We start from the raw sequence: 48,668 nt of genomic DNA on the forward strand, positions 1-48,668 counted from the left end.
GGCATGGCCCGGCGCTACCAGATGGGGCGACGGTGGTAGCGCCGGGCCATGCCCGGCGAGCGCAGCGGCTCGGGGCTTACGGGCTGCCCGACATCCCCAGCTGCAGGTCCACCACCTTCCAGCGCAGGCCCTGCGGTTCCAGCACCACCTTCAACGGTGGCTGGCCGGGCCCGCGGTCCATATCCACCACGAACCGGTCCAACGCCTCGAAATGGTGTTTGGCGTGCTTCAGCGGCTGCGCCGGTTCGGTCGGGCCGAAGGCATCGCCGCCCTGCAGTTCGTTGCGGCCACGCTTCCACAACACGTGGCCCTGCAGCACTGCACCAATGCCGGTGGGGGTGATCATCGTGTCCACCGCCGCGCCGCCCAACTGGTCGCCCAGGCCATACAGAAGCGCACCGAAGGGACTGCTGGCCACCTCGGGCCCGGCCTGGCGCACCAGGTAATCATTGAGCTGCGCGCGCAGGCTGCTGCGCACGCGGGGAAAGTCCACGTAGCGCTCCAGCCGCGCGGTGTCGCGCTGCTCGATGGCCTTGGACAGGCCGTGGACGGTCAGGTAGGGGCCGCCGAACCACCACGCACACACGGCCGCAACCGCCAGGATCAGGACGCCGATGAGCTTCTTCATGCCGCCCAGACTGCCGCAAACGCCGGCCGCGCAGGTGAAGACTCAGTGACTGGGTGAGCCGCGGCCATCACCGAATGCGGCCACCAGCCGCTGCCGTTCGGCAGCGCTTAGTGCGTCCACGCGGGTAGCCAGCACCTCATCCAGGCTGCGCAGGCGGGTGGTGCCGAGGATGCCGCTGGCCACGCCGGGGTGTTGCAGCACGTAGGCGAAGGCGGTCTGCGCCGGGCGCTGGCCATCGATGCCGGCCACCGCGCGGCGCATCGCACCGGCACTGCGCATCAACTGGCGGCTGCTCGGTTTCAGCCATGCGCGGGCCAGGTACCAGGCATCGGCCAGCCGGGGCAGGCGCGGGCGTGCCGGCAGCAGATGCCCCTGTGCCAGCACCGTGCCGGCCAGCACGCCGATACCGGCCGCGTGCAGCCGATCGATCAGCGGCGCGCGGTCCTGCTGCAATGCGTTGAAATCCAGCAGCACCACGTCGAAGGCCTGCGGGTGGTCGATCATCCATTGCAGCGTGGCGGCCGAATGGGTGTTGATGCCGGTGTGCCGGATCAGCCCGCGTTCGCGCAGGCGGGCCAGCGCGTGCAGCAGATCGTCGTTGATGTTGTGCTGGCTGGCACCGTGCAGCTGGTACACGTCCAGGTAGTCCAGGCCCAGGTTGCGCAGCGACGCCTCGCAGCTGGCGGTGATCGCCGCCGGCGAGAAATCACGCTGCTCGGCACCGCTGATCCCGGCCTGCCCGGTCAGTGTGCCGCCCTTGCTGGAAATCACCAGCGACTCGCGCGGGAAGCGTGCCAGCAGCGGGCGCAGGATGCGGCCCAGGCGCGGTTCGGCGTGGAAGCCGGAGTAGTTGTGGCCGGTGTCGAGCAGGTTCATGCCCTGTGCCAGCGCATGCTCGACCACTGCTGCGGCGGTCTCCTCGGAGAAGCGCGGATGGCCCCAGAAGCCCGAACAGCCCAGCCCGACCGGTGAGACGGCCAGCCCGGTACGGCCCAGCATGCGGCGCTGCTGGGCCAGGGGCAGGGTGTCGCCCATCAGAACTCCAGGTCCAGTGCCGCGCACAGGTAGTCCACGAACGGAGCCAGAGTGGCCAGGTCCTTGCCCAGGGTGGACAGCAGGCGCGGGCCGGTCATGGTGTCATCGTCCAGCGAACGCCACATGACCCAGTTGCGATGCTTCAGATCGTCGATGAATTCGAAGTCGGCCGGGAAGCCGCGCGGCGGCCGCACCAGCTTCTCGCTCTGCTCGAAGTCGAAGCGCTTGCGCAGGGGCGCGCCGTGCGCCGCCGCCTTCCAGCTGCCCGGGTTGTCCAGGATGAAGTGGCGCACGCGGCGCTGGGTCTCCGGTTCCGGGTGCCACAGGCCGGCGCCGACGAAGCTCTCGCCTGGCTGCAGGTGGATGTAGAACGAGGGCGCGGCCACTTCACGGCGGCGCTCGTGGAACAGGCGCGCACCCTGCCAGGTCTTGTACGGCGACTTGTCGTTGGAGAAGCGCGCGTCACGGTGGATGCGGAACAGCGAGCCGCCGACGCCGCGGGTGTCGGCGCGGAAGTGCTCGCTCACTTCACCCAGCGCGGGCTGCAGGTCGCCCAGCAGGCGCAGGAAGGGCTGCCGCACGTGGTCTTCGTACTGCTGGCGATGGTCGTTGAACCAGGCCTTTTCGTTGTGCCGCGCCAGGCTGCGCAGGAACTTGAAACTGGCCTCGGAAAAATACGTACTCACAGCTGCTCCTGCAGGTGGTGGCCCCAGTCGCGCAGCGACTGCAGCAGCTCGGCGCGGCGCACGTCGTCGGGCGCTTCGGCGGCCAGCGCGTCGATCTGCTGCTGGTACTGGGGCAGGTTCAGTTCACCCAGGCCCTGTTCGCCCAGCAGACGTTGGCGGCGGTACGCCTGCCAGCGTTCCTGTTCGGCCGGCGACAGGGTGCCGGGATGGTTGCGGGCGCGGTAGCGGAACAGCAGTTCGGGCAATCGCGGGTCGCGGAAGCGCTCTTCCAGCGCGGCCAGTTGCTGCGGCGCGGTGGTGCGGGCCAGGGCCAGCAACGGCTTGTCGCCGGCGCCGAGGAAACCGTCGTACAACGAGGCGTCCACATCGGTCAGCATCGGTGGGCGCGGCTGGTTGAACACCTGGCGGGCCTTCTCGGCCAGCTGTGGCGCCACCTCGCGCAGGCGCGCGGCCTTGGCTTCGATCGCGGCCACGTCCAGCCCCAGCCGTGCATGGTCATCGGCACGCAGGTGGTTCCAGGCCACCAGCGCCGGCACCTTGTTCAGATGCACTTCCTTCAGCGGCACGCGGGCCACGCCCTCGGGTAGTTCGCTGGCGCGCAGGTACAGGCGCTGGGCGATCACCTCGGCCGGCAGTGCCAGCAGGTCGTCCACTTCGCCGTCCAGATCGAACACGATGGCGCGGTTGCCGATGGTCGGGTGCATGGCCAGCGGCAGCACCGGCGCGGCGCACAGGCGGCTGGCCGGGTAGCGCATGGAAATGTGCAGCACCGGCTGCATCGCCGCCACGTCCAGAAGACTGCCGACAAAGCGCTTGTCGCGCAGCTTGAGGGCGTAGTCCCACAGGCGCGGCTGCGACTGCTTGAACAAGCGGGCCATGCCCAACGTGGCGCGCACATCGGAAAGCGCTTCATGCGCATCGCCGTCGCGCACGCCATTGGCCTCGGCCAGGTGTTCCAGCTTGAACGAGGTCGCGCCGTCCTCGCGCTGCGGCCACTGGATGCCGTCCGGGCGCAGCGCGCGCATCAGCCGCAGCATGTCCAGCAGGTCCCAGCGCGAGTTGCCGTTGCGCCACTCGCGCTCGTAAGGATCGTGGAAGTTGCGGAACAGGCCGTAGCGGATGAATTCGTCGTCAAAGCGCAGGGTGTTGTAGCCCAGCGCACAGGTGCCGGGCCGTGACATCTGTTCGTTGATGCGGTCGAACGCCTCGGCCTCGCTCACGCCCTCGGCCATGGCCTGCTGCGGGGTGATGCCGGTCACCAGGGTGGCCATGGGCGAGGGCAGCAGATCATCGGCCGGGCGCACGAAGAAGCTGACCGGCGTGTCGATCACGTTCAGATCGGCGTCGGTGCGCATGGCCGCGAACTGCGCGATGCGGGTGCGGCGCGGATCCTGGCCGAAGGTTTCCAGGTCGTAGAACAGGAAGCTGTCAGCCATCAGTGCGCGCCCTCCAGCACCGGCAGCTGCGCGTGGATCTGCGCTTCCAGTGCGGCCCAGTCGATGTTGTCCAGCGTGGTGTGGCCGGCCGTGGCCGCCACCAGCATGTCGCGCTGCAGTTCGGTGCGGCGCAGTGCTTCGGCATACGGCGTGTGCAGGAAGGTGACCATGGTGTAGTGCGGCACGAAGCGGGTCGGCCAGCGCCGCTGCAGTTCCTGTTCCAGCTCGCGCTGCAGCAGGAAGGCCGGGTCGGCCACGCGGTCACGCATTTCCAGGTAGTTTTCCAGCGCCATCTGCTGGATCGCCTGCGCATTGGGTTTGCGCTCGGCTTCGAAGGCGGCAAAGGCGCCCTGCAGATCGTCGGCGTCCATCAGGTGCCGGGCCAGCGCCACGCAATCTTCGAACGCGCAGTTCATGCCCTGGCCGTGGAACGGCACCATCGCATGCGCGGCATCGCCGATCAGCACGGCGCGGCCGTCCTGGTGCCAGCGCTCCAGGGTCAGCGTGCCCAGCAGGCCTGGCGGATGCTGTTCCCAGTCCGCGCGCAGGTCCGGGATCAGCGGCAGCGCATCGGCGAATACGGCGGCGAACAGCGCCTCGGCCTGCGCACCGGTGTTGACCGTGGCGAAGCTGGGGTTGCCCTGGTTGGGCAGGAACAGGGTGACGGTGAAGGTGCCTTCGTGGTTGGGCAGGGCGATGCACATGTAGTGGCCGCGCGGCCAGATGTGCAGCGCATTGCGCTCGATGCGGAAGCTGCCATCGGCGGCCGGCGGGATTTCCAGTTCCTTGTAGGAATGGTCGAGGAAGGCGATGTCCTCGCCCAGCGGCGCGCGCCGGTTCATTGCCGCACGCAGCGCCGAACCTGCACCGTCGGCGCCGATCAGGCTGTCGAAGCGGATGTCATGCGGGCTGTCATCGCGGTCATCGATGAAGCGCGCGTAGCCGGCGTCGAAATCCACGGTATGCAGGCGGCGGTGGAAATGCACGGTGGCACCGGCTTCTTCGGCCAGTTGCAGCAGCGTGGTGTTCAGTTCACTGCGATGGATCGACCAGATCACTTCGCTGTCGTCGCGGCCATAGCGCTGCAGCTGCGGATCGCCTTCGCGCGGGTGAACCATGCGCCCGCGCATCATCACCGCGCGGGCCATCACTTCGTCTTCCACGCCGGCCTGGCGCAGTGCATTGCGGCCGCGCTCGGCCAGGGCCAGGTTGATCGAACGGCCGCTTTCATAATCGGCCACGCGCGGGTCGCCGCGGCGTTCGTACAGGGTGATGCGCCAGCCCTGCCGCGACAGCAGGATGGCCAGCAGGGAACCGGCCAGGCCGGCGCCGATGATGCTCAGGGAGCGGGAGGCGTGTGCGATCAACGAACTGTCCAGCAATAGGGGAGGGCGCGGCTTACAGGCCGGCCCAGGCTTCCACTTCCTCGACGAAATGGTGCACGTCCAGGTAGCGGTTGTAGAGCGGGGTGGGCGAAATGCGGATGACGTCCGGCTCGCGCCAGTCGCCGAGCACGCCGACGCCACGCAGGTATTCGAACAGCGCGCGGCCACGTTCGCGGCCGCCGATCACCCGCAGCGACAGCTGGCAGCCGCGGCGTTCCGGTTCGGATGGGGTGACCACGTCCAGCACCTGCGGCAGGCGCGCGCGCACCAGTGCATCGAGCAGGCCGGTCAGCGCCAGCGATTTGCTGCGCAGCGCCTCCATGCCGGCGCGCTCGAACAGGTCCAGCGATGCGCGCAGCGGGGCCAGGCCCAGGATCGGCGGATTGCTCAACTGCCAGCCTTCGGCACCCACGGCCGGGGTGAACTGCGGCGACATCTGGAAGCGCGTGGCCTCTTCATGGCCCCACCAGCCGGCAAAACGCGGCAGGGTGGTGTCGCGGTGGTGGCGCTCGTGCACGAAGGCACCGGCCACGGCACCCGGGCCGCTGTTGAGGTACTTGTAGTGGCACCACACGGCGAAGTCGGGCGCCACATCGTGCAGGTGCAGCGGTACGTTGCCGACCGAATGGGCCAGGTCGAAGCCGATGCGGGCGCCCTGCAGGCGCGCGGCGCGGGTGATCGCGTCCAGATCGAACACCTGGCCGCTGCGGTACTGCACGCCCGGCCACAGCACCAGCGCCAGGCGCGGGCCGTGTTCGGCGATGGCGTGTTCGATGGCCGCCGTCGAAATCGTGCCGTTGGCTTCATCCGGCTGCACTTCCACCAGGCAGTCGGCCGGGTCGAAGCCGTGGAAGCGGATCTGCGCTTCCACCGCGTGGCGGTCGGTCGGGAAGGCGCCTGCTTCCATCAGGATGACCGGGCGCTGCGCGGTGGGCCGGTAGAAGCTGACCATCATCAGGTGCAGGTTCACGCTCAGCGTGTTCATCGCCACCACTTCGCTGGGCAGGGCGCCGACCACGCGGGCCAGCTGCGCGCTCACCAGACGGTGGTAGGACAGCCACTGGGTGGGGCCGGTGAAATGGCCTTCCACGGCCAGCTCGCCCCACTGCTTCATCACTTCCTGCACGGCGGCCTGCGCGCCGCGCGGCTGCAGGCCCAGCGAATTGCCGACGAAGTAGGTCTGCTCACCGCCGCCATGGCGCGGAATCAGGAATTCGTTGCGCAGCGGGCGCAGCGGATCGGCAGCGTCCAGGGCAATGGAGTGGGTGCGGCTGAGCAGATCGGACATGGGCGGGCAACAGGCTGCAACGGGATTGCCAGTGTAGCGCCTGGCGCCTGCGTGATGCCGCGCGGTGCGCTCGCCGGGCATGGCCCGGCGCTACCCGGAGTTCACGCGTCCCGGTAGCGCCGGGCCATGCCCGGCGGAGCGTCAGCCCGCTGCGGGCGCCGGCAACGGATCCACGTGGCCGCATTCACTGCAGGTGCGCAGTTCCAGGCTGGCCTGATAGCGCGCGAAGACCTTGGGCAGGTCGGTCTCGATGTTCTGCAGGGTGAAGTACTCTTCGTACAACTTGTGGTTGCACTGCTCGCAATGCCAGATCACGCCATCGCGCTCATGCGCCAGGCGCTTGCGCTCCACCACCAGACCGACGCCGCCGGGCGGGCGCCGCGGCGAATGCGGCACCTTGCCCGGCAGCAGGAAGATCTCGCCGGCACGGATCGGGATATCGCGCACGGCGCCGTCTTCCTGGACCTTCAGCACCATCTCGCCTTCCAGTTGGTAGAACCACTCCGGGCCTTCGTCGTAGTGGTAGTCGGTGCGCGAGTTCGGCCCGCCCACCACCATCACGATGAAGTCGCCGTTCTCGATCATCTTGTTGCCCACCGGCGGCTTCAGCAGGTGCCGGTGTTCTTCGATCCAGGCCAGCAGGTTGATCGGCGAGGCGAGCATGGCAGTCTCCGGTCGGTCAGTCGCGCTTGCCGTGGCGGGGTACGAAGGCCAGGGCCTTTTCGTACGCCGGCTTCAGCTCGTCCTGGGCGCCGACGTCGATGCCCATCTCGCTCACCCGGCCGTCCTTCAGGCTGTACACCCAACCGTGCACCATCAGCTTCTGGCCACGCGCCCAGGCGTCTTCCACAATGGTGGAGCGGCACAGGTTGGCCACCTGTTCGATCACGTTCAGTTCGCACAGGCGGGCGTGCTTGAGCTCGTCATCGTCGATCGCATCGAGGATGGCCGCGTGTTTCTGTGCCACATCGCCCACGTGGCGCAGCCAGTTGTCGGCCAGGCCCACGCGGGTGTTGTGCAGGCAGGCGTGCACGCCACCGCAGCCGTAATGGCCCACGATCAGGATGTGTTTCACCTTCAGCTGGTCCACCGCGTATTGCACCACGCTCAGGCAGTTCAGGTCGCTGTGGGCCACTACGTTGGCCACGTTGCGGTGCACGAACACCTCGCCCGGGGCCATGCCGATGATCTGGTTGGCCGGCACGCGCGAATCGGAACAGCCGATCCACAGGTACTCCGGATGCTGCTGCTTGGCCAGCTGGTGGAAGAACTCAGGGTCTTCCTTTTCGATGCGGTCGGCCCATTCGCGGTTGTTCTGCAGCAGCTTGTGGATGTCTTTCATGTTCGGGTGTCCCTGACGTCAGGTGGGCGCACGAGGCGGCCCTTCCGGCCGCGTCGTGGTGGGGAAACGGGCGCTCAGCCGCCGGCGGCGGCCTCGTCGCGGTGCCAGCGCATCCACTGCGCCAGCTCGGTGGATGCGGGGGTGTGCAGCTCATCCAGCGCAGCGATCACCGCCAGCTGGTTGGCTTCGGGGTGGTTCTGGCTCAGCTTCAGCTTCACCTGCACGTGTTCAACCTGGAAACGGAAGCCGACGATGGCGCGCAGTTCCGGCCCGTGTTCGGGGCGGTCGGCCTCGAACTGCCACGACTGCCCGACGCTGGCTTCGTAATGGTCGCTGATGGCGCCGACCAGGTCGGCCAGTGCGGCCGGGTCGTCGAACCGCTGCAGCTGCCCGCGCAGTTCGGCGGCGGCGTAGTTCCAAGTGGGAACGCGTGCGGCGGCGTCCTTGTCGGGGTACCAGCTGGCCGACACGTACCCGTGCGGGCCATCCACCAGCACCTTGGCCGGGCCGTCGCGGCGCGACTGCGGGTTGGCCCGGGCCCAGTGCCCACGCAGTTCGATCTGGGTGCCCTGGCGCTGGTACAGCACTGGCATCCGGGTCAGTTCCGGCAGGCCGTCCTCACCGGTGGTCAGCACGGTGACAAACGCATCGCGGGCCAGCAGGCGGTCCAGCCAGCGCAGGTCGGTTTCGGCGAAGGCGCGCGGGGTGAACATCGGCCTGGGCTCAGGCGCGCCCGCCCAGCGACTGCACCATGCGGCCGCGCAGGCCTTCATCGCTGCCGGCCTGCGGCGGCTGCACTTCATGCAGGCTGAAGCCGCGGACCAGCGCGTCTTCTTCGTCCAGACCGTCGTACTCGACGAATTCGGCATCGAACAGCTGCGAACGGGCAGTATCTTCGCTGTCGTAGCTCAGCGTGTTGCCATCGCTGTCCAGCACTTCGGCGGTGCCGGCCGGGCGCACGCGCAGGCGGGCCCAGATCAGGGTGTTGCCAAGGCTGGCCAGCCACCAGCTGTCGCGGGCGTCGTTGTTGTCGTTCATGTGCGTATTACCAGAGCGAGGCCAGCCAGAGCAGGGCAGCCATGCCCAGTCCGGCCAGCAGGGTCAGCAGCGATACCCAGGCCGGCGTCGCCAGCCCGGACAGCGAGCGGTCCGGCTGCTGGCGATAATCGCGGCGCAGCAGCCAGGCCAGGGCGTCGGGCTTGAGAAAGGCGCCACTGCCAAAGCGCGCGGCGAGCGCCGGATGGCGGTCGCGCACGTGTACCAGGGTCAGCGGCCAGAAGATCACGAAGGCACTGAACCCGGCCACTGCAACGCCGACGAAACAGAGGGCGAAGAACAGGGTCATGGGGGCAGTACCTCCGTGCTCGTGTGGGGCTTAGAAGTCCGCGCTGCCCGGGGCGCGCGGGTAGGGAATGGCATCGCGGATGTTGGACAGGCCGCAGACGTAGACCACCAGGCGCTCGAAGCCCAGGCCGAAGCCGGCGTGCGGCACCGAGCCGTAGCGGCGGAAATCGCGGTACCAGCTGTAGTGCTCGCGATCCAGGCCGAACTGCGCCATGCGCGCGTCCAGCACGTCCAGGCGCTCTTCGCGCTGGCTGCCGCCGATGATCTCGCCGATGCCCGGGGCCAGCACGTCCATCGCGGCCACGGTCTTGCCGTCGTCGTTCAGGCGCATGTAGAAGGCCTTGATGTGCTCGGGGTAGTTGGTCACCACCACCGGGCGGCCGACGTGTTCTTCGGTCAGCCAGCGCTCGTGCTCGGTCTGCAGGTCCAGGCCCCATTCGACCGGGAAGTCGAACTTCTTGCCGGACTTCTGCAGCAGGCTGACCGCATCGGTGTAGTCGATGCGCTCGAACGGCGCGTTGATGAAGTCTTCCAGCTTGGTGATCGCGTTCTTGTCCACGCGCTCGGCGATGAAGGCCAGGTCGTCGCCACGCTCGTTCAGTACCGCACGGAACAGGTACTTCAGGAACTCTTCGGCCAGACGCGCGTCTTCGGCCAGGTCGGCGAAGGCGATTTCCGGCTCGATCATCCAGAACTCGGCCAGATGGCGGGTGGTGTGGCTGTTTTCAGCGCGGAAGGTCGGGCCGAAGGTGTAGACCTTGCTCAGCGCCAGGCAGTAGGCCTCGACGTTCAGCTGGCCGGACACGGTCAGGAAGGTTTCCTTGCCGAAGAAGTCGCGGCTGAAGTCGATCGCGCCCTTCCCGTCGCGCGGCAGGTTCACCATGTCCAGGGTGGACACGCGGAACATCTGGCCGGCGCCTTCGGCGTCGGAGGTGGTGATGATCGGGGTGCTGATCCAGTTGAAGCCGTTCTCGTGGAAGAAACGGTGCACGGCCTGGGCCAGGCAGTTGCGGATGCGGGTGACCGCGCCGAACAGGTTGGTGCGCGGGCGCAGGTGCGCCACTTCACGCAGGAACTCCGGCGACATCGGCTTGGGCTGGATCGGGTAGGTGAGCGGGTCTTCGACCCAGCCGACCACTTCCAGCGCACTGGCCTGGATCTCGAACGACTGGCCCTTGCCCTGCGACTTCACCAGGGTGCCGGTGGCGATGACCGAGCAGCCGCTGGTCAGGCGCTTGATCTCGTCGAAGTTGCCCAGGGTGTCGTTGGCCACGACCTGGATCGGGGCGAAGCAGGAGCCGTCGCTCACATTCACGAAAGCCAGATTCGCTGAACCGCGCACCGTGCGCACCCAACCGCGTACCGTGACTTCGCCGCCTTCCGGGATCTTCCCGGCAAGCGCATGTTCAACGCTGACCACCGTCATGACTTGAATCCTCTGCTGATCGACTCGATCTGTGAACACGGGAGTTTACCGGTTGCAGCGTTCTGCTTGCGAGGCATTTTTCGCGCCGCTGGGCTCCTTATAATGTCCCTGTACCCCTGGAGTGAGCCTCATGGCCGTCAGCCTGACCCCCATCGCCTTCGAGCGCGTGCAGCGCTTCGTAGCCCAGACCCCCGGCGCCCTGGGCCTGCGCTTCGGCGTGACCAAGACCGGTTGCTCCGGCTGGGGCCATGTGACCGACCTGGCCCGTGACGAGCGCGAGGGTGACACCGTGTTCGACCAGGACGGGGTGAAGATCTACGTCGATGCCAAGAGCCTGGCCCTGGTGGACGGGACCGTAATCGACTTCGGCAAGCACGGCCTGAGCGAAACGTTCACGTTCAGCAACCCGAACGCCACCGCAGAGTGCGGTTGCGGTGAAAGCTTCACCACCGACGCCGACAAGGCCTGACGCGCGGTCCCGGCGCCCGCCGGGCATGGCCCGGCGCTACCCCGCCCGCTATGGCCCGGCGCAACCCCGCCGGGGAATGGCCGGCGCAACCCGCCTGGCAGGTGCCGACCGCAACCCGCCTGGTGGGTGCCGACCTTGGTCGGCACGAAAGGACCCACGGATGGAACGCCCGGTTTTCACCTATCACCCCAACGCCTACGCGACCGCCTTCGAAACGGTCGATGGGGTCTGTGACGGCTGCGGCCAGTCGCGCGCGCTGCGCTATCGCGGGCCGTTCTACGCCGCCCTGAAGCCCGACTACCTGTGCCCGTGGTGCATTGCCGATGGCAGTGCGTCGGCACGTTTCGAGGGCGAATTTACCGGCTGGACCGATATCGAGGGGGTGTCGCCGGACCCGGCCGACCCGCCGCCGACCATCCCGCGTGAGATGCTGCTGGAGATCTGCGAGCGCACCCCGGGCTACCCGTCCTGGCAACAGTCGGTGTGGCTGAGCCATTGTGAACGGCCCTGCGCGTTCCTCGGATTCGCCAGCGGCGAAGACCTGCTGCCGATCCTGGACCAGGTCCGGCCGGACGTGGCGGCGGTCAATCCGCGCGACGCCGACGGGGTATTGGAGTGCCTGACCCGTGATGGCGAGATGGTCGGTTGCCTGTTCCAGTGCCTGCAGTGCGGCCAGCACCGCCTTCACGTCGATCTGGGCTGAATACCTTCGCCGGGCATGGCCCGGCGCTACCTGCCGAGGGGTAGGTGCCGACCTTGGTCGGCACGACGGCACGGCGGGCCGGGTTGCCCGCCACCCCCATCTGCGCCATAATGCGCGGCTTCCTGCCCTCTGGGCGGGAACCCTTGCCCCACCGCGGTATCCACGGCGGGGGGCTGTCCGGCCGCAAGGCCACATCCGAAAGGTAGAAAAAACATGAGTCGTCATTACGAAATCGTGTTCATGGTCCACCCGGACCAGAGCGAGCAGGTCCCGGCCATGATCGAGCGCTACAAGTCGCTGGTCGAGAACGGCAACGGCACCATCCACCGTCTGGAAGACTGGGGCCGCCGCCAGCTGGCGTACCCGATCCAGAACCTGGTGAAGGCGCACTACGTGCTGCTGAACATCGAAGCCGACCAGGCCGTGCTGAACGAGCTGACCGAAAGCTTCCGCTTCAACGACGCCGTGCTGCGCAACCTGGTCATCAAGCGTGACGAGGCTGACACCGAGCAGTCGCTGATCATGAAGAGCAAGGACGAGAAGGGTGACAAGCCGGAGCGCGGTGAGCGCCGTCGTCGTGACGACGAAGAAGGCGAGTCCACCACCACCGCTGACAACGAAGCCGGCGACGACGCCGCTTCCGCCGCCTAAGGAGCCTTCCCATGTCCAAGTTCTTCCGTCGCCGCAAGTTCTGCAAGTTCACGGCTGAAGGTGTGAAGGAGATCGACTACAAGGATCTCAACACCCTGCGCCAGTACCTGACCGAGAACGGCAAGATCGTGCCGAGCCGCGTCACCGGTACCAAGTCGAAGTACCAGCGTCAGCTGGCGACCGCCGTCAAGCGCGCTCGCTTCCTGGCCCTGATCCCGTACACCGACAACCACGACGTCTGATGCCCGGCGGGGCGGCCCCGTGCCGCCCCGCTGTGCCAGCTATTCGGACAGCCACAGTTGCGGGGCGCTGCCTCGCTAACGAATAACTTATCTGGAGCACTACCATGCAGCTGATCCTCCTGCAGAAGGTCACCAACCTCGGCAACCTGGGTGACCTGGTCACCGTCAAGCCGGGCTACGGCCGTAACTTCCTCGTGCCGCAGGGCAAGGCCGTGCCGGCCACCGAGACCAACAAGGCCGAGTTCGAAGCCAAGCGCGCCGAATACGAAGCCAAGGCACAGTCCATCCACGCCGACGCTGAAGCCCGCAAGGCCAAGCTGGAAGGCGCGAGCGTGACCATCGCCGCCAACGCTTCGACCGAAGGCAAGCTGTACGGCTCGGTCGGCGCCCGCGAAATCGCCGATGCCTTCACCGCTGCCGGCCTGGAGCTGAGCAAGAGCGAGGTCATCCTGGGCGAAGGCGCCTTCCGCAACATCGGTGAATACGACGTCCTGGTGCACCTGCACGCCGACGTGGAAACCACCGTCAAGGTTGTGGTCGAAGCCGAAAAGGCCTGATTCCGGGCCAAAAGGCCGGGTATCACCGCAGAACGGGCGCCCGCAGGGGTGCCCGTTTTGTTTTGGGCGGCCGCCGCCCGCGCTGCGATGTTCCACGCCCCGCGTAGAACATGCCTCGTAGAACCGGGCCACATCGGTATACTCAGGGCGTCACGCCCATGTCATTGTCGGCGATCCCAGCAGGATCAATGACTTGCAGGGCAAGCAGGCCGCCCGCCGGCCCCAGCCCGGAACCCCTATGCGTCTTTCCACGATCAAGCTGTCCGGCTTCAAGTCGTTCGTCGATCCGACCACCCTGCACCTGCCGACCAACATGACCGGCGTGGTGGGCCCCAATGGTTGCGGCAAGTCGAACATCATCGACGCCGTGCGCTGGGTCATGGGTGAGAGTTCGGCCAGCCGTCTGCGCGGCGACTCGCTGACCGACGTGATCTTCTCCGGTTCCAATGCGCGCAAGCCGGTCTCGCAGGCCACCGTCGAGCTGATCTTCGACAACTCCGATCATACGATTTCCGGCGAATACGCCTCGTTCAACGAAATCTCGGTCAAGCGCACGGTCAGCCGCGATGGCACCAGCAACTATTATCTGAACGGCACCAAGTGCCGCCGTCGCGACATTACCGATCTGTTCCTGGGCACCGGCCTGGGCCCGCGCAGCTACTCGATCATCGAGCAGGGCATGATCAGCCAGATCATCGAGGCGCGCCCGGAAGACCTGCGCGTGTACCTGGAAGAGGCCGCCGGCATTTCCAAGTACAAGGAACGCCGCAAGGAAACCGAAACCCGCATCCGCCACACCCGCGAGAACCTGGACCGGCTGGGCGACCTGCGCGATGAGATCGGCAAGCAGCTGGAACACCTGAAGCGCCAGGCCAAGCAGGCCGAGCAGTACCAGGCGCTGCAGGAAGAGCGCCGGGTGAAGGATGGGCAGTGGAAGGCGCTGGAATTCCGCGGCCTGGATGGCCGTCTTTCCAAGCTGCGCGAGGGCCTGCTGCAGGAAGAAACGCGTCTGCAGCAGCTGATTGCCGAGCAGCGTGAAGCCGAAGCCCATATCGAAACCTCGCGCGTGCGCCGCGAAGAGGCGGCCGATGCCTTGAATACCGCACAGGCGGCGGTCTACCAGGTGGGCAGCACGCTGGCCAGGGTGGAGCAGCAGATCCAGCACCAGCGCGAGCTGTCGCAGCGCCTGCACAAGGCGCGCGACGAAACCCAGCAGGCGCTGGCCGAGCTGGGCCAGCACATCAGCGGCGACGAGGCGCGCCTGGGCGTGCTGCGCGAGGCTGTCGAAGACGCGACCCCGCAGCTGGAAGCGCTGCAGGAAGAGAACGAGATCAAGCAGGAAAGCCTGCGCGAGGCCGAAGACCGCCTGGCCAGCTGGCAGCAGCGCTGGGAACAACACACTTCGCAGAGTTCGGAAGCTTCGCGCGCCGGCGATGTCGAGCGCACCCGCGTGGACTACCTGGACAAGCAGATCCTGGATGCCGACCGCCGCCGCGAGGCGCTGGCGGCCGAGCGTGCCGGCCTGGATGTGGACGCGCTGGAAGAGGCGTTCGAGCAGCTGCACCTGCAGCACGACACGCAGAAAGCCGCGCTGGACGAGCTGACCGAAGCGGTCGAGCACCGCAAGGAAGGCGTGGTCGCCGTGCAGGAACAGCAACGCGCGGGCCAGAACGAACTGGCCGAGCTGCACAAGCAGGTCAATGGCCTGCGTGGGCGCCTGGCCTCGCTGGAAACCCTGCAGCAGGCCGCCCTGGGCCAGGAGCAGGGCGCTGCGGTGGCCTGGTTGCAGTCGCATGGTCTGGATTCGGCGGCACGCGTCGGCGAGCGACTGGACGTCGACGCCGGCTGGGAGAATGCCGTTGAAAGTGCGCTGGGCGAACTGATCGAAGGCGTGCTGGTCGACGACCCGTCCCGCCTGGTCGACGCGCTCGGCGAGCTGGGCGAGGGCCGCATTGCCCTGGTCGCCAGCGATGACGCCGCGTTGCATGTGGCGCCGACCTCGCTGGCCGCACGCGTGCGTGGCCCGGCGGCGATCCGTCGCTTGCTGGCGCACCTGCACGGTGCCCGCGACCTGGCCGAGGCCAAGACGCTGCAGGCCAGCCTGCCTGAAGGTGATTCCATCATCACCCAGCACGGCGAGCGCCTGGGCCAGGGCTGGCTGCGCGTGTCGCGCTCCGGCGCCGCGCAGCAGGGCGCCTTGCTGCGCGAACGCGAGATCAATGAACTGCGCGAGCAGATCGAACAGCTGCAGGACCGCGAGGCCGAGCTGGAAGAGCGCTTGGCCGGCCTGCGCGAGCAGTTGCTGGCCGCCGAGCAGCAGCGCGAGGACGCGCAGCGCACGTTGTACCAGGCCCATCGCGGCGTATCTGAACTGGCCGGCCAGCTGCAGGGCCAGCAGGGCAAGGTGGAGGCCGCGCGTGCCCGCATCGACCGCATCGAAGGTGAGCTGAAGCAGTTGCTGGAGACGCTGGACGCCAACAACGAACAGGCGCGCGAAGCGCGTTCGCGGCTGGAAAACGCGGTCAGCAGCATGGGCGATCTGGAATCGACGCGGCAGGGCCTGGAAGGCGAGCGCCGCCAGCTGACCGAAGCGCGCGACCTGGCCCGTGATGCTGCACGTGCGGTGCGCGAGCGTTCGCATGCGCTGGCACTGACCCTGGAATCGCAGCGCGCGCAGTTGGCGTCGCTGGGGCAGGCGCTGGAGCGCATGAGCACCCAGCGTGTCCAGCTGGATTCGCGCCTGGGCGAACTTCATTCGCAGCTGGACGATGGCGATTCACCGGTGGAATCGCTGCAGGCCGAGCACCAGCGTGCGCTGGAAGAACGCGTACGCGCCGATCGCGTGCTGACCGAGGCGCGCACCCTGCTGGACGGCATCGATGCCGACCTGCGCACCTATGAACAGACCCGCCACCAGCGTGACGAGCAGGCGTTGGCGCAGCGTGAGCGTATTTCCCAGCGCCGGCTGGACCAGCAGGCCCTGGTGCTGAGCGCCGAGACCCTGCAGGCCGCCGTGGAAAAGGCCGGTTTCGTGATGGCCGAGGTGCTCGAGGCGCTGCCGGACGATGCGCGCCTGGGCGAGTGGGAGCAGGCCGTGCACCAGATCGACGCGCGCATGCGCCGGCTGGAGCCAGTGAACCTGGCCGCCATCCATGAGTACGGCGAGGCCTCGCAGCGCTCGGACTACCTGGATGCGCAGCACACCGACCTGACCACCGCGCTGGAAACCCTGGAAGATGCGATCCGCAAGATCGACCGCGAAACGCGCGGGCGCTTCAAGGACACCTTCGACCGGGTCAACGCCGGCGTGCAGGCGCTGTATCCGCGCCTGTTCGGTGGCGGCCATGCCTACCTGGAACTGACCGGCGAAGACCTGCTCGACACCGGCGTGACCATCATGGCGCGCCCGCCGGGCAAGCGCGTGTCCAGCATCTCGCTGCTGTCCGGTGGCGAGAAGGCGATGACCGCGGTGGCCCTGGTGTTTGCCATCTTCCAGCTGAACCCCGCGCCGTTCTGTCTGCTGGACGAAGTGGACGCGCCGCTGGACGAGGCCAACGTCGGTCGCCTGGCCAACATGGTCAAGGAAATGAGCGAGAAGGTGCAGTTCCTGTTCGTCAGCCATAACAAGGCGACGATGGAAGCGGCGCACCAGCTTTCCGGCGTGACCATGCGCGAACCGGGCGTCAGCCGCCTGGTCAGCGTGGACCTGGAAGAAGCCGCGCGATTGGCGGGCGCGGCCTGACGTGCCATTCTAGTTACCTGAATGAACTAGCCGGAGAACCCATCGAATGTCCGACACGGGACTGTTGCGCATCGGCATCCTGGCCGCCGGCCTGCTGCTGGTGGCTGCGATCTTCCTGTTTGGTCGCCCCAAGAAGAAGCCGCAGGGGCGTCGCGTGGACGGCCCCGAGCCGGCTGCGGGCGAGCGCCGCGAGCCGGTACTGGGCGAAGACGGCGTACCGCTGGCCGAGACCCGCAGCGAACCCGGCCTGGGCGAAGAGGGCCAGCAGGCCGAGCTGGGCCTGGCCGATGCAGACGCCGCGGCCAACGATCTTGGCAAGCGCGCCACCCAGGATTTCGACAAGATCGTTTCGCTGTTCGTGGCCGCCCGCGCAGGCGAACAGCTGCGTGGCGAAGACATCGTGGTGGCGGCGGAAAAGACCGGTCTGGTATTCGGCCACATGAACGTGTTCCACCGGCTGGTGGAAGGCCACCCCGAGCGCGGCCCGATTTTCTCGATGGCCAGCATCATGAAGCCGGGCAGCTTCGACATGGCCAACATCCGCGCCATGGAAACCCCGGCCATCGCCTTCTTCCTGACCCTGCCGGCGCCGCTGACCGCGCTCGATGCCTGGGAAAAGATGCTGCCCACCGTGCAGCGCATGGCCGAACTGCTTGATGGCGTGGTGCTGGATGACAGCCGCAACGCCCTGGGCCGCCAGCGCATCGCCCATATCCGTGACGAACTGCGCGCCTACGACCGCCAGCACCAGGCCCCGCCGCTGACCAAGACCCCGCGCTGGTAACAGCGCCAGTCGAGCATGGTTCGACTCTACATATCGGCGCAACCTTGTAGAGTCGAGCCATGCTCGACTCAAAATATTACGGCGACCGATCAAACCAACGGCACCACGCAGCCGGATGATCGCCAAGCTGCGCCGAAAGGCCCGCGTGTACGGGGTTGGCGGCGATGTACAGCGCCTGGCTTTTCAAGGATTCGTCGCACCGTACTGCGTGGTCATAGTAGCCACGCTGCCAGAGAGGGCCGTCGGTCCCAACCAGACGGCTGCAGCGCGACTTCATCATCTGCACCGACGCAGCAAGGGTTCCTGAGCGCAGTTGCATCAGCCAGTGCACGTGGTCGGGCATGACCGCCCAGGCAAGATTGAGGCATCGGCCCTCCTGCTGGATCCATTGCAGTCCCGCAACGATGACGGCGGCGCGTTCTGGATCGTCAAAGTAGCGACGGCGTTGATGGATGACCGTCGTGATCGCATGGACATTCCGCACCTGCGACCAACGGCCTTTCAGGAGAAGTGGACTGGGCATGCCTCAGCATTGGCTGGGCAAGGCTGCTTGGGTATCGCTTGAACGCGGTCAGGTTTGTAGGAAAGGCCCCAGTCGAGCATGGCTCGACTCTACAGATGGGTCGCCCTCGGCGTCATGCCGGTACGCCGGTGACCTCGGCAAATGCTCGGCGGAACGCCGCCATCTCCGCTTCGGTGCCCACGGTGACCCGCACGCGCTGCGGCCAGATCGGCCAGCTGCGGCCGATCACCACGCCGTTGTTCGCCATGGCCTTGGCAAAGGCACTCCCGTCGCGCTGCACATCCACCACGAAGCAGTTCGCTTCCGACGGCACGCAGCGGAAACCGCGCCTGCCCAGCCAGGCGATGGTGGCCTGGCGTACCTGCGCGTTCTGCTGGCGCCGCTGCGACACCAGCTGCGCGTCGCCCAGGCTGGCCAGCGCTGCGGCCAGGGCGGGTACCGGCAGGGGGTTCTCGCCCGGGCTGGACAGTTCGCGCAGGCGCTCGGGATGGGCGGCGGCCACGCCCAGGCGCAGGCCGGCCATGCCATACAGCTTGGAAAACGTGCGCAGCACGATCAGGTCATCGCGCTGGGCAACCTGGCCGATCAGGCTGGGCTGGTCGCTGTACTGCAGGTAGGCCTCGTCCACCAGTACGCGGGTGGCCGCCGGCTTGTTGGCCAGCAGCCAGGCCAGTTCGGCCGGCGCACTGATCGATCCGGTCGGGTTGTTCGGGTTGCACACGTAGATCAGGCCCGTGGGCCGCGCGTGGGCTGCTGCCACCATCGCCCGCAGGGCGTGAGCACCGTCCTCGCGCAGTGGCACCTTTGTTACCTGCGCGCCGCGCGCAGCAGCCAGGTCACCCAGCGCCTCGAAGGTGGGGTCGGCCACCACCAGCGCAGACTGCGGCCCGGTCCACAGCGTGGCGGCGCGGTTCAGAGGCTCGCTGGAACCCGGGTACAGGCGCACATGGTCGGCCGGCACGGCGTTCTGGGTGGCGAAGACATCGCGCACCTGCCCGGCCAGCGCAAACTGATAGCGGCCACTGCCGGCGATGCTGTCGCGAGCGGCCTGTTGGGCGGCGGGCGCAGGGCCGTAGGGGCACTCATTGAAGTTCAACAGCACTGGGCCAGCTGCCACGGGCGCCGGTTGCGCTGCAGCAGCGCGGGGCAGACCCGTGCCGGCAACAGCCAGGCCGACGCCGGCCAGGTGCAGGAAATGGCGGCGCGATGTGGGCAGGGTCACGGGCGGGATTCCAAGGGGCGGTTGCCGCACGCTAGCGCTGGTGGGGCAGGGCGGCAAGCCCACCGGTCGGTAGAGTCGAGCATGGCTCGACACTACAAATACGGCGATACGGGGCCTGACGGTCGGGCGCGGTAGAATTCCCGGCCATCCCAGAACCACCGGATTCCGATGAGCCCCAGCCCCGCCGAACGCGCCGAGGATCTCCGCCGGCAGATCGCCCAGGCCAACCGTGCCTATCACGAGCTGGATGAGCCGGAAATTCCCGATGCCGACTACGACCGGCTGGTCCGCGCGCTGGAGGCGCTGGAGCGCGAGCATCCCGAGCTGGCCCGCGCCGACAGTCCGACCCAGCAGGTGGGCGCGCGCCCGTCCGGTCGCTTCGCCGAAGTCGCCCACGCGGTGCCGATGCTGTCGCTGTCCAATGCGTTCAGCGATGAGGAAGTGGCGGACTTCGTGCGGCGTATCGACGAGCGCCTGCGCCGTGGCGCGCTGCGCTTTTCCGCCGAGCCGAAGATGGACGGCCTGGCGATCAGCCTGCGCTACGAAGACGGCCAGTTCGTGCTGGGCGCGACCCGTGGCGATGGCAGCACCGGCGAGGACGTGACCGCCAACCTGCGGCAGATCGCCGATATTCCCAAGCGCCTGCAGGGCAGTGGTTGGCCCGATGTGCTGGAAGTGCGCGGCGAGGTGTACATGGCCCGCGCCGATTTCGAGGCCTACAACGAACGTGCGCGCCTGCACGGCGGCAAGGTGCTGGCCAACCCGCGCAACGCAGCGGCGGGATCATTGCGCCAGCTCGACGCGAAAATCAGCGCCCAGCGTCGGCTCAGCTTCTTTGCCTACGGCACGGGCGAAGTGCAGGGCGGCGAGCTGCCGGACACCCATTCGGGAACGCTGGCGCAGCTCGGCGCCTGGGGTTTCCCGGTCAGCGAGCTGTGCCAGGTGGTGGAAGGCAGCGAAGGGCTGCTGGGCTACTACCGCATGATCGGCGAGCGCCGTGACGGCCTGCCGTTCGATATCGATGGGGTGGTCTACAAGCTGGACGACCGTGCCGGCCAGCAGACGATGGGCTTCGTTTCGCGCGCACCGCGCTGGGCCATCGCACACAAATTCCCGGCGCAGGAACAGAGCACCACGGTGGAGGCGATCGAGATCCAGATCGGCCGTACCGGTGCGGCCACGCCAGTTGCGCGCCTGGCGCCGGTGGCGGTGGCCGGGGTGATCGTGTCCAACGCCACCCTGCACAACGCCGACCAGATCGCGCGGCTGGACGTGCGGGTGGGCGACAGCGTGATCGTGCGCCGTGCCGGCGATGTCATTCCCGAAGTGGTCAGCGTCATCCTGGACCGTCGCCCGCCGGGCACGACGCCCTGGCAGATGCCCACCCACTGCCCGGTGTGCGGTGCGGAAATCGTGCGCGAAGAAGGTGCAGCGGCATGGCGCTGTTCGGGTGAACTGTCCTGCCCGGCGCAGCGCAAGGAAGCCATTGCGCACTTCGCATCGCGCCGCGCCATGGATATCGACGGCTTGGGCGACAAGTACATTGAAACGCTGGTGGATGCCGGCATCGTGAAAAGCGTGGCAGATCTGTACCGCCTCAGCCGCGACACGCTGCTGCACCTGAAGCTGGTGCTCGATGCCGAAGATCCCTCGGCCCTGGCCGCGGCACTGAAGCTGCACCTGCCCGCCGAGGGCAGTGGCGCAGTGCTCACCGCCGTGCTGAAGCTGGACGCCGCCGATGCGGGCTGGCGCGCGCAGGCGCTGGTGCAGCCGGCCAGCTTCGAATGGAACACGAAGAAGATCGCCACCAAGTGGGCCGACAACCTGATCGCGGCCATCGATGCCAGCCGCGATGCCACGCTGGAACGCCTGTTGTTCGCGTTGGGTATCGAGCACGTTGGCGAAAGCACGGCCAAGGCACTGGCGCAGTGGTTCGGTGACCTGGAATTGATCCGCCACCTGCCGTGGCCGCTGTTCAAGCGCGTGCCGGACATCGGCGGTGAAGTCGCACGTTCGCTGGGGCATTTCTTCGAGCAGCCCGGCAACCAGCAGGCCATCGACGACCTGCTCCAGGTGGGGCAGGTGCGCATTGCCGACGCCCATCCGCCCAGCGCCAAGCTCCGCGAGGGGCTGGATCTGGCCCAGCTGCTGGTGGAGGCCGAGATTCCCGGCATCACCCGCCTGCGCGCTGAAAAGCTGGTGGCAGCGTTGCCGTCCGCGCAGGCGGTGCTGGATGCCGAGCACGGCCAGTTCGTCAACGCCGGCCTGCCCGATGACACCGCGCGCGGGCTGGCACTGTGGCTGGACAGCGATGGGCAGGGGGCAATGCTGCTGGCCGCCGAGCGCGCCATGCTGCACATCCTGGCCCACGCGCCGGCCCTGGCCGAGGTGGTGGCCGGGCCGCTGGACGGGCAGACCGTGGTGCTGACCGGCACCCTGGCCCAGCTCACCCGCGATGTGGCCAAGGAGCGCCTGGAAGCGCTGGGCGCCAAGGTGTCGGGCAGCGTCTCGAAGAAGACCAGCTTCCTGGTGGCAGGCACCGAAGCAGGTTCCAAGCTGGACAAGGCGCAATCGCTGGGTGTGCCGGTGTGGGACGAAGATCGCCTGCTGGCCTATCTGGCCGAACACGAGTGATGAACCCGCCGGGCGCCGCGCGCGCCCGGCCTGAAGCAAGAGAGGACTACCGATGCAGATCGCCCCGCTGGATTTCCGCCTGGCCACCCGTGCCGATGAAGAGGCATTGATTGCCTTGATGCGCGACTTCTACGCCGAAGACAAGATCGAATTCGATGATGCCCGCGTTCGCCGCGGGGTCGATGCGCTGCTGGCCGACCCGCGCAATGGCGAGGTGCTGCTGTGGCTGGACGAAGCCGGCGAGGTGGTCGGCCATGCAGTGTTGGCGATGGGCTTCAGCCTGGAACAGGGCGGCCATTTCGTGCTGCTGGACGAGCTCTACCTGAGCCATCGCGCACGTGGTCGTGGTCGCGGCAAGCAGGCGCTGGCCATCTGCGAACAGCGCGCACGCGGCCGCGGCGTCACCCGCCTGCGGCTGGAAGTGAACCACCACAATGAACTTGCACGCCGCCTGTACCTGGCCAGCGGCTATATCGATGACACCCGCAGCCTGCTGACCCTGCCGCTGGACCATCCGCGCGCCGAGGGCATCCTGTGAATCCGCAGCTGATGCGCACGCTGCAGCAGCGCGCGGCGTTGAATGCGCTGCTGCGCCGCTTCTTCGCCGAACGCGATGTGATGGAAGTGGAAACGCCAATCCTGTCGGTGGCCGGCAATACCGAACCTAACATCGACAGCTTCCATACCGATTTCAGTGGCCACGTCGATGCCGGTGGCCGCCGTCGCTGGCTGCGCACCTCGCCCGAGTTTCCGCTCAAGCGTCTGCTGGCGGCCGGCGTGGGCGACTGCTACGAGCTGGGCCGGGTGTTCCGTAACGGCGAAGCGGGCGGCCGCCACAACCCCGAATTCACCATGCTGGAATGGTACCGGGTCGGCTGGGACCACCACCGCTTGATGCACGAAACCGCCGAGCTGGTACGCCAGGCGCTGGCCCTGGTGGGGCGCACCGCCAGCCTGCGCGTGCTCAGCTATCGCGAGCTGTTCCAGCAGCATGCCGGGGTGGATCCCTTCGCTGCCGACGAGGCAGCACTGCGCGCGACGCTGGGCGAGGTGCACATCGACCCGGTCGGGCTGACCCGCGATGACTGGCTGGACCTGCTGATGACCCATCGCATCCAACCGCACTTCGATGACGCGGTGATGACGGTGGTGCATGACTGGCCTGCCAGCCAGGCGGCGCTGGCCCGCATCCGCGCCGGCAGCCCGCCGCTGGCCGAACGCTTCGAGCTGTACCTGGGCACGGTGGAGCTGGCCAACGGCTACCACGAACTGAACGATGCCCATGAACAGCGTGCGCGCTTCAACAGCGATCTGCAGCGCCGCCACGCGCGTGGGCAGGTGCAGCCGGCGCTGGATGAGGCGCTGCTGGACGCACTGCCGGGCCTGCCCGACTGCGCGGGCGTGGCGGTAGGCGTGGACCGCCTGCTGATGGCGATGAACGGCACGCCGCGCATTGCCGATGTGCTGGCCTTCGACTTCGCCCATGCATGAGCGTGGCGTGCGCGCGTTCTTCGCGCCGCCGCTGCAGGGCCTGAACGGATCGAGCACATTCCACGCTTGATTCAGCAACGGCGATGATGCTCTTATCACGCCTGATGCCAGACACTGGCAGCGTGGTTATCGACTCGGTTGGGGAAAGCTTTGGTCAAGTGGTTGGCGGTCGTAGCGGCACCGGTGTACTCCATGGCGATATGGGGCGCGGTCATGCCGTTGCCGGCGTCGGCGCAGACCGGTTATGACGGCCAGGTCATCACCTGCGAATCGCGCGACATGGGCTGGGTGCACTGCGACCTGGACGTCAGCAATGGCGTCGACCTGGTACGGCAGTTGTCCAGCAACAGCTGCATCCGCGGCAGCGAATGGGGCACCGACCGCAGCGGCGTATGGGTCACCCTGGGCTGCCGCGCCGAGTTCCGTGCACGTGCGGCCGCAGGTACCGCAGCCACGACGGCCAGCTCCGAGACCGGCAAGCGCCTGGTGCGCCGCGTGGTGCGCTGCGAATCCAGTGGTCGGCCGCAGAGCTGCCCCGTGCGGCTGGACGGCGCGCCGGTGCGGCTGCTGCGCCAGCTGTCGGTGCTGCCATGCCGAGAAGGGCAGGGCTGGGGCTACAAGCGCAATGAAATCTGGACCAGCCGTGGCTGCCAGGGCGATTTCGAGGTGGCCGACGAACAGGGCCGCTTCGTCGATATGCCGCGCCGGCTGACCTGCGAATCCAAATCCAAGCGGCGTCGCTTCTGCGGGGCCAGCATCAGCGCCGGCGCCGTGGTGTCGCGGCAGATTTCCGGAACCGCCTGCGTGGAAGGGCAGACCTGGGGCTGGAACCGCAACGGGGTCTGGGTGGATGGCGGCTGCCGGGCCGAATTCTCGGTGAATTGACCGCCCGGCAGGGCCACGGGGCAGGGGCTGGCCCTACAATGGGCCCATGAACACTGCCACCGATCTCGATTACGCCCGTTACGACCACATCCGCCCGATCCTGTGGACCGGCGACGCGCTGCAGCTGCTGGACCAGCGCAAGCTGCCCTTCGTGGTGGAACACGTTGCCTGCCATGACAGCGACGAAGTCGCTGCCGCCATCCATGCGTTGACCGTACGTGGCGCGCCGGCCATCGGCATCGCCGCGGCCTGGGGCGTGGTGCTGGCCGCGCGCGATGTGCAGGCCGCTGACGGCGCACATGCGCTGCAGCAGCTGGAACCGGCGCTGCAGCGCCTGAATGCCTCGCGCCCGACCGCAGTGAATCTGGCCTGGGCGCTGGCGCGCATGCGCCGCGCGCTGTCCGCCGCCGGCGCCGACTGGAAGGCCGTGCTGGAAGCCGAGGCGCAGGCCATTGCCGAAGAAGACCTGGCCGCCAACCGCCACATGGGCGCGCTGGGCGCGGGCCTGATCGAGGCCGGCAGCGGCGTACTGACCCACTGCAACACCGGTTCGCTGGCCACGGCCGGTTTCGGCACCGCCCTGGGCGTGATCCGCGCCGGCATGGCCCAGCAGCGCATCGCCCGGGTGTTTGCCGGCGAAACCCGGCCGTGGCTGCAGGGCGCCCGCCTGACCGTGTGGGAACTGCAGCAGGACGGCATCGACGCCACCCTGATCGCCGATTCGGCCGCCTCGCACCTGATGAAGACCGGTGCGGTGCAGTGGGTGATCGTCGGCGCCGACCGCATCTGCGCCAACGGCGATACCGCCAACAAGATCGGCACCTACCAGCTGGCCATCGCCGCCCGCCACCACGGGGTGAAGTTCATGGTGGTGGCACCCTCTTCCACGGTGGACATGGATACCGTGGACGGCAGCCAGATCGAGATCGAGCAGCGCGACCCGGGCGAGCTGTACGGCGTAGGCGGTACCCGCACCGTGGCCGAGGGCATCGCCGCCTGGAACCCGGTGTTCGACGTGACCCCAGGCGAGCTGATCGACGCCATCGTGACCGAGCGCGGGGTCATCCTGAACCCGACCGTGGAAAACATGCGGGCCGCCTTCGGCGGTTGACCCCGGTTGCCCCATCCACGCATGGCGTGGATCTACCAGGCGGACCCGGCCGGTAGATCCACGCCATGCGTGGATGGATCGCCGTTCCGTCGCCCGGCTACCCCTAAGTTCCTGATTTGTGCCGGTAAAACCCCCGTAAACACGGGCGGAAAACGGCCCGTTGTGGTAGTATCGGCAGGTTGAATCGAGGTTCCGGCACGACCCCTCCTGAAGTGGGCTGCGCCGGACTGGACCGCTACCAGACAACGGAACCCGAATGGCAGAAACCGCCAAGGAAATCATCCAGGTCAACCTGGAAGACGAGATGCGCAAGAGCTACCTCGATTACGCCATGAGCGTGATCGTGGGGCGTGCGCTGCCCGATGCGCGCGATGGCCTCAAGCCCGTGCATCGCCGTGTGCTGTTCGCGATGAACGAACTGAACGCGCACAGCAACAAGCCTTACTTCAAGTCGGCGCGTATCGTCGGTGACGTGATCGGTAAGTACCACCCGCACGGCGATCAGTCGGTCTACGACACGCTGGTGCGCCTGGCACAGCCGTTCTCGCTGCGCTACATGCTGGTCGATGGCCAGGGTAACTTCGGTTCGATCGACGGCGACTCCGCCGCGGCGATGCGTTACACCGAAGCCCGCATGTCCCGCCTCGCCCACGAGCTGATGGCGGACATCGACAAGGAAACCGTCGATTTCCAGCCCAACTACGACGAAAAGGAACTGGAGCCGACGGTCATGCCGACCCGGTTCCCGAACCTGCTGGTCAATGGTTCGGCCGGTATCGCGGTGGGCATGGCCACCAACATCCCGCCGCACAACCTGAGCGAATCGATCAACGCCTGCATCGCGCTGATCGATAACCCGGAAATCGATGTCGACGGCCTGATGGAGTACATCCCGGGCCCGGATTTCCCGACCGCAGGCATCATCAACGGCACCGCCGGCATCGTCGCCGGCTACCGCACCGGCCGTGGCCGCGTGCGCATCCGTGCCAAGGCCGATATCGAAGTGGCCGACAATGGCCGCGAATCGATCATCGTCACTGAAATTCCTTACCAGGTGAACAAGGCGCGTCTGATCGAAAAGATCGCCGAGCTGGTCAAGGAAAAGAAGATCGAAGGCATCAGCGAGCTGCGCGATGAGTCCGACAAGGACGGCATGCGCATCTACATCGAGATCAAGCGCGGTGAATCTGCCGAGGTTGTGCTGAACAACCTGTACCAGCAGACGCAGATGGAATCGGTTTTCGGCATCAACATGGTGGCGCTGGTCGATGGCCGCCCGCAGTTGATGAACCTCAAGCAGATGCTGGAGGCGTTCGTCCGCCACCGTCGCGAAGTGGTCACCCGCCGCACTGTGTTCGAGCTGCGCAAGGCGCGCGCCCGTGCCCACGTGCTGGAAGGCCTGACCGTTGCGCTGGCCAACATCGACGAGATGATCGAACTGATCAAGACCTCGCCGAACCCCAACGAAGCGCGCGAACGCATGCTCGCCCGCCTGTGGGAGCCCGGCCTGGTCGGTTCGATGCTGGGCGCTGCCGGCGCTGAAGCCTCGCGTCCGGAAGACCTGCCCAAGGGCGTGGGCCTGATCGAGGGCGGCTACCAGCTGACCGAGATCCAGGCCACGCAGATCCTGGAAATGCGCCTGCACCGCCTGACCGGGCTGGAGCAGGACCGCCTGACCGAGGAATACAAGCAGCTGCTGGAAGTGATCGCCGGGCTGATCCACATCCTGGAAGATCCCGACCGCCTGCTGCAGGTGATCCGCGAAGAGCTGATCAACGTGAAGGCCGAGTTCGGCGACGAGCGTCGTACCGAAATCCGCCACAGCGAAGAAGACCTGGACATCCTGGACCTGATCGCGCCGGAAGACGTGGTGGTGACCGTGTCCCACGCCGGTTACGTGAAGCGCCAGCCGGTCAGCGTCTACCGCGCGCAGCGCCGCGGTGGCCGTGGCCGCAGTGCGGCGGCGACCAAGGAAGAGGATTTCATCGAACAGCTGTGGCTGGTCAATACGCACGACACGCTGCTGACCTTCACCAGCTCGGGCAAGGTGTTCTGGCTGCCGGTCTACCAGCTGCCCGAAGCCGGTTCGAACGCCCGCGGCCGTCCGATCATCAACTGGATTCCGCTGGAACCGGGTGAACGCGTGCAGGCCGTGCTGCCGGTGCGTGAGTACGCCGATGGCCAGTTCGTGTTCTTCGCCACCAGAAACGGCACGGTGAAGAAGACCCCGCTGAGCGAGTTCGCCTTCCGTCTGGCCCGCGGCAAGATCGCCATCAACCTGGACGAAGGCGATGCCCTGGTCGGCGTCGGCCTGACCGATGGCGAGCGTGACATCCTGCTGTTCGCCTCCAACGGCAAGACCGTGCGCTTCGGCGAAGACAAGGTCCGTTCGATGGGCCGTACCGCTACCGGCGTGCGCGGCATCAAGATGCCGGCCGGCGAGGAAGTGGTCAGCCTGATCGTGGCCGAAAGTGCCGGTGGCATCGAGGACGAGAACGAGGACGACAACGGTGTCGAGGAAACCGCCGCCAATGGCGATGCGGTGATCGACGGCGCCGACGACGCCAGCGTGCAGTACATCCTGACTGCCACCGAAAACGGCTACGGCAAGCGCACCCCGCTGCCGGACTACCCGCGCAAGGGCCGTGGCACGCAGGGCGTGATCGGCATCCAGACCACCGAGCGCAACGGCAAGCTGGTCGCCGCGGTGCTGATGGGGTCGGGCGACGAAGTCCTGCTGATCTCCGACGGCGGCACCCTGGTGCGTACCCGCGGCTCGGAAATCAGCCGCGTGGGCCGCAACACCCAGGGCGTGACCCTCATCCGCCTGTCCAAGGATGAGAAGCTGCAGGCCGTGGAGCGCATGGACGCCTCGATCGACGAGGACGAGGACGAGGTGGCTGCTGCCGCCCCGGCCGAAGCCCCCGCACCGAGCGAGGACGCGCCGCAGGCGTAAGCCCGCCTCGCGACGTCACCTCAACAACGCCGGCCTCGTGCCGGCGTTGTTGTATCTGGCGCTCACCGCACGCGCACTTCACAGCGACGGTGGGATAACAGGCCATGCTGCCCCCGGAGATCGACGATGTCCGCCACGCCGCAGTCCGCCGCACCCGCTGTGTCCCGCCACCCATTGGTAACCGTGCTGGCCCTGCTGCTGGTCGTGCTGGGGCTGGTCATCGGTGGCCTGGGCGCGTGGCTGGGTAGCCTGGGCGGCTCCTGGTACTACGCCATCGCCGGTGCCGGCCTGCTGGCCAGCGGCATCCTGCTGTGGGGCAATCGCCGCAGCGGCGCACTGTTCTACGCGGCGCTGTTCGTCGGCACCCTGCTGTGGACCTGGTGGGAATCGGGCAGCGATTACTGGCGCTGGGTGCCGCGGCTGGGCATGGTGACCGCGCTGGGCATCGTGCTGGCGTTCGTGGCGCCCACCCTGCGCACGCCGGTGCCCAAGCGGCTGTCGCGCAGCGTTGGATGTGTGCTGATCCTGGTCTTCGTGGCCGCCTTCGCGCTGGCCTTTGCCCCGCATGGTCAAGTGGATGGCCGCCAGCCGTACCCCGAGGCCGCAGTCAGTGCTGGCCTGGACCCCACGCGCGACACCACCGGGCTGCAGCCGTCCGACCAACCTGCCGAAGAGGACTGGGCGGCATGGGGCCGCAGCAACGCGGCCACGCGTTTTTCGCCGCTGCAGCAGATCACCCCGAAGAACGTGGGCACGCTGCAGCTGGCCTGGCAGTTCCGCACCGGTGATGTGCCCCGAAAGCGCTGGGGTGCCGAGACCACGCCGCTGAAGATCGGCAACCGGCTGTACCTGTGCAGTGCGCGCAACCAGTTGATCGCGCTGGACGCGGCCAGCGGCACTGAAGTCTGGCGCTTCGATCCCAAGGTGCGCGACGCCTCCATTCCCTATACCGCGGCCTGCCGTGGCGTGGCCTATTACGTGCAGCCCAGTGCGCCGACGGTGGCCGATGCCGTGCTGGCCGATGTGGCCGCCGATCTGGCCCTGCCAGCGCCGCCGCCCACCCCGATGCACCGCGCAGCCGCAGACGGCAGCCGGCCGTTCTGCAGTGCCCGCATCATCGAAGGCACGCTGGATGGCCGCCTGATTGCCGTGGATGCCGATACCGGACGACCTTGCGCCGCCTTCGGCAACAACGGCCAGGTGGACATCACCCTGGGCATGGGCGAGGTGCCGCCGGGCTATGTATCCATCACCTCGCCGCCGGCCATCGTGCGGGGGCTGATCATCACCGGCCACCAGGTGCTGGATGGCCAGCGCCGCGATGCGCCGTCCGGGGTCATCCAGGCCTACGACGCGATGACCGGCAAGCTGCGCTGGGCCTGGGACATGGACCAGCCCCAGCGCAGCGGTCTGCCGCCGCGCGACCAGACCTACACCCGTGGCACCCCCAACATGTGGACCACAGCCACTGGCGATGAGCAGCTGGGTCTGGTCTACCTGCCGATGGGCAATTCGGCGGGTGACTACTGGAGCGGCTCGCGCACCGAAAACCAGAACCGTTACGCCACCTCGCTGGTGGCCCTGGACGTGACCACCGGCAAGCCCGCCTGGCATTTCCAGGTCGTGCGCAAGGATGTCTGGGATTACGACCTGGGATCGCAGGCCAGCCTGATCGATTACCCGACCGCGGCCGGCAAGGTGCCGGCCATCCTGCTGCCCACCAAGCAGGGCGACCTGTACATCCTGGACCGGCGCAACGGCCAACTGCTGACGCCCGCCGAAGAGCACCCGGTGCCGCAGGGCGGGGTGGAGCCCGAACAGCGCTCGCCCACCCAGCTGTTCTCGCTGTACCACACGCTGCGCCGCGACCATGACCTTACCGAGCGTGACATGTGGGGGCTGACCCCCATCGACCAGCTGGTGTGCCGCATCCAGTTCCGCAAGGCCTACTACGAAGGCTTCTACACGCCACCCACCAGCGACCGCCACTCCATCGAGTACCCCGGCTACAACGGTGGCTCGGATTGGGGCAGCGTGGCCATCGATACGCGACGCGGCATCATCGTGGCCAACTACAACGACATGCCCAACTACAACCGGCTGGTGCCGCGTGCCGAAGCCGACCGCAAGGGCTGGCTGCCACGCGAACAGATCCGTGCCGACAACAAGGGCGGTGCCGAAGGGGCAGGCGACCCGCAGGTAGGCACGCCGTACGCGATCGACGTCAATGCCGGTTGGCGGCTGCCGTTCACTGGCCTGCTGTGCAAGCAGCCGCCTTACGGCGGCATCCGCGCGATCGACCTGCGCAGTGGCAAGCTGCTGTGGGACCGCCCGTTTGGCAGTGCGCGCGGCAACGGCCCGTTCGGCATCCGTTCTGGCCTGCCGATCGAGATCGGCACGCCCAACAATGGTGGCGCCGTGGTGACCGCCAGCGGACTGATCTTCATCGCCGCCGCCACCGATGATCTGCTGCGCGCCATCGACCTGAAGACCGGCAAGGAACTGTGGCACGCCAAGCTGCCGGCTGGCGGCCAGGCCAATCCGATGATGTACGCGCAGAACGGCCGCCAGTATGTGGTGATCGTCGCGGCAGGGCACCACTTCATGGAAACCCCGAAGGGCGATTACGTGATGGCCTACGCGCTGCCGGAATGACCGGGTAGAGTCGACCGTTGGTCGACTGCTTTTCGCGATCACCCGACACTCGCGCTGCGCGGTAGAGTCGACCGTTGGTCGACTGCTTTCCACGATCACCCGACACCCGCGTTGCGCGGTAGAGTCGACCGTTGGTCGACTGCTTTTCGCGATCACCCGACACTTGCGTTGCGCGCGATAGTCGACCAACGGTCGACTCTACCCAGCCGGCGCCGGGTGATTTCCTTATGGGCTGACTGGCCTCACACCGATGGCAGAACACAACCACGACGGGCATGTTCAACCTCATGCCCAGTCCACAACTCCTCGTCGGCCGCCGCTCCGTCGTTGGCAATGTGTACGCCATCACGATGATCTGCAGGGATCGCCGTCCCATCTTCGAAGATCCCGACCACGCCCACATCGCAATGCAGGTACTGGACGCATTGGACCATCAAGGCCTGACCACCTCGTTCGCTTGGGTGGTCATGCCCGACCACCTGCACTGGCTCGTCCAGCTACGAGAAAAGTCACTCGGGTACTGCGTGCAGCGCTTCAAGGGACGCAGCAGTTTTCTGATCAACAGGCTGCTGAAGTGTGAGGGAGCCCTGTGGCACCCGGGCTACTACGACCATGCGATCCGCAGTGAGGAGTCACTGCGAAAACAGGCGCGCTACATCCTGGGCAATCCCGTGCGCGCGGGACTGGCAACCCGGCTGGGCGAATATCCGCATGGATGGTGCTGCTGGCCACTGGATGACAACGAAGCGGGGTAGAGTCGACCGTTGGTCGACTATCGCGCGCAGCGCGGGTGTCAGGTGGTCGCGAAAAGCCAGTCGACCAACGGTCGACTCTACCGCGCAGCGCGGGTGTCAGGTGGTCGCGAGAAGCAAGCGCTCGGCCGGCAGCAGCGACGGACCGGCGGGGTCCGTCGCCGGCGCGGGTTACAGCGTCACCACCACCTTGCCGATCTGCTCATTCGATTCAAGATAGCGGTGGGCGTCCTGGATCTGCTCGAACGGGAACACCTTGGCGATCTTCGGCACCAGCGCGCCCTTGCCCAGGCCCTCTACGATGAACGCCTTGGCGCGTTCCAGCGCAGCGTCGTCCGCAACGATTTCCGAGTAGAGATAGCCCTTCAGCGTCAGCGACTTGCCCAGCACGTTGAACAACGGGAATGGGGTGGGATCGCTGCTGAGTGCACCGTACTCCAGCAGGATGCCGCCACGGGCCATCGCCTCGGTCAGTGGCACGAACTGCGGACCGCCGATGGGGTCGAACACCACGCGCGCGCCCGCGCCGTCGGTGATGCGCGCTACTTCCGCTGCCAGGTCCTGCGCCTCGGTGGCAATGACATGGGCGGCCCCGGCATCCAGCAGCGCCTGGCGCTTGCCTGCCCCGCGGGTGACGGCGATCGGCGTTGCGCCCACCGCATTGGCGATCTGGATCGCGGCCAGGCCGACGCTGCTGCTGGCGGCGGTAATGATGACGAAATCGCCGGCGGCCAGGTGCGCCTGCTCCAGCAATGCGCCCCAGGCGGTGACGTACTGCATCCAGACCGCGGAAGCCGCTTCGAAGCCCAGCGCAGGCGGATGCTTGACGACCAGCCGTGCCGGCACGTTGGCCAGTTCGCCGTAGGTGCCCCAGCGTGCGATATCCAGCGGCGGCACCACGCTGACCGTATCGCCGGCGCTGAACCCGCGCACCGCGCTGCCCGCCGCTTCGACCACGCCAGCCGCTTCGTAGCCCAGTCGACTGGGGAACTGCGCTTCCTGCAGATAGGCACCGTTGCGGAACATCACCTCGGCGCGGTTCAGGCCGATGGCCTTCACCCGGATCTGGATCTCGTCGGCGGCGGGGGCGGGAACATCGATATCGTCGATGCGCAGCACCTCGGCGGTGCCATAGTCGTGAATACGGACAATCCTGCTCATTGGGGGCTCCAGAAATGGGAAGGGGCGCGAGCGCCAGGGAAGGGTGTCCACTGTGCGCGTGGTCGCGTCGGCAGAGAAGGGGTAATCTGGAGTTTCATTGGAAAACAATTTTTTGCAATGGACCTTATCGCGCCCCTCCGAACCTTCGACAAGGTGGCCGAGGCCGGCTCCTTCGCCGCAGCCGCCGAAGCGCTGGACCTGTCACCTCAGCTGGTGGGCAAGCACATCCAGGCGCTGGAACAGCACCTGGGCGTGCGCCTGCTCAATCGCACCACACGCAAGCAGAGCCTGACCGACTTTGGCCAGGCCTACCTGACGCGAGCACGGGTCATCCTGGAGGAGGTGGAGGGCGCCGAGCAGTTGGCCGAGGTGGCGCGCGGACGGCCGATGGGACGCCTGCGCATCAGTGCGCCAGTCACCTTTGGCGTGCACGCGCTCGGTCCAGCAGTGGTGGCCTACATGCAGCAGTACCCGGACGTGCAGGTGGACCTGAACCTGTCCAACAGCCTGGTGGACATCGTCGACGAGGGCTATGACCTGGTGTTCCGTACCGGTGACCTGGTCGATAGCGGGTTGGTGGCGCGCAGACTGGGGCCGTATCCGCTGGTGCTGTGTGCAGCCCCCGATTACCTCGCCTCGCGCCCCGCCATCGTCCATCCGAGCGATCTGAGCCGGCATGAGTGCCTGGGCTTTGCCCATTCGGTCATGCGCACACGCTGGAGCTTCCGCGGCGCCGACGACAACGTGCTGACCGTAGCAGTGTCCAGCCGCCTGCTGGTCAATCAGGCAGAACCGCTGTTGACCGCCGCGCTGGGCGGTCTGGGGCTGGTCCTGCAGCCCTATGAAATGCTGGCCCCGGCGTTGGCGCGCGGTGCACTGGTGGAGGTGCTGCCCGATTACGTACCGGTGTCGCCGTGGGTGAGCCTGGTGTACCCGCGTGATCGACAGTTGACCCCCAAGCTGCGCAGTTTCCTGGATTTCTGTCTGGCGCGCTTCAGTCCGCAGAGCATGGCTCGGCCAGGCAGCGCGATAGGCTAGGATGCGCTGACGCTCCGTTCGCGAAGGAATCGCCATGGCTGTGCGCTGTCGTCCCGCCCGCCTGCTGCAGCGGGTGCTGTGGGCTCCACTGCTTCTGGCCCTGGTTACCGCCAACGCGGCGCCACCTGCGCCCGATGCCCGCACAGCCGCCGATGACTGGCTGGCCGCGTTCAATGCCGGCAGCCTGCAGCAGCTGCAGTCCTTTGCCCAGCGCTATGCCAAGACCGAAGGCAGCACGCCACAGGACTATCTGGAATTCCGCGACTCCACCGGGCCGTTGAAGCTGTTGGAGGTACGGCAGAGCACGCCGATGCAGACCACCCTGCTGGTGCTGGGCGAGCGCAGCGAGCGCGCGCTGCTGGTGCACGCACAGATGGATCCGGCCCGTCCGGCGCAGTTGAAACAGTTCCAGCTGGAAGGTACGCCTACGCCGGAACAGTACCAGCCGGCCCGCGTTCCGCTGCCGCAGTTGATGGCCGATGCGCGTGCGAAGCTGGATGCGCTGGCGGCCCAGGATGCGCTGTCGGGCAGCGTACTGGTCGCGCAGAACGGGCGCGTGCTGTTGGAATGGACGGGTGGGCTGGCCGACCGTGCCGCGAAGACACCGGTGGCGGCGCAGACCCGCTTCCGGCTGGCCTCGTCCAACAAGATGTTCACCGCGGTGGCCATCCTGCAGCTGGTGCAGGCCGGCAAGCTTGGCCTGGATGATACGATTGGCAAACACCTGCCGGACTATCCGAACACATCCGTTGCCGGAACGGTGAGCGTGCGGCAGCTGCTGAACCACACCAGCGGCCTGGGCGACTTCTTCGCGGATGATTTCGATCAGTACTCGGCCTCACTGAAGACGCTGGACGACTACGTGCAGCGTTTCGCCAAGGACGCACCGCATTTCACCCCGGGCAGCCAGGACAGCTACTCGAACTACGGGTTCATCGTGCTCGGGCGCCTCATCGAGGCGGTGTCCGGCCAGTCGTACTACGACTATGTGGATGCGCACATCCTGCGTCCGGCAGGCATGACCGGCACCGGCTTCGAGCCGGAAGCGGTGGACGTTCCAAAGCGTGCGGTCGCCTACACCCGGGTGGATGGGCAGTGGGCGCGCGAGACGAAGACGCTGCCCTGGCGTGGCATGTCCGCCGGCGGCGGCTACAGCACCACCGGCGACATGCTGAAGTTTTGCGAGGCGCTGCGCAACGGCACCCTGCTTGCACCTGCATTGTTGCAGCAGGCCACGCGCGCACAGAACCACAAGAGCTGGTATGGCTACGGCTTCGTGGTGCAGGGGCAAGGCCGCCAGCGCCAGTACGGGCACGAGGGCGGCGCACCCGGGTCGAACAGTGCCATCGTGGTGCTGCCCGAGCAGGGTTACGTGGTGATCGGACTGGCCAACGTCGATCCGGACGCGGTGGGCAATGTGGTCAATTACATCGCCCGGCGCCTGCCGCTTTGATCAACGCTTGCCGGGCACCGGCGCATCGGCGGCAATCAGTTTTTCCTGCTTCAGCTCGGCCCAGAAATCGGCGGGAATGGCGATGGCCATCGAGGCCACGTTCGCCTGCACCTGTTCGGCGCTGCGCGCACCGGGAATGATCGAGGAAACCACCTCGGGCGCATCGGCAAACTGCAGGGCCGCAGTGCGCAAGTCGATGCCGTGGCGTTCGCAGATGGCGGCCATGCGCGCACGCTTTGCCGGTGCCCAGTCGGGAATCGGGCTGCCGTACAGGTAGCGCTCGCGGCCGGTCAGATAGCCGGCCAGCAGGGGTGAACCGACCATCACCGACACGCCTTTCTCGGCCAGCTTCGGGAAGGTGTCGTGCAGGGTGGCTTCGTGGTCCAGCAGCGAGTACTGGCAGGCCAGCAGCATGATGTCCGGATCGGCTTCAGCCACCGCGCGCAGGGCGGGCTGCGGCCGATTCACCCCGAAGCCCCAGGCCTTGATCAGCCCTTCCTCGCGCATGCGCGTCAGCTCGGGCATGGCGCCCTTCAGGGCCTCGGCGAAGCGTTGTTCCCAGGGCATGCCCAGGTCGGTGTTCTCGGGCGAAAGATCATGGATCAGCACGATATCCAGCTGCGCCACGCCCAGCCGGTTCAGGCTGTCTTCCACCGAACGTCGGGTGCCGGCCGCGGAATAGTCGTAGGCGTAGCGGAACGGTGCCGGGTCGTGCCAGTTGGTTTTCTGCAGCGGTCCAGCGGTGCCGGTCAGCAGGCGGCCGGTCTTGCTGGACAGGGTGTACTGGTCCGGCACATGGGTGTGCAGCTCGCGGCCCATGCGTCGTTCGCTCAGGCCCAATCCGTACCACGGCGATGTGTCGAACGTGCGGATGCCCGCCGCCCACGCGGCGGCCATGGTGGCCTGTGCGGCCGCATCGGTGGTGGGCGCCAGACTGCCGCCCAGCGGTGCCCCGCCCAGTCCCAGGCGGGTCTGCGGGCGATAGCGACCACCTGCCTGCGGCGGGTTGCGGGCCAACGTGGCCCCGGGGCGCGGGGTGCCGCGGGTCGGCAGCACGCTGCCCGGCGCAGGCGATTGCGCGAACAGCGGTGCGGTGGCCGAGAGTGCGGCCGCAGCGGCGGCCAGGGAAAGGAAGCGGCGTCGTGAGGTCACGTCAGTCTCCTGTGCGGAAGGCGGGCGGGTGTCTCGCAGAGCCGGTTCACTGTACCGCGCAGGTGTGTCGGGCGCGTTCACGCGCGGCGCCCGTTCGCACGCTCAGCGCTGCGGCACCCGCACCATCCTGTTCATCAGGTGCTCCACCACGCCGGCCGGATCGGCGCTGCGGCCCACGTGCGTGCTGGACATCTGCACGATGGAGCTGCGCTTGGCGGTGAGAAAATGGAAACGCGCGCGCGCGGGCAGCTGCGCGATCGGGCCCGCGTTGGCGTCGCCGCGGCAGATCGCCACGATTGCATCCAGCCAGGGCTGCAGCGCGTCCTGGTCGAGTGCGGGCGCGAACGCGTGCATGCGCGCCGGGTCGATCTCGATGGCCGCTTCCAGATGGCGAGCGCCGGGGCAGGAGACGATCACCCCGACGTTGATGAATTCTTCGCGCTCCACCCGCGGTACCACGCGGATGACCGCATAGTCATACGTGTGCAGCGTTGGCACGGATGGCCTCCTGCACGAACACGGCACGTACCTTCAGGCGGTGCTTGAGATAGTTGATATAGCCCTGGCGGTAGGCCTGCGGGCTGTCGAAGGCGGGCTCGTTTACCAGCCAGCTATCCGGTACCAGACCGACGATGCGTTCGATCTCCGCATCGGGAAGGCGCGCGGCCAGTTCGGCGTCCACCTCGGCGATGCGGCTGGCGAAGGACAGCAGCACATGGTCGCGGATCAGCGCGAACGGCTTCTCGCAGGCATCGGCGGCGTTGTCCCAGTCGTGGTGGAAGTACATCGCCGCACCGTGGTCGATCAGGTACAGCTTGCGGTGCCAGACCATCAGGTTGGGGTTGCGCGTGGTGCGGTCCACATTGCTGGTGAAGGCATCGAACCAGACGATGCGCGAGGCCAGGTCCGCATCGACCGGCATGGCCGCCGGGTCGTAGTTGATCGCGCCGGGCAGGTAGTCCAGGCCCAGGTTCAGGCCCTCGCTGGCGCGGATCAGGTCCTGGATCTCCGGGTCCGGTTCGGTGCGGGCGAATTCGCTGTCCAGCTCCACAAACAGGATTTCCGGAATCGGCAGGCCCACGCTGCGGGCCATCTCGCCGGCGATCAGCTCAGCAATCAGGGCCTTGGGCCCCTGGCCGGCGCCGCGGAACTTGAGCACGGCCATGCCGTCGTCGTCGGTTTCGACCACGGCGGGCAGGGAACCCCCTTCGCGGAGTGGGGTGATGTAACGGAGGGCATGGACGGTGCGCATGCGCGCATTCTAGCGTGGCGTGTGGAGGGGGCGCCGGATGTTCTTCCGGCGTGCCTTTCCGCGGCGCCCGCAGTGGGCCTGCCGCCCGCACCCTATTGCACGCTCACCAGACGAACGCAGTCGTGCATTGTCTGGCCATTGGCTGCGGAGTTTTCTGGGACAGTGTCCACCTTGATGCTCAGCTGCGCCCGCTCAAATCGGTGGTAGATGGTCCGGCCGTGCTCGCCGCGCACCGTCTCTTGGTTAAAGCCGGCAGCATAAAGCGCAGAGGCAAATCGGTTGAAGTCCACCTGGCAGATGGCCGTGGCCGGCGAGCTTCGCTGCGGACGGGTGTCGATGAAGTTCAGATCCAGTCGCGCGTCTGGCGTGCCAGCCTGTTTCACTTCCAGGCCATAGCTCCACTCGGGGGTGAGCGCGCGACCGTAGCCGAAGTGACCCGGTCCGAAGGTAAGGGCGGGCTCATGCAATGCGGCGGATACGCGCTCGATGGTCAGGTCGCTTGCGGTGGTTGCGGTCTGGATGAGATCCATCAGGCGCAACAGCAACTGTTCGGCGTCCAGTGGTGCATCAGGCAGGCTGTCCACGCCGATTTCCAGCCTGCTGCCGGGATGCTGGTCAGTCGGCGTGCGATCTGTGGTGTAACCGCTGGCACTGAGCGTGGCTGCCGAAAGCAGGAGGGTCCACGATCGCATGAATGCGTGCCTGGGCGTGCGCGTTCCTTGCGTGATGAAGGCTGACCGTAGGGGCAGCCCGGTGAAACACAGGTTAAGCGCAACAGCCGGTGCGGAACACTGCGGCCGTTCAGAACTGAGACCCGATCTTCACTTCTCCCTGCCGCAGCCAATGGCAGCATCCAGCTGTGGGGAGACTGAACCGGCCAGGATGGCCGTGGTGTACGCAAGCTGCCATCCTTCAAGCGTTTCCACGATGTACTTGCAGGCTTTGGAGGTGCACCGATGAGCGACGAATCCATTCCCATGCTGCCGCCACTGGACAACGCCAAGGCGCGGCAGATGATCGGCAAGGTGGTTCTGGTTGGCATCACCCGTTATGGCGGGGATGGCCAGATGCGCGATCAGCAGCAGTATTCAGGCACCGTGCTGCGCATCAGCGCCGAAGAAGGCGTGGTGCTGGCCGACGAGGACGATGGCCACGAGCATTATCTGCCGCCGATGCTGGACCAGTACCGGCCGGCCGAGCCGGGTGAGTACCAGCTGCGCACCGGGGGCGCCATCGTGGTGGACCCCGATTACCTGACCACGTGGGATCTGCACGCCCAGCAGTGAGCCCTGTCCTTTGTTCGCCGGGCAGGGCCCGGCGCTACCGGAGGTTGCCAACGCCCGTGGTAGCGACGGGCCATGCCCGGCGTGCATTGCTTCCGGCCCATGGACGGGCAGGGCAGGGGTGATAGATTCGGTGCATGCCCATAGCACGGGCACCGGATCGAACCCAGGGGTTGAGGATGCTCATTCGTCGTACGTCACTGGCAGCGGCCATCGCCGTTGCTTACTTTGGCCTGCTGGCCGCCGGCCCGGCACTTGCCGACTACGCAAAGCCGCCAGAACAACTGCTCAAGGTGCTGAAGGCACCGCCGCCGCCGGTTCCCAGCGTGGACCCCAGCGGCCAGCGCCTGTTGCTGACCACCGCACAGACCTATCCGTCCATCGCCCGCGTGGCTCAGCCCTACCTGAAGCTGGCCGGCGTGCGTCTGGAGCCGAAGAACCGCAGCCGCCATGACACTCCCGGTGGTTACGGCATTCCGGCCTGCGTGGCCGACTTCAGCGTGGTCGAGATTGCCAGCGGCAAGACCACCCCGGTGACGCTGCCGCAGGGCTGCGCCGGTGGCGCGCAGTGGTCGGCCGATGGCCGCCATTTCGCGTTCCAGAATGCGGTGACTGACAGCGTGCAGTTGTGGGTGGGCGACGCCGCCACCGGCCAGGTCAAGCAGGTGCCGGGCGTGCAGCTGAACCCGATCTTCGGCAGCACCGTGCAGTGGCTGGGCGGCAGCAACAACCTGCTGGTGAAGCTGGTGCCGGCCAACCAGGGCGCCGCGCCGTCCAACGGCGGCGTGCCGACCGGTCCGGATGCACAGGAATCGCTGGGCAGCAGTGGCGAAAGCAGCACCTACGAAGCCCGCGATACGCTCACCAGCGTGCACGATGAAAAGCTGTTCGCGTACTACGGGGCTTCGCAGCTGGCCGTGGTCGACACCGCCAGCGGCCAGGTGCGCCCGGTGGGCAGCGCCGCCATCTTCAACGACGTCAGCGCCGCGCCCGATGGCGTGCACGTGCTGACCGAATCGATCAAGCCGCCGTTCTCGCATGCGGTCACCTACCAGCGCTTCGCCAACGATGTGGCGGTGCTGGACATCACCAGTGGCAAGACCACCGCCATCGCCAGCCTGCCGCTGGCCGACCGCGTGCCGGTGCACGGCGTGCCGGAAGGTCCGCGTGGTTTCGACTGGCGCTCCACCGATCCGGCCACCCTGGTCTATGCCGAAGCGCTGGACAAGGGCGACTGGAAGGTGACCGTGCCGCACCGCGACCGCGTGCTGATGCTGAAGGCGCCCTTCAACGGCAAGCCGGTGGAGATCGCGCGCACCGCGCAGCGGTTCGAAGGCCTGGCCTGGTCGGCCGACCCGGCCGTGTCGTTCCTGTTCGAGAATGACGAGAACCGGCACTGGGTGCAGACCCGCATCGTCGATGTCGACCAGCCGAAGAAGGCCGGTCGCCTGCTGTGGGACATGTCCAGCGATGAGCTGTACGGCGATCCGGGCAACCTGGTGTTCAAGCGTCTGCCCAACGGGGCAGCCGTGGTGCGCCAGGACGGCAATTTCGTGTTCCTGCGCGGGCAGGGTGCTTCGCCGCAGGGTGACCGCCCGTTCCTGGACCGGCTGGACCTGGGCTCGCTGAAGAGCGAGCGCCTGTTCCGCAGCGATGCCGATGCCTACGAGCAGTTCCTTGGTTTCAGCAACACGCCCGGCCGCTACCTGACCTGGCACCAGTCGGTGATGGACCCGCCGAATGCCTTCGTGCGCCAGCAGGGCGAAGCCGTGGCCGCTGCGAAAGAAGGCGAGGCGCAGTTCGCCTCCACTGCTACCGCACTGACCACGCTGACCGACCCGACCCCGGAAGTGCGGCAGATCAAGAAGCAGCTGGTGACCTACAAGCGCGCCGATGGCGTGGATCTGTCCTTCACCCTGTACACCCCGCCGGGCTACAAGGAAGGCCAGCGCGTGCCGGCCATCCTGTATGCCTACCCGGCTGACTTCGCCAATGCCGCGCAGGCCGGCCAGGTGTCCGGTTCGCAGCAGACCTTCACCCGCCTGCAGCCATACCGGCTGATGCTGCTGGCCGGTTACGCGATCATCGACAACGCCTCGTTCCCGATCGTCGGCGATCCCAAGACCGCCTATGACACCTACCTGGAGCAGCTGGAAGCCGACGCCAAGGCGGCGGTGGACAAGGCCGTGGACATGGGCGTGGTCGACCGCAACCGTATCGGTGTGACCGGCCACAGCCACGGCGGTCTGATGACGGCCAACCTGATCGCCCACACCAACCTGTTCAAGGCCGGCGTAGCCACCAGCGGTTCGTACAACAAGACCTTTACCCCGTTCGGCTTCCAGAACGAGCGTCGCTCGGTGTGGCAGGCGCAGGACGTATACCTGAAGGCCTCGCCGTTCTTCTACGCCGACAAGATCAAGCTGCCGCTGCTGCTGGTACACGGCGAGGACGATGCCAACCCGGGCACCGAACCGTTCCAGTCGCGCAAGCTGTACCAGGCGATCCGTGGCAATGGCGGTACCACCCGCCTGGTGATGCTGCCCAATGAGCCGCACTGGTACACCGCGCTCGAATCCAACGAACAGCTGGTCTCGGAAATGCTGAACTGGTTCGACACCTACGTGAAAAACGCCCGGTAGAGTCGAGCTTGCTCGACTGCCTTTGTAGAGTCGAGCCATGCTCGACTGCCGTAAACAGGGCCGCCCCAGGGCGGCCCTTCTTGTAGAGTCGAGCCATGCTCGACTGCCCTGCTCACCACGAATGCTCATGAGAAAGGCTGTGCGGAAAATCTCAGGATGGGGATGGCTGCTGATCGGCCTGTTGTCCAGCGGCACCGCCGCCGTGGGCTGCACCGCGCTGGGCCGGTTTGCGATCCCGCAGTTCGTTGAGCGGTTTGCCGAAGCGGGCCAGCCGCTGCCGCTGATTACCCAACTGTTTGCCAGCAGTTACGGGCTGGCCTGGCTGGGTCCAGCGCTGGTGGTTGCCGCCTGGCTGGCAGGACGGGCGCGGCTGTCGGCGCTGATCGGCAGCGTGGCGGTGATGCTGGCAACTCCGCTCGCCCTGTTTGCCGCCTACCTGCCGTTGTTCAAGCTGGGCACGTTGTACTGATCGGCGCGCGGCCGATGGCCGCGATCGTGACCGGGTACCGCCAACCATGACCTACGGCCCGTCGCAGGGCGCTTCGGCGCGTACTACCCTCGGTGGTTCAAGGCACGTGCGTGCCTCCTTCCACCGGAGTTGTCGATGTCACGTTCGTTGCTGGCCGTTGCTACGGGTGTGCTGACCCTGTGCCCGCTGCCGCTGCTGGCCGCCAGGGCGCCCGCGCACGACCTGGCCGCCGAGGTCAACCCTTTCATCGGCACCACCAACGCCGGCAACGTCTACCCAGGGCCCACGGTGCCCTTCGGCATGGTGGCCTTCAGCCCGGAAATGACCGCGCTGCCGGGCAAGCGGTTTCCCATCGCCGCCCCCGGTGGCTACGAGTGGCGCAGCAACGGCGTGCGCGGTTTCAGCCTGACCCACGTCAACGGAACCGGCTGTACCGGTGCCAGCGGCGATATTCCGCTGATGCCGGTCACGCTGCCGGTAGAGCTGTCGCCGTCGTCAGCCGATGCCGGCATGCGTTACACCAGCCTGCTGGACCACCGCAAGGAATCGGCCAGCCCCGGCGCCTACACACTCACCCTGGACAACGGGGTGGCGGTCAGCCTGGCGGCCACGGCGCGCACCGCGGTCGGCCAGTTCCAGTTCCCGGCCGACAAGCCGGCCAACCTGCTGTTCCGCACCTCCGACAGCGAAGTGGGCAGCAGCGATTCAACCGTCATCATCGACCCGGCCACGCGCACCGTGCGCGGTTCGGTCACCAGCGGCAACTTCTGCGGCTATCTGGCCGAAGACCGCCGCGAGAGTTACTACACCCTGCATTTCGTGGCCGAGTTCGACCAGCCCTTCGAGGTGGGGGGCACCTGGCGCGATGACACCGTGCAGGCCGGCGCACACGAGGGTGGCGGCGGCACCACCTATGGCAGCAAGGGCCACCCACCGGCCGGCAAGGGCGCGGGTGGCTGGATCAGTTTCGATGCCACGCGCACGCCGGTGGTGACCGCACGCATCGGCATTTCCTACGTGGATGAAGCCGGCGCGCGGGCCAACCTGCGCCGCGAGAGTCCGCAGGGCACCACCGTGGCCGCTACCCAGGCCGCCACTCGAGCGAAGTGGAATGACCTGCTGGGCCAGGTGCGGGTGCAGGGTGGCACGCCCGATGAGCGGACCGTGTTCTACACCGCGCTGTACCACGCCATGCTGGCGCCCAACCTGCACAGCGATGCCGACGGGCGTTACCGCGGCATGGACGGCAGGGTGCATGCGCTGGCCAAGCGGCAGCAGGCGCAGTACGCCAATTACTCGGGCTGGGATGTCTATCGCTCGCAGCTGCAGCTGCTGACCCTGCTGCAGCCGCAGGTAGGCTCGGACGTGGCGCAGTCCCTGCTCAACCAGGCCGACCAGAACGGCGGGGTGTGGGATCGCTGGACCCACATCACCGGCGCCACTGGTGTGATGAACGGTGATCCATCGCCGCCGTCGGTGGCGGCCATCCATGCGTTCGGCGGGCGCAGCTTTGATCTGCAGCGCGCCTACGCGTCGCTTAAAAAGGCCGCGACCGTTCCGACCGCGCGCGATCTCGACACGCGTGGTTGCCCGGTGCTGTGCGTGGGCCAGCGCCCGGGCCTGGACCAGTGGCTGGCGCTGAACTACATGCCCGAAGGGGCGCCGGGGTGGGGGAGTGCGGCCGATACGCTGGAAATGGTCAGCGCCGATTTCGGCCTGTCCGAACTAGCGCAGGCGGCCGGCGATGTGCAGGGGGCGCGCCAGTTCCGTGAGCGCTCCGGTTGGTGGCGCAATCTGTACAACCCGAAGGCCACCGCGCAGCAGGGCTACATCCAGCCGCGCAATGCAGATGGCAGCTGGCCGGCGTTCGACCCGGCCGCCGACGAAGGTTTTGTCGAAGGCAGCGGTGCGCAGTACCTGTGGATGGTGCCGTTCGATCCCGCCGGCCTGTTCGCAGCATTGGGGGGCCGCGAAGCCAGCATCGCGCGGCTCGATGCGTTCTTCCGCAAGCCCGACGGTACATGGGCGGTGACCAAGTCCGGCCCGCTGCACGCCGAACTGGACAACGAACCGTCCATCGCCGCGCCGTGGCTGTACAACTTCCTCGGCCAGCCGTGGAAGACCCAGGAAACCGTGCAGCAAGCGATGCGCCAGATCTGGACCAACACCCCCGAGGGCATGCCCGGCAACGATGACCTTGGCCAGATGTCGTCGTGGTACGTGTGGTCGGCGCTGGGCCTGTACCCGGTGTACCCGGGTCGCGCGGACCTGGTGATCGGCAGCCCGCTGTTCACCGAAGTGGTGATCACCCGCCCGGGCGCGAAGATCGTGGTGCGTGCGCGCGGCGCAGCGATGGATGCGCCCTACGTGCAGTCGCTGCGGGTGAACGGCAGGGCCAGCAACGCAAGCTGGCTGCCGTCCAGCTTCGTGCAGCGCGGCGGCACCTTGGACTTCGAGCTGGGTAGCACCAAGAACGAGCAGTGGGGCGCGCAGGACGTCCCGCCTTCGCACGGCCCCCGCTGATCCACGCCGTGCGTGGATGACGCGCTACCCAACCGTGCTAGCCTCACCGTGCAACAGGCAATCGGCAGCCGGAGCCTCCGGGAACAACCATGATCCAGTTTCTACGCGCGCGCTGCTGCGCCTCCGCAGTGGTCCTCGCAATGAGCGCCACCTGCGCACAGGCGCAGCCACCCGTGGCGATCAACCCATTGCTGGTGAAGCCCGTGGACCAGGTCGGCCCGGATGAGGTGCGCTTCATGCAGCAGCGCCTTGCCGACTGGCCCGATCTGGGCCGCTACCGTGAAGCCAACGCGCGCCTGCCCGCCAAGCAGGCCGGCGTGCCGCGCGTGCTGTTCTTCGGCGATTCCATAACCCAGGGCTGGGGCGAAAAGGATCCTGCGGCGTTCTTCCCCGGAAAGGGCTATCTCAACCGGGGCATCAGCGGCCAGACCACGCCGCAGATGGTGCTGCGCTTCAGCCAGGATGTCATTGCGCTGCAGCCGGATGTGGTGGTCATCCTCGCCGGAACCAACGATATTGCGGGCAATACCGGGCCCAGCACGCAGGCGATGATCGAGGACAACCTGCATGCGATGGTGGACCTGGCGCGTGCTCACGGCATTGCCGTGGTGCTGTCCTCGGTGCTGCCGGTGAGCGAGTATCCCTGGATGCCCGGCATCGCGCCTGCAACCAAGGTGCGCGCTGTGAACGCCGCGCTCAAGCAGTACGCCGACGCGCAGGGGCTGGTGTATCTGGACTATTACTCGGCCATGGCCAATGCAGCGGGTGGACTGGATCCGGCATTGGCGGCCGATGGCGTGCACCCCACCGCACAGGGCTATGCCGTGATGGCCCCACTGGCCGAGCGCGCCATCAAGCGTGCGCTGGCAACCACAGCGCGTGCCACCCCCTGAGTGCATGCGCTGACGATGGCGGCAGTCTCCAACAAGGTCATCGAGACCGTGGCGCGCGCCGTGTTCAAGCGCAGCCCGGTGCTGGTCACTGAACTCTATTCAAGCGCCGGCGAGCAGCCGCGCCGCTACGATTCCGCCGAGGACCTGTGCGAGCACGGCAGGGCGTTGCAGTGGGTATCTGGCGGCATGCTGCTGATCGGCGTGCACTACGCGGACATGGGGGGCAGCGTGCGTACACGGCCCTTCGGCACGGGGCGCGGTGAATCCGCGCGCGCCACGGTGTCCGGCTGGGGACTGATCTCGATCCTGCTGCCGATGGCCATCGATGCGAACGTCAGCGCGAGAGTGCAGGCCCTGACCGAGCGGGCCGCACTGGCCCGCGAGCGCGGCGCGCTGGAAGTCCCTCCGGTGTGCGACTGGAACTGGAAGGCGGTCGATTCACACAAGCGCCGCCTGCAGGATGTGCTCAGAAAGGCGCTCTAGGCTACCGCTCAGCCTTCGTCGCGTTTAAGCGCCGCATCGGCGGCCAGCAGTGCTTCGGCGGCCGTACTCAGGGCCGGCGAGGGCGGCGTATCGCTGCCAATGGCCGCCATCATCCGCTCCACGCCCACGAAGCTGCGCGCGCGGCGGTCGTAGATGCCGGTGACCAGCAGCGCGCGGGTGGCGACCTTCTGCTCCGGCCCGATCAGCACGCGCTGTTCCATGATCACCCGCGTGCCGACCCAGCCGGCCAGTCGTGTTTCCAACGTGTAGCGCTGGAATGGCCGCAGTTCGCGGCGAAACTGGATGGTGCCGGCACCGACGATGGGGGCCCATTTCTCACGCAGCGCCACCTTGCCCAGGCCCATGCGCAGGATCAGGTCCAGCCGGCCCAGATCGAAGATGTTCCAGTAGCGGCCATTGGTCATGTGCAGGTTGCTGTCCAGATCGTTGGGCAGCACGCGGAACTGCAGGCGTGACACCCCGAACGGGGCGTCCAGGCGCGGGCGGAACAGGCTGCACAGCAGCAGGTGGAGCAGGCGGAACCAGAGATTCATGGCTATGACGACTGTTATAGAACGGGCGTTACGCTAATCTATGACGACTGTCCTAGCAAGGAGCGCAGCATGAGCCCACGCGCGAGCGATGCCCCCCAGCGTGTGATCGACGCGGCGGCCCAGATGCTGGCGCGGGTGGGGCTCAATGCCACCAGCATCCGTGAGGTGACCAAGCTGGCCGATGCGCCGCTGGGGTCGACCTATCACCATTTCCCGGGCGGCAAGCAGGAACTGCTGGCCAAAGCCACCACCATGGCGGGCGACAGGGTGGAGGCGCTGCTGCTGGAATTGCTGCGTGACGGCGCCGTACCTGGCCTGGAGCGATTCCTGGCCATGTGGCGCGAGCGCCTGCTGCGCTCGCAGTTCCGCGCTGGCTGCCCGGTGCTGGCCGCAGCGGTTGAAGAGCCCGTAGAGGCGGTTTCCAGCCAACCCCGCGCAGCGGCGGCCGAGGTGTTCGCGCGCTGGCAAGGCCATCTTGCCCAGGCCTTCGTCGGCGACGGTCATGCGCCGGAACAGGCTGCCGGCTTGGCCAGCCTGGTCATCGCCAGCGTGGAAGGTGCGGTGGCGATGAGCCGCGCGCTGCAGGACATCGCCCCGTTCGATCAGGTGACAGAGCACCTGCTGAAGGCGGCGCGCGCAGGCTGAGCCGTCGGCGGGTTGAACAGGGCGCTACTTGAACAGCATGTACAGCCAGCCGAGCAGTACCGGAACTACCACCGAAACGATCGATGCCGCCAGCCAGTACAGGTAGCTGACCGAGGCCGGCAGGCCTTGCCGTTTCAGCGCCCAGGCATGCAGCGGCAGCACCAGCAGGGCTTGTACGACAAGGGCAGCCAATGCCGCCATCCAGAGCAGGATGACCCCCAGGCAGCCGTCGCTGAAACAGTAGGTGGCTGCCCACGATCCCCAGCCGGCGAGGCCGATCATCGGCACGAAGAGAATGAAGGCGAGGGGGCGGGTGAACTGGCGGGCCTGCATGCCGTGCAACGTCCTGTGTCCGGGCGGCCACGATAGCGGCCCCGCGGCGCCAGCGCCATGCCGCAGCCACATGTTTCGCGGTTAGAATCGGCCATCACCACCACCGCGTGCCCGGCAAGGATGTCCGCATGCTGCACCATCTCTCTCTGGGTGTCCTTGATCTGGATGCCGCCGCGCGTTTCTACGATGCCGCACTGGCGGCGCTCGGCTTCCGTCGCGTGTTCGACGACGACGAGGCGATCGGCTACGGCCTGATCGATGGTGAAGACATCCTGTGCCTGAAACAGCGTGACGATGCGCTGGCGCCCGGGCCGGGCTTCCATCTTGCGTTTGCCGCACCATCGCGCGAGGCCGTGGATGCATTCCATGCAGCGGCGCTGGCCACGGGCGGGCGTGACAACGGTGCCCCCGGGCTGCGCACCGATTATGGCGACCATTACTACGCCACCTTTGTTGCCGACCCGGATGGTCATCGCATCGAGGCCGTCTACAAGGGAGCAACGCCTTGACCAAGCACGGCCGATTCAACGCACGTGCGTTGAAGCTGCCCATCACCCGCCGCGGTGAAGTGCTGAGCGCGCGCCGGCAGCTGCAGCGCAACGGTTGGCCGCGCCAGCAGATGGCGGTGATCGTGCTGCTGACCGGCGCGGCCGGCTTCCTGGCCGCGCATGCGTTGCGCGTGGCGGGTGTGGACATGATGCTGCTGCGCTACCCGCTGGCGGTGCTGCTGGCGTACGGCGTGTTCCTGCTGCTGATGTGGCTGTGGATCCGCTGGCGCTGGGATGCCGTCGATGGCGCGCCGGATGTCGGTGGCGGCGGTGGTTCGGGGCGGGATGGGCA

Annotated in this window: 46 protein-coding genes and 1 pseudogene; 26 read left to right on the top strand and 21 right to left on the bottom strand. The window is 67.2% G+C overall.

The annotated features are described in order from the left end of the window. Window positions 1–76 precede the first annotated feature (76 nt). The 12 genes from IAE58_RS07645 to asnS all read right to left on the bottom strand — a co-directional run bounded on the left by IAE58_RS07645 (window position 77) and on the right by asnS (window position 10,570). Entirely contained in the window at window positions 77–628 is a 552-nt protein-coding gene (locus tag IAE58_RS07645; RefSeq protein ID WP_199932478.1) for a DUF2939 domain-containing protein, read from the bottom strand. A 42-nt stretch (window positions 629–670) separates the two neighbouring features. After that, window positions 671–1,663 (bottom strand): aldo/keto reductase, encoded by a 993-nt coding sequence (locus IAE58_RS07650; RefSeq protein WP_199932479.1) that lies wholly within the window; start codon window positions 1,661–1,663, stop codon window positions 671–673. After that, window positions 1,663–2,349: a DUF2461 domain-containing protein gene (locus IAE58_RS07655; RefSeq protein WP_108756590.1), complete on the bottom strand. Its 687-nt coding sequence runs from the start codon at window positions 2,347–2,349 to the stop codon at window positions 1,663–1,665. The genes IAE58_RS07650 and IAE58_RS07655 overlap by 1 nt, the downstream gene beginning before the upstream one ends. Further along, window positions 2,346–3,785 (bottom strand): exodeoxyribonuclease I, encoded by a 1,440-nt coding sequence (sbcB, locus tag IAE58_RS07660; RefSeq protein ID WP_199932480.1) that lies wholly within the window; start codon window positions 3,783–3,785, stop codon window positions 2,346–2,348. The genes IAE58_RS07655 and sbcB overlap by 4 nt, the downstream gene beginning before the upstream one ends. After that, window positions 3,785–5,152: an NAD(P)/FAD-dependent oxidoreductase gene (locus IAE58_RS07665; RefSeq protein WP_199932481.1), complete on the bottom strand. Its 1,368-nt coding sequence runs from the start codon at window positions 5,150–5,152 to the stop codon at window positions 3,785–3,787. Before IAE58_RS07665 ends, sbcB begins: the two co-directional genes overlap by 1 nt. A 31-nt stretch (window positions 5,153–5,183) precedes the next feature. Beyond that, entirely contained in the window at window positions 5,184–6,458 is a 1,275-nt protein-coding gene (gene kynU / locus IAE58_RS07670) for a kynureninase (RefSeq protein WP_199932482.1), read from the bottom strand. A gap of 141 nt (window positions 6,459–6,599) precedes the next feature. Next, entirely contained in the window at window positions 6,600–7,121 is a 522-nt protein-coding gene (locus tag IAE58_RS07675) for a 3-hydroxyanthranilate 3,4-dioxygenase (RefSeq protein WP_108753534.1), read from the bottom strand. Window positions 7,122–7,137: 16 nt separating this feature from the next. After that, entirely contained in the window at window positions 7,138–7,800 is a 663-nt protein-coding gene (gene can, locus IAE58_RS07680) for a carbonate dehydratase (protein WP_108750013.1), read from the bottom strand. A gap of 74 nt (window positions 7,801–7,874) precedes the next feature. Continuing rightward, the gene (locus IAE58_RS07685) at window positions 7,875–8,513 is read right to left on the bottom strand and encodes an FMN-binding negative transcriptional regulator (protein ID WP_199932483.1); all 639 of its coding nucleotides are present in this window, start codon (window positions 8,511–8,513) and stop codon (window positions 7,875–7,877) included. 10 nt (window positions 8,514–8,523) lie between these two features. Beyond that, window positions 8,524–8,838: a hypothetical protein gene (locus tag IAE58_RS07690; protein ID WP_108750011.1), complete on the bottom strand. Its 315-nt coding sequence runs from the start codon at window positions 8,836–8,838 to the stop codon at window positions 8,524–8,526. 7 nt (window positions 8,839–8,845) lie between these two features. After that, entirely contained in the window at window positions 8,846–9,145 is a 300-nt protein-coding gene (locus IAE58_RS07695) for a hypothetical protein (RefSeq protein WP_005410232.1), read from the bottom strand. A 30-nt stretch (window positions 9,146–9,175) separates the two neighbouring features. After that, entirely contained in the window at window positions 9,176–10,570 is a 1,395-nt protein-coding gene (gene asnS, locus IAE58_RS07700) for an asparagine--tRNA ligase (RefSeq protein ID WP_199932484.1), read from the bottom strand. A 130-nt stretch (window positions 10,571–10,700) separates the two neighbouring features. Between asnS and IAE58_RS07705 the strand changes: the two genes are divergently transcribed. The 7 genes from IAE58_RS07705 to zipA all read left to right on the top strand — a co-directional run bounded on the left by IAE58_RS07705 (window position 10,701) and on the right by zipA (window position 17,718). Further along, window positions 10,701–11,039, top strand: coding sequence for an iron-sulfur cluster assembly accessory protein (locus tag IAE58_RS07705; protein ID WP_006452998.1), 339 nt, complete (start codon window positions 10,701–10,703; stop codon window positions 11,037–11,039). 160 nt (window positions 11,040–11,199) lie between these two features. Beyond that, complete coding sequence (locus IAE58_RS07710) at window positions 11,200–11,742, top strand: CbrC family protein (protein WP_199932485.1); 543 nt, start codon at window positions 11,200–11,202, stop codon at window positions 11,740–11,742. Window positions 11,743–11,955: 213 nt separating this feature from the next. Then, on the top strand, window positions 11,956–12,393 hold the full coding sequence (gene rpsF, locus IAE58_RS07715) for a 30S ribosomal protein S6 (protein ID WP_049445625.1): 438 nt from the start codon (window positions 11,956–11,958) through the stop codon (window positions 12,391–12,393). Window positions 12,394–12,404: 11 nt separating this feature from the next. Beyond that, window positions 12,405–12,635 carry a 30S ribosomal protein S18 gene (gene rpsR / locus IAE58_RS07720; RefSeq protein ID WP_002804494.1) on the top strand — a complete coding sequence of 77 codons (231 nt, stop codon included), beginning with the start codon at window positions 12,405–12,407 and terminating at the stop codon, window positions 12,633–12,635. A 104-nt stretch (window positions 12,636–12,739) separates the two neighbouring features. Then, window positions 12,740–13,192 carry a 50S ribosomal protein L9 gene (gene rplI, locus IAE58_RS07725; RefSeq protein ID WP_108750008.1) on the top strand — a complete coding sequence of 151 codons (453 nt, stop codon included), beginning with the start codon at window positions 12,740–12,742 and terminating at the stop codon, window positions 13,190–13,192. Between the two features lie 238 nt (window positions 13,193–13,430). Continuing rightward, entirely contained in the window at window positions 13,431–16,934 is a 3,504-nt protein-coding gene (smc, locus tag IAE58_RS07730) for a chromosome segregation protein SMC (RefSeq protein WP_199932486.1), read from the top strand. 46 nt (window positions 16,935–16,980) lie between these two features. Then, window positions 16,981–17,718, top strand: a complete 738-nt coding sequence (gene zipA / locus IAE58_RS07735; RefSeq protein ID WP_199932487.1) for a cell division protein ZipA — start codon at window positions 16,981–16,983, stop codon at window positions 17,716–17,718. A gap of 76 nt (window positions 17,719–17,794) precedes the next feature. On the opposite strand, the gene IAE58_RS07740 is transcribed toward zipA, so the two are convergent. Both IAE58_RS07740 and IAE58_RS07745 read right to left on the bottom strand, forming a co-directional pair. Further along, complete coding sequence (locus IAE58_RS07740; RefSeq protein ID WP_199932488.1) at window positions 17,795–18,241, bottom strand: transposase; 447 nt, start codon at window positions 18,239–18,241, stop codon at window positions 17,795–17,797. A 112-nt stretch (window positions 18,242–18,353) separates the two neighbouring features. Further along, window positions 18,354–19,463 (bottom strand): pyridoxal phosphate-dependent aminotransferase, encoded by a 1,110-nt coding sequence (locus IAE58_RS07745; RefSeq protein WP_199932489.1) that lies wholly within the window; start codon window positions 19,461–19,463, stop codon window positions 18,354–18,356. A gap of 162 nt (window positions 19,464–19,625) precedes the next feature. Between IAE58_RS07745 and ligA the strand changes: the two genes are divergently transcribed. The 8 genes from ligA (at window position 19,626) to IAE58_RS07785 (ending at window position 31,950) form a co-directional block, all read left to right on the top strand. After that, on the top strand, window positions 19,626–22,097 hold the full coding sequence (ligA, locus tag IAE58_RS07750) for an NAD-dependent DNA ligase LigA (protein WP_199932508.1): 2,472 nt from the start codon (window positions 19,626–19,628) through the stop codon (window positions 22,095–22,097). A 52-nt stretch (window positions 22,098–22,149) separates the two neighbouring features. Then, a complete protein-coding gene (locus tag IAE58_RS07755; RefSeq protein ID WP_108753524.1) occupies window positions 22,150–22,635 on the top strand; it encodes a GNAT family N-acetyltransferase in 486 nt (161 codons plus the stop codon). Next, window positions 22,632–23,588 carry an EF-P lysine aminoacylase EpmA gene (gene epmA, locus IAE58_RS07760; RefSeq protein ID WP_199932490.1) on the top strand — a complete coding sequence of 319 codons (957 nt, stop codon included), beginning with the start codon at window positions 22,632–22,634 and terminating at the stop codon, window positions 23,586–23,588. Before IAE58_RS07755 ends, epmA begins: the two co-directional genes overlap by 4 nt. A gap of 150 nt (window positions 23,589–23,738) precedes the next feature. Continuing rightward, on the top strand, window positions 23,739–24,473 hold the full coding sequence (locus IAE58_RS07765; RefSeq protein WP_233614555.1) for a DUF3011 domain-containing protein: 735 nt from the start codon (window positions 23,739–23,741) through the stop codon (window positions 24,471–24,473). A gap of 46 nt (window positions 24,474–24,519) precedes the next feature. Further along, the gene (gene mtnA / locus IAE58_RS07770; RefSeq protein WP_108756578.1) at window positions 24,520–25,584 is read left to right on the top strand and encodes an S-methyl-5-thioribose-1-phosphate isomerase; all 1,065 of its coding nucleotides are present in this window, start codon (window positions 24,520–24,522) and stop codon (window positions 25,582–25,584) included. Between the two features lie 256 nt (window positions 25,585–25,840). Continuing rightward, entirely contained in the window at window positions 25,841–28,540 is a 2,700-nt protein-coding gene (gene gyrA / locus IAE58_RS07775) for a DNA gyrase subunit A (RefSeq protein ID WP_108753520.1), read from the top strand. A 126-nt stretch (window positions 28,541–28,666) separates the two neighbouring features. Next, window positions 28,667–31,195: a membrane-bound PQQ-dependent dehydrogenase, glucose/quinate/shikimate family gene (locus IAE58_RS07780; RefSeq protein WP_199932492.1), complete on the top strand. Its 2,529-nt coding sequence runs from the start codon at window positions 28,667–28,669 to the stop codon at window positions 31,193–31,195. 275 nt (window positions 31,196–31,470) lie between these two features. Then, complete coding sequence (locus tag IAE58_RS07785; RefSeq protein ID WP_233614556.1) at window positions 31,471–31,950, top strand: transposase; 480 nt, start codon at window positions 31,471–31,473, stop codon at window positions 31,948–31,950. 168 nt (window positions 31,951–32,118) lie between these two features. Here IAE58_RS07785 and IAE58_RS07790 read toward each other — a convergent pair whose 3' ends face one another. Beyond that, complete coding sequence (locus tag IAE58_RS07790) at window positions 32,119–33,108, bottom strand: zinc-dependent alcohol dehydrogenase family protein (protein WP_199932493.1); 990 nt, start codon at window positions 33,106–33,108, stop codon at window positions 32,119–32,121. 117 nt (window positions 33,109–33,225) lie between these two features. Between IAE58_RS07790 and IAE58_RS07795 the strand changes: the two genes are divergently transcribed. Together IAE58_RS07795 and IAE58_RS07800 are read left to right on the top strand one after the other, a co-directional pair. Next, the gene (locus IAE58_RS07795) at window positions 33,226–34,146 is read left to right on the top strand and encodes a LysR substrate-binding domain-containing protein (protein WP_199932494.1); all 921 of its coding nucleotides are present in this window, start codon (window positions 33,226–33,228) and stop codon (window positions 34,144–34,146) included. Between the two features lie 34 nt (window positions 34,147–34,180). Beyond that, complete coding sequence (locus IAE58_RS07800; protein ID WP_199932495.1) at window positions 34,181–35,599, top strand: serine hydrolase domain-containing protein; 1,419 nt, start codon at window positions 34,181–34,183, stop codon at window positions 35,597–35,599. Here the strand turns inward: IAE58_RS07800 and IAE58_RS07805 are convergent, their stop codons facing one another. From IAE58_RS07805 to IAE58_RS07820, 4 genes are all read right to left on the bottom strand, one after another. After that, window positions 35,600–36,751: an aldo/keto reductase gene (locus IAE58_RS07805; protein WP_199932496.1), complete on the bottom strand. Its 1,152-nt coding sequence runs from the start codon at window positions 36,749–36,751 to the stop codon at window positions 35,600–35,602. 102 nt (window positions 36,752–36,853) lie between these two features. Beyond that, window positions 36,854–37,249, bottom strand: a complete 396-nt coding sequence (locus IAE58_RS07810) for a DUF3037 domain-containing protein (protein ID WP_108753514.1) — start codon at window positions 37,247–37,249, stop codon at window positions 36,854–36,856. Then, window positions 37,227–38,003 carry a HipA family kinase gene (locus IAE58_RS07815; protein WP_199932497.1) on the bottom strand — a complete coding sequence of 259 codons (777 nt, stop codon included), beginning with the start codon at window positions 38,001–38,003 and terminating at the stop codon, window positions 37,227–37,229. Before IAE58_RS07815 ends, IAE58_RS07810 begins: the two co-directional genes overlap by 23 nt. Window positions 38,004–38,095: 92 nt before the next feature. Next, window positions 38,096–38,695: a hypothetical protein gene (locus tag IAE58_RS07820; RefSeq protein WP_199932498.1), complete on the bottom strand. Its 600-nt coding sequence runs from the start codon at window positions 38,693–38,695 to the stop codon at window positions 38,096–38,098. A gap of 264 nt (window positions 38,696–38,959) precedes the next feature. Here IAE58_RS07820 and IAE58_RS07825 point away from each other — a divergent pair, with 264 nt between their 5' ends. From IAE58_RS07825 to IAE58_RS07850, 6 genes are all read left to right on the top strand, one after another. After that, window positions 38,960–39,289: a hypothetical protein gene (locus tag IAE58_RS07825; protein WP_108753511.1), complete on the top strand. Its 330-nt coding sequence runs from the start codon at window positions 38,960–38,962 to the stop codon at window positions 39,287–39,289. Between the two features lie 176 nt (window positions 39,290–39,465). After that, entirely contained in the window at window positions 39,466–41,928 is a 2,463-nt protein-coding gene (locus tag IAE58_RS07830) for a prolyl oligopeptidase family serine peptidase (RefSeq protein ID WP_199932499.1), read from the top strand. 139 nt (window positions 41,929–42,067) lie between these two features. Then, window positions 42,068–42,397, top strand: coding sequence for a hypothetical protein (locus IAE58_RS07835; RefSeq protein ID WP_199932500.1), 330 nt, complete (start codon window positions 42,068–42,070; stop codon window positions 42,395–42,397). 135 nt (window positions 42,398–42,532) lie between these two features. Next, entirely contained in the window at window positions 42,533–44,920 is a 2,388-nt protein-coding gene (locus IAE58_RS07840; protein WP_199932501.1) for a GH92 family glycosyl hydrolase, read from the top strand. Window positions 44,921–45,060: 140 nt separating this feature from the next. Continuing rightward, on the top strand, window positions 45,061–45,813 hold the full coding sequence (locus tag IAE58_RS07845; RefSeq protein WP_233614558.1) for an SGNH/GDSL hydrolase family protein: 753 nt from the start codon (window positions 45,061–45,063) through the stop codon (window positions 45,811–45,813). Between the two features lie 15 nt (window positions 45,814–45,828). Then, a complete protein-coding gene (locus IAE58_RS07850; protein ID WP_199932503.1) occupies window positions 45,829–46,296 on the top strand; it encodes a hypothetical protein in 468 nt (155 codons plus the stop codon). 8 nt (window positions 46,297–46,304) lie between these two features. Here the strand turns inward: IAE58_RS07850 and IAE58_RS07855 are convergent, their stop codons facing one another. Next, on the bottom strand, window positions 46,305–46,850 hold the full coding sequence (locus IAE58_RS07855; RefSeq protein WP_199932504.1) for a thioesterase family protein: 546 nt from the start codon (window positions 46,848–46,850) through the stop codon (window positions 46,305–46,307). Between the two features lie 69 nt (window positions 46,851–46,919). On the opposite strand from IAE58_RS07855, the gene IAE58_RS07860 reads away from it, so the two are divergent. After that, a complete protein-coding gene (locus IAE58_RS07860; protein ID WP_199932505.1) occupies window positions 46,920–47,495 on the top strand; it encodes a TetR/AcrR family transcriptional regulator in 576 nt (191 codons plus the stop codon). A gap of 24 nt (window positions 47,496–47,519) precedes the next feature. Here IAE58_RS07860 and IAE58_RS07865 read toward each other — a convergent pair whose 3' ends face one another. Continuing rightward, window positions 47,520–47,828: a hypothetical protein gene (locus IAE58_RS07865; protein WP_199932506.1), complete on the bottom strand. Its 309-nt coding sequence runs from the start codon at window positions 47,826–47,828 to the stop codon at window positions 47,520–47,522. 128 nt (window positions 47,829–47,956) lie between these two features. Between IAE58_RS07865 and IAE58_RS07870 the strand changes: the two genes are divergently transcribed. Both IAE58_RS07870 and IAE58_RS07875 read left to right on the top strand, forming a co-directional pair. Further along, complete coding sequence (locus IAE58_RS07870; RefSeq protein ID WP_199932507.1) at window positions 47,957–48,337, top strand: VOC family protein; 381 nt, start codon at window positions 47,957–47,959, stop codon at window positions 48,335–48,337. Then, a pseudogene (locus tag IAE58_RS07875) lies at window positions 48,334–48,668 on the top strand (hypothetical protein); the annotation flags it as partial. The gene IAE58_RS07870 and the pseudogene IAE58_RS07875, both read left to right, overlap by 4 nt.

It is taken from the genome of Stenotrophomonas sp. S49 (genome assembly GCF_016624905.1).
Lineage (GTDB): Bacteria > Pseudomonadota > Gammaproteobacteria > Xanthomonadales > Xanthomonadaceae > Stenotrophomonas.

What these genes read in the sequence shown, in the direction of transcription:
- IAE58_RS07645 (WP_199932478.1), bottom strand. Translation starts at nt 628, where the DNA reads ATGAAGAAGCTCATCGGCGTCCTGATCCTGGCGGTTGCGGCCGTGTGT.
- IAE58_RS07650 (WP_199932479.1), bottom strand. Translation starts at nt 1,663, where the DNA reads ATGGGCGACACCCTGCCCCTGGCCCAGCAGCGCCGCATGCTGGGCCGT.
- sbcB (WP_199932480.1), bottom strand. Translation starts at nt 3,785, where the DNA reads ATGGCTGACAGCTTCCTGTTCTACGACCTGGAAACCTTCGGCCAGGAT.
- kynU (WP_199932482.1), bottom strand. Translation starts at nt 6,458, where the DNA reads ATGTCCGATCTGCTCAGCCGCACCCACTCCATTGCCCTGGACGCTGCC.
- IAE58_RS07675 (WP_108753534.1), bottom strand. Translation starts at nt 7,121, where the DNA reads ATGCTCGCCTCGCCGATCAACCTGCTGGCCTGGATCGAAGAACACCGG.
- can (WP_108750013.1), bottom strand. Translation starts at nt 7,800, where the DNA reads ATGAAAGACATCCACAAGCTGCTGCAGAACAACCGCGAATGGGCCGAC.
- IAE58_RS07685 (WP_199932483.1), bottom strand. Translation starts at nt 8,513, where the DNA reads ATGTTCACCCCGCGCGCCTTCGCCGAAACCGACCTGCGCTGGCTGGAC.
- IAE58_RS07690 (WP_108750011.1), bottom strand. Translation starts at nt 8,838, where the DNA reads ATGAACGACAACAACGACGCCCGCGACAGCTGGTGGCTGGCCAGCCTT.
- IAE58_RS07695 (WP_005410232.1), bottom strand. Translation starts at nt 9,145, where the DNA reads ATGACCCTGTTCTTCGCCCTCTGTTTCGTCGGCGTTGCAGTGGCCGGG.
- asnS (WP_199932484.1), bottom strand. Translation starts at nt 10,570, where the DNA reads ATGACGGTGGTCAGCGTTGAACATGCGCTTGCCGGGAAGATCCCGGAA.
- IAE58_RS07705 (WP_006452998.1), top strand. Translation starts at nt 10,701, where the DNA reads ATGGCCGTCAGCCTGACCCCCATCGCCTTCGAGCGCGTGCAGCGCTTC.
- IAE58_RS07710 (WP_199932485.1), top strand. Translation starts at nt 11,200, where the DNA reads ATGGAACGCCCGGTTTTCACCTATCACCCCAACGCCTACGCGACCGCC.
- rpsF (WP_049445625.1), top strand. Translation starts at nt 11,956, where the DNA reads ATGAGTCGTCATTACGAAATCGTGTTCATGGTCCACCCGGACCAGAGC.
- rpsR (WP_002804494.1), top strand. Translation starts at nt 12,405, where the DNA reads ATGTCCAAGTTCTTCCGTCGCCGCAAGTTCTGCAAGTTCACGGCTGAA.
- rplI (WP_108750008.1), top strand. Translation starts at nt 12,740, where the DNA reads ATGCAGCTGATCCTCCTGCAGAAGGTCACCAACCTCGGCAACCTGGGT.
- smc (WP_199932486.1), top strand. Translation starts at nt 13,431, where the DNA reads ATGCGTCTTTCCACGATCAAGCTGTCCGGCTTCAAGTCGTTCGTCGAT.
- zipA (WP_199932487.1), top strand. Translation starts at nt 16,981, where the DNA reads ATGTCCGACACGGGACTGTTGCGCATCGGCATCCTGGCCGCCGGCCTG.
- IAE58_RS07740 (WP_199932488.1), bottom strand. Translation starts at nt 18,241, where the DNA reads ATGCCCAGTCCACTTCTCCTGAAAGGCCGTTGGTCGCAGGTGCGGAAT.
- IAE58_RS07755 (WP_108753524.1), top strand. Translation starts at nt 22,150, where the DNA reads ATGCAGATCGCCCCGCTGGATTTCCGCCTGGCCACCCGTGCCGATGAA.
- mtnA (WP_108756578.1), top strand. Translation starts at nt 24,520, where the DNA reads ATGAACACTGCCACCGATCTCGATTACGCCCGTTACGACCACATCCGC.
- gyrA (WP_108753520.1), top strand. Translation starts at nt 25,841, where the DNA reads ATGGCAGAAACCGCCAAGGAAATCATCCAGGTCAACCTGGAAGACGAG.
- IAE58_RS07780 (WP_199932492.1), top strand. Translation starts at nt 28,667, where the DNA reads ATGTCCGCCACGCCGCAGTCCGCCGCACCCGCTGTGTCCCGCCACCCA.
- IAE58_RS07785 (WP_233614556.1), top strand. Translation starts at nt 31,471, where the DNA reads ATGTTCAACCTCATGCCCAGTCCACAACTCCTCGTCGGCCGCCGCTCC.
- IAE58_RS07790 (WP_199932493.1), bottom strand. Translation starts at nt 33,108, where the DNA reads ATGAGCAGGATTGTCCGTATTCACGACTATGGCACCGCCGAGGTGCTG.
- IAE58_RS07795 (WP_199932494.1), top strand. Translation starts at nt 33,226, where the DNA reads ATGGACCTTATCGCGCCCCTCCGAACCTTCGACAAGGTGGCCGAGGCC.
- IAE58_RS07800 (WP_199932495.1), top strand. Translation starts at nt 34,181, where the DNA reads ATGGCTGTGCGCTGTCGTCCCGCCCGCCTGCTGCAGCGGGTGCTGTGG.
- IAE58_RS07815 (WP_199932497.1), bottom strand. Translation starts at nt 38,003, where the DNA reads ATGCGCACCGTCCATGCCCTCCGTTACATCACCCCACTCCGCGAAGGG.
- IAE58_RS07820 (WP_199932498.1), bottom strand. Translation starts at nt 38,695, where the DNA reads ATGCGATCGTGGACCCTCCTGCTTTCGGCAGCCACGCTCAGTGCCAGC.
- IAE58_RS07825 (WP_108753511.1), top strand. Translation starts at nt 38,960, where the DNA reads ATGAGCGACGAATCCATTCCCATGCTGCCGCCACTGGACAACGCCAAG.
- IAE58_RS07830 (WP_199932499.1), top strand. Translation starts at nt 39,466, where the DNA reads ATGCTCATTCGTCGTACGTCACTGGCAGCGGCCATCGCCGTTGCTTAC.
- IAE58_RS07840 (WP_199932501.1), top strand. Translation starts at nt 42,533, where the DNA reads ATGTCACGTTCGTTGCTGGCCGTTGCTACGGGTGTGCTGACCCTGTGC.
- IAE58_RS07845 (WP_233614558.1), top strand. Translation starts at nt 45,061, where the DNA reads ATGAGCGCCACCTGCGCACAGGCGCAGCCACCCGTGGCGATCAACCCA.
- IAE58_RS07850 (WP_199932503.1), top strand. Translation starts at nt 45,829, where the DNA reads ATGGCGGCAGTCTCCAACAAGGTCATCGAGACCGTGGCGCGCGCCGTG.
- IAE58_RS07855 (WP_199932504.1), bottom strand. Translation starts at nt 46,850, where the DNA reads ATGAATCTCTGGTTCCGCCTGCTCCACCTGCTGCTGTGCAGCCTGTTC.
- IAE58_RS07860 (WP_199932505.1), top strand. Translation starts at nt 46,920, where the DNA reads ATGAGCCCACGCGCGAGCGATGCCCCCCAGCGTGTGATCGACGCGGCG.
- IAE58_RS07865 (WP_199932506.1), bottom strand. Translation starts at nt 47,828, where the DNA reads ATGCAGGCCCGCCAGTTCACCCGCCCCCTCGCCTTCATTCTCTTCGTG.
- IAE58_RS07870 (WP_199932507.1), top strand. Translation starts at nt 47,957, where the DNA reads ATGCTGCACCATCTCTCTCTGGGTGTCCTTGATCTGGATGCCGCCGCG.